Here is a 45,947-nt window from a genome sequence, read left to right as displayed (position 1 = left end):
ATGACGGCCTGGTTCCGGCAGACAAGCCGGAAGAACCGGCGAAACCTGACAACAAGCCATCCAATAAGCCCTCCGGCGGCAATTCCGGCAGCAAGAAGCCGGCTGGCAATACCTCCGGCGACGGTACGGCGGTTGTAACGGCGAACCCGGTGGTCAGCGCGGCACAGAACGTAATGGGCCACAAGTCCGTGCGTTCCGACACGACGATGAACTTCACCCTGAAGAGAGGCAGCGCCTATTGCTTCAAGATGACGGTTGTCAACGGAAGCAATACAGCCCCGAGCTTTACCGTGGGCAATGGCAATGTGCTCAAGACGCAGTACGTCACCAGGATTGGCAACGACTGCTATTACAGAGTCTGGGCCGTCGGCGCACCGGGCCAAAGCACCGGCGTATATACGACAATGGCGGGTGAAAAAGCCCAGCAGCATTGTGTGGTGACCATCGGCTGAGAGAATCGCCTCTGTATGAATAGAGCTTAGAGGCATCCGATTTTTAGAGAAGCCCTCCTTTAAAAGAGGCTGTAGGTGTGGCAGACGCTGTGCGTCCGCATTCGGCCGAAAGTCTATAAAAAACAGCGTTCCCCGTCAGCTTTTATAGGCTGGCGGGGAACGCTGTTTTTCTATGTTTTATGGTCTCCCCCTGCAGAAGATGCTGTATTTAAAAGGAATGCATCCGTCGTTTGCGCTATTGCGGCTCTATCAACGTGCCGCGCACGCGCGGGCGGGAAACCTCCGCAACGCGCTGGTCCAGCCGCTGCTGGCCAAGGGTGTCGAGGAACAGCTTATTCAGGCTGCCCTGCGATTCCCGGCCGGCAACCAGGGAGAACAGCACTTCAATGGCGGCCTCTACACTGGGCAGCTCGTCGAACCGAATCAAAATCCGATCCGGGCTGACCTGTATAATTTTCATGATCCGCACGCTCGGCGTTTCGATAAAGCAGATGAACACCTTGAGCACCGGGCGGTCGTCCTCGTCTGCTGTGACGCGCGCGGTGCAGCCCACGGCGTAGATTTCGCCGTTCAGGCTGACGCAGCCTCTGCGTGGCGTGCCGTCCATCCCGGCGACGATCGGATTGGTATCCGCTCCGTCGGTGAGGGTGATCCGGCATTCCCCGGGGAAGAATTCCAGGCCGATCTGTGTCAGGCTGCTGCCGAAATTGTTTGTGGTACACTGCAAAATCAGCGGCATCAGCGCGGCGCTGTTGGGTTCCAGCGCAAACTGCCTGTGATGCAGCGGGCGAACCGCGTCCGGGACAGCGGGCGGGGGCGTTTCCTTTTCCGGAACGAACCGGCGCAGCAATCGCGCCATGAGCGGCGGCGCGCGCTTTGGCTTCGGCGCGGTTTCGCGGATGGCATACAGTCGGCCCAGCGCTTCCCGCAGGGCGCGCAGCGCCTTGATATCGTTTGGCAGGGGCGTTTCAGAGAGCTCGGAAGCGTCGTCGCCAAAGTATTTCTCAATGATGGGACAAGTCTCATCCGCAAACAGGCTGGGACTGCCGCTGGTGATCGCAATGACCATGTCGCGTTCCGGCAGCACCACCACATACTGGCCCAGCATGCCGTTGAACTGAAACGCGCTTTTTGCGCCGAAGCTCCAGATCTGGTAGCCGTAGCCGGTGGAATAGTCGCCCTCGCGCGTCGGCGTGTCCATTTTGGTGGAGGCCTCAATCCAGCTCTCTGAGATGAGCTGCTTCTCCACGCCGTCCACGACCCAGCGCCCCTTTTGCAGGTAGAGCTGGCCCAGCTTCGCCATGTCCACAATGCGCAGCCACAGGCCCCATCCGCCCTTTTCGATGCCCAGCGGGCATACGTCCCAGTGCACGTCCTGAATCCCCAGCGGCTCAAACAGGCGCGGCGTCAGGTATTCCACCAGCCCCATGCCGGTTTTCCGGTTGAGGATGGCGCTCAGCAGGTAGGTGTTCATGCTGTTGTAACTGAATTCCGCACCCGGTTCAAACGCACAGTCGGACTGCAAAATACCGCGCACCCAGTCTTTTTCCACCACGGAATTGACCTCGTTGCATTTCAGGCCGGAGGTCATGTTCAGCAGGTGCAGGATGGTGATGTTGTTGATCTTCGGGCTGCGGAACAGCGCGTTCTTGTCCTGAAAAAAGCTGACGGCCTTGTCCTCCAGGGACAGGAGGCCTTCCTCCACCGCGCAGCCCACCGCAAAGCTGACCACACTCTTGGAAAGGGAGAACATCATATGCGGATAGCTGCCGGAATACGGTTTCCAGCTCCCCTCCGCGATGATCCTGCCGTGGCGAAGCACCATCGCGCTGTGCACATGGATCGCCGCACAGCTGTCCAGCTCTTCAAAAAAGCGCTGGACCTGCTTGCTGGGAACGCCCTCGCGCTCCGGTGTGGAGCGGGGCAGGCCGCCGGAGTCCGCGCTGGGAATGTTCTTCTGTTTCTGCGGGGTGAACGGGTAAGGATTAATATGCTGCATGTCGCCCCGGAAGAGCTTCATCAGCAGGTCCACCATCTTCATCTGGGAAATGAAATCCATCATAACCGTGCCTCCGCGAAGGAGCGGTCAACCAGCTCTTCATAATTGATCTTTGTCTTGGGCCTGGGCGGCTCCAGGCCGAATTTTTCCGCAAGGCGGCGTTCCGCGCCCGGAAGCTGGATGTTCAGCTCGTCCGGCAGGTCCGGCAGCAGCAGGATCGCCTGCGTGCGGCTTTCCAGCAGGTAGCCGTCGGCGTCAAAGCCGGGCAGCGGCTTTACGCGCTCCGGTTCACCGCGCGCGTTCAGCGGCACGTGCAGCGCCTGGCAGACAGGCGGTATGCTCAGCAGCCGGCCGTCTCCCACGGCGCCGACCAGGTAGACCAGCGGATAATCCCTCAAAAAAGCGGCCAGCGCCCGGCACAGGCCGTCCGCTCTGGCGCTGGCGTTCACCGAGGCGACGTCGATCCGCAGGCGCGCCGCGTGCTTTTTAACCGCCTGTTCGCACAGTGCGGTGCGGCGTGCCTGATAGAATAAAAGTCCCGCGTTCATCAGTCATTCCCTCCCTCGCGGAAAAATCAAACCAAAGAGGTTTTAAAAATATGATCTATTCGATGGGCAGGCCGCAGAGATAGCGGCGCACCATGTCCAACGCGTAATTGGCGGCGCGGTCACGCACCCATTCGCGGCTTTTCACCTGGCCGACGGGCGGCATGCGGAACGCCCAGGTCTGTTTCCCGTCGCTCAGCGCCATGTGTACCAGTCCCACCGGCTTTTCCGGTGTGCCGCCGTTCGGCCCCGCTAGGCCGGTGATGCCCAATCCCAATTCACTGCCGGATTTCTTCTGTACGCCCTCCGCCATCGCGCGCGCGACGGGCTCGCTGACCGCGCCGTAGGCGGGGAACAGGTTCTCCGGCACGCCGAGCAGCAGGCTTTTGATCTCGTTGGAGTAGGTGACCGCACCCATGGAGAAGACCTCCGACGCGCCGGAAATATCTGTCAAACGCTTTGCCACCAGACCGCCGGTGCAGGACTCCGCCGTGGCCAGGTGCAGGCCCTTTTCCGCCAGCAGGCGGACGACCACCTCTTCGAGACTCTCCACGTCGACACCGTAGACGGAATCGCCCAGACGCGCGCAGACCTCCCGCACCAGCGGCTCGCAGAGCGCGGCGGCCTCCTCTTTGCTGGAAGCCTTGGCGGTCACGCGGACAAACATTTCGTTTTCCTTGGCATAGGTGGCGACGGTCGGGTTGGAGCCGGTGGTCAGATCCGCGATCTTTTCCTCCGCCGCGCCCTCGCCGATGCCGAATACCCGGATCATGCGGGAGACCAGCACCGCGTTGGACAGCTCCGCCAGATAGGGCATAACGTGGTTTTGCAGCATGGGAACCAACTCCGAAGGCGGGCCGGGCAGCATAATCAGGATTTTGCCGTCCGCGTTTTTAACGCCGCAGCCGGGCGCGGTGCCGCAGTCGTTCTGGAAAACGGTGCAGCCCTGCGGCAGATAGGCCTGTTTGTACTGGTTTTCCCCGCAGTAACGGTGTTTAAAGTAGGTTTCGATGCGCTGCCGGCTTTCCTCGTGCAGGACGAGCGGAACCCCCGCCACCTCGGCGATGGTTTCCTTGGTCAGGTCGTCGCCCGTCGGCCCGAGCCCTCCCGTGGTGATGACGATTTCGCTCCGGGAAAGCGCGTCCTGTAACGCGGCGCGCAAACGCTCCGGGTTGTCTCCAACCGTGCAGGCGTACAGCAGGTCGACGCCCAGCGTGGACAGCTCCCGCGCCACAAAGGTGGTGTCGGTGTTGATCGTGTGTCCGAGCAGCAGCTCCGTTCCAACAGAGATGATTTCCGCGTGCATAGAAAAATGCCCCCAATCAATGATATGGCGTAATTTTGCGCACCGTCGTGCGGGCGATGCAGTCGTCGAGCAGCGCCTCGCAGTCCAGCGCCGCTTCCGCCTCCAGTACCTTTTGCAGGTCCGGGCGGGTATTCGGATGCTTGGGTGTGAAGACGGTGCAGCAGTCCTCGTAGGGCTGGATGGACAGGTCAAAGGTGTCGATTTTTCGCGCGGTGGCGACGATCTCGCTCTTATCGGAGCCGATCAGCGGCCGGAAGACCGGCATCGTGGCCGCCGCGTCCGTGCAGACAATGGCGGGCAGCGTCTGGCTGGCCACCTGTCCCAGGCTCTCGCCGGTGATCAGCGCCTCGCATTCCTCCCGGCGGGCGATGCGCTCCGCCGCGCGCACCATAAAGCGGCGCATGATGATCGTAAAATATTCCTCCGGGCATTTTGCCATAATCTCTTCCTGAATTTTGGCGAACGGGACGGTAAACATGAACATGCGTCCAGCATATTGGCTGACCTTTTCCAGCAGCTCCACCACCTTCTGCTCCGCGCGCTCGCTGGTGTAGGGCGGGCTGGCAAAGTGCACGGCGGTCAGTTCCAGGCCGCGTTTGGCCATCTGCCATGCCGCAACCGGGCTGTCGATGCCGCCGCTGATCAGGATGGCGGCGCGGCCGCCGGTGCCGACCGGAATGCCGCCTGCGCCGGGCAGCGGCTGGCCGTGAATGTACGCGCCGAAGTCGCGTATTTCCACGCGGACAATCAGGTCCGGCTCGTGAACGTCGACGTGCAGGTTCGGGAACTGCTCCAGCAGGTATTCGCCCACCTGCGCGGAAATTTCCGGCGATTTCAGCGGGAAGCGCTTGTCGGAGCGCTTGCTTTCCACTTTAAAAGAGGAGATGCTGCTCAGCTGGCCGCGCAGGTAGTCCGCCGTGGCCTCCAGAATTTTTGGCATCTCTTTTTCCGCAACGCAGGCGCGCGAAAAGGCGATCACGCCGAACACCTTGGAGACCAGCTCCGCGGCTTCCTCCAGGTCAATGGAGTCGTCCAGCGGCTCCACATAGATGGTGGACTGCGCCTCCCGGATCTGGAACCGGCCCAGATGGTTCAGCCGGCGGCGCATATTGCGGATCAACGCGGCGGAAAAACTCTGCCGGTTGAGTCCCTTCAATACAATTTCACCCAATTTAATCAAAATAATCTCTTGCATATCATTTCCCTTATCTTTCCTGTAATCAGAGCGGACGGACGGCAAGGGTGGAGAGTCCCTCCCGCAGCGCGCCGATCAAAGCATCGACGTCGTCCATGGTGTTAAAACGGGAGAAGCTGACCCGCAGGGCGGAATCAATGCGCGCCTTCGGCAGGTTCATTGCTTCCAGCACCGGGCTTTTCTTTCCTTTGGAGCACGCGGAGCCGGATGAGACATACACGCCCCTGGAAGCCAGAAAGTGCAGCATGGTTTCCGCGCGGACATTTCCCGCGCTGAAGTTGACGATGCAGGGGAGCGCGTCCTCGGGAGAGTTCAGAATGACGCCAGGCAGTTCCAGAAGCCGTTCCCGGCAGGCGCGGCAAAGCGCGGCCATGTGTTCCTGCGCGGCACTGACCGGCGGCAGCGCGTCCACCGCTCTGCCGAATCCGCCGATGCACGGCACGGCTTCCGTACCGGCGCGCAGCCCGTTTTCGTGTGAGCCGCCGAATGAATGCGGAACAATGCGCACGCCTTTGCGCAGATACAGCGCCCCGACGCCCTTCGGGCCATGGACTTTGTGCGCGCTGACGCTCATCAGGTCGATTTTCATGCGGCCCGGCTTCAGGTCCAGCTTGCCGAACGCCTGCACGGCGTCCACATGGAGCAGGGCGGGGGCTTTTTTGGCGGCGATGGCCTGTGCGGCGGCCTCGATGGGAAGAATGCTGCCGACCTCATTGTTCACCGCCATCATGCTGACCAGAATGGTATCGGGCTGAATGGCCTCCCGTATCTGTTCCGGAGAAATGTGACCCCAGCTGTCGGGCTGCAGCCAGGTGACGGAAAACCCCTCTTTTTCCAGCTGGCGGACCGTATTCCCCACGGAGGGATGCTCAATCGCCGTGGTCACAATGTGGCCGCCGGAACGGCGGCGTGCGTACGCTGCGCCGAGCAGGGCAAGGTTGTTGCTCTCCGTGCCGCCGGAGGTAAAGATGATCTCTTCCTCTTTGGCGCCCAGCGCCGCCGCCACGCTGCGCCGCGCGGCGGTAAGCGCCTGCTCGGCCTGAAAGCCCAGCGTGTGCAGAGAGGAGGGATTGCCGTAGTGTTCCGTCATAAGCTCCATCACCTTTGCCGCGGCTTCTTCACAGACGCGCGTGGTGGAGGAGTTGTCCAAATAATGTTCCTGCAAAAGTAAAGACCTCCCGATGCTCTTTCATAAAATAATCTTTATTATACACCATCGCGCCGCCAAGGGCAACGCGCGCGTTGCGTTCGGTACGGCAGCTTTTTAAAGGAAATGCGGTTACTCCGCACCCAACGCTGTGGATTGACAACCGAAAAAAAGAAGGCTATAATGCAAATGTAAGGCGCTGCCGGTAAACGGTTGCCCCAAAACGACTTAAAAATAGCCGCTAGTGTAGGAGCTGGGCGGCTATTTTTTGTATACCTCCTGGCTGATCCGGCGGAAAAGGATTTTTGTTCTGTTCAAAGGCTGAAAATCTGACGGTTTTCTTGATGTATATGAAATACATCGAAAGTGTATCTATAATAAAGTTCACTTTTTCCTGATTTCTAAACCATGGAAAATGGTTCCTTATGTGTTTCAAAAACGAAGAATCTCATTGTATTTGTAAGATAAATATTTCTTTTTGTTGCTTGCCAGGTAACACAGGTCCCGGGAGCAGGTCCCGTCCGTCCCGCAACTGCGCGGAACCGATTTCGGAAACAGGAGAGAGCGGGCCGTGCCGACCGCAGGTCCGCAGGCCCAGAAAGGAGCCGCCGCTGCTATGAAAAATACCAAACAGCGTGAAGCCCTGCTTCACATCCTCCAACACTCCACCGAGCCGATGAGCGCGGAAGAGCTTTTCGCAAAGATGAAAGCGGCGTTTCCCACCCTGGCTTTGTCCACCATCTACCGAAATCTGGAACGATTCGCCGCGGCGTCTCTGGTGGACAAGGACGTTTTCGGAGACGGCGTCGTGCGGTACTCCTTTGCGCGGGCGCATCACGGCCATTATCTGGTGTGTACCGGCTGCAATGCAAAAATCAAGCTCTGCGATTGCCCGCTTTCCGGCATGGAACAGGAAATCGCGCGGGAAACTGGCTATTCCATTGAGAGTCATACCCTGACCATCTATGGAAAATGTCCGCGGTGTGCGCACGGGACGGAGAAAAAGGGAGGAGATACCCATGGAGTTTGAACTGAGAGCGTGGAAGCCCGGAGATGCGGACAGCGTGGCCCGGTACGCCAATAACCCGAGAATTGCGGCAAACCTGCGGGATGCGTTCCCCTATCCGTACACCCATGAGGATGCGGAAGCGTACGTCGAGAGCTGTGTAAATGAGGATTCCGCACGTCAATTGACCCGTGCCATTGTTATAAATGGGGAAGCGGCCGGCAGCGTCGGCGTGTTCCTTGGCACAGACGTGTACCGCAGGTCCGCCGAACTCGGGTACTGGCTGGCGGAGCCGTTCTGGAAGAAGGGAATCATGAGCGCCGCCGTCTGGCAAATCTGCGAAGAGGCGTTCGTGCGGTTCGATATTGTGCGGATTCACGCGGAACCGTTCGCTTTTAACAGGGGGTCACGCCGGGTGCTGGAAAAGGCGGGCTTTGCGCTGGAAGGCACGCTGCGAAAAAGCGTATATAAAAACGGCGTGATACAGGATTCCTGCTTATACGCGCTGCTGAAGGAGGATGTCCAATGAAGACCATCGGGCTGATCGGCGGAATGAGCTGGGAGAGTACCGTTGGGTACTACCAAATCATCAATACCGTTGTCAAGGAGACCCTGGGCGGGCTGCACTCCGCAAAATGCCTGTTGTACAGCGTCGACTTTGCGGAAATAGAGGCCTGCCAGTCCAGCGGAGACTGGGATAAAAGCGCGCGGATACTGACTGACGCGGCACAGCGGCTGGAGCGTGCGGGCGCGGACCTTGTGTTGATCTGCACCAACACCATGCATAAGGTGGCGGACCAGGTAGCCGCGGGAGTCAAAATCCCGCTCCTGCACATCGCGGAGGTCACGGCACAGGCGCTTTTGCGCCAGAATGTCCGCCGCGTGGGTCTGCTGGGTACTCAATATACCATGGAACAGGCGTTTTATAAGGCGAAGCTTGCCGAACAGAACATCGAAGTCCTGATTCCGGACGAAACGGATCGGAAATACGTCAACGACGTAATCTTTCAGGAGCTGTGCCTCGGTAAACTGCGGGAAGCATCCAGGCAGGAATTCCTGCGCATCATTGCCGGGCTGGCGGAACAGGGCGCGCAGGGCGTCATCCTGGGCTGCACGGAGATCGGGCTGCTGATACGGCAGGAGGATACGAAAGTCCCGTTGTTCGATACAACGCGGATCCACGCGGAAAGCGCCGCGCGTATGGCCATACAAGATTAAAAAACACGCAGGAACAGCTGGTTCCTGCGTGTTTTTGACTATTTGCCGGAGTTGTCTTTCCCCGGCTTTTTGTTAACGGTCTTATAAATCATATAGATGATGAAGCCCAATAACACTACGTCCAGGCCGATGCCCGGTGCGTTGACGTCTTTAATGTCAAGAACCAGCAAAACCAGCACAATGACGCCCATGACGCCGTACCCGGTCAGATTGATTTTAATATCTGGCAGTTTCATTTGTTACTCCTTTTTCCCGTCTGTCAGCTCCAAAATGAGCGACAGGATTTTTTGATTGCCGTCCGATTTGTCAAAGGCGCGGCAGGCGTCCCGCATTTCCTCCAGCCGGCGCGGGTCCTGCAGGAGGGAACGGATGGCAAAGGTACAGCTTGCGCCGCTTTTGAGCCGCACGCCCATGTTGTGCCGCTGCAGAAAATCTGCGTTGTCCTCCTCCTGCCCGGGGATCGCGTCGAACACTGCCATCGGCAGGCCGCTGGCCAACGCTTCGGAGACGGTCAGCCCGCCCGGTTTTGTAATGAGCAGGTCGGAGGCGTGCATATATTTGTGTACTTCGCTGGTAAAGGCGACTAACTCAGTCCGTTTGGGACTCGTGTCGATTTCCTTTTGAAACGCCTTGTACAGCTTTTCGTTTTTCCCGGTGATAACGATGATCTGGAAGTCGGTGCCCAGCATCACAATGTCCCGGTAAACCTCCAGAATATGATTGACGCCGAAGCTGCCCGCCATAATCAGCACGGTCGGCATCCCGGGAACCAGCTTCATCTGCCGCAGCAGCGCGTTCTTGTCGTCCTGCGCATAGAATTCTTCAAAGACGGGGATGCCGAAGGGATGGATTTTTTCCCGCGGTGCGCCCATCTGTGCGAACTGATCCGCCATTTCATCCGAAGCGACGACAAAAGCGTCCGCGTGCGGTGCGAGCCAGGCCATATGCGGGCCGTAGTCCGTCAGAATATTGACCAGTGGCACCCGGGTCAGTCCCTTTTCCTTCAGGGTGGAGATCATCTGTCCCGCGAAGTGGTAGGTGTCCAGCACGATGTCCGGCTGGAATTCTTCCAGCAGCGCGAGCAGCTTTTTGCTGAGCAGGGCATTGATACGGGGCAGAAGAGCGGCAAACCGGGTTGGCTTGTTCGTGGTCCGATACAGCGTGCCGAAAACGCCCGGCGCGTGCTTGGCGGAGAAGCGGTAGCCATCGCAGCAGATCGAATCCACCAGCTTGCCGGCATACTTGAGCGCGTCCTCCACACGGACCTCCGCGCCCGCCAGGTGCGCGTTTAAATACGCTTCCAGCGCCTGTGCGGCCCGCTTGTGGCCTCCGCCCGCGGAAGCGTAGAGCAGTAAAATTTTCAAGGGGCATCCTTCCTTTCGGGTTCGGTCAGCCTGCGCATCAGCCAGAAGATGTTTTCACCCGACTGTGATTTGTCGAAGCGCTCGCAGGAAGACCGCATGTTTTCCAGGCGCAGGTTGTCCTCCAACAGCGTGCGGATCGTTGTGCCGCAGCGTTCTCCGGCATGCAGGCGCACAGCCATGTTGTGAGAGAGCAGGAAGTCCGCGTTGTCCTCCTCCTGCCCGGGGATGGCGTCGAAGACCGCCAGCGGGATATTGCAGGCCAGCGCTTCGGAGACGGTCAGCCCGCCCGGTTTGGTCACCAGCAGGTCGGCGGCGTGCATATATTTCTCCACTTCATTGGTAAAAAAGATCAGCTTTGCCCGCCGGGCGCTGTGCGCCAGCTCCTCCCGAAACGCCTCGTAGAGCTTTTCATTCCGGCCGGTGATCACAATGATCTGGAAACGCAGGTCCAGGGCGTCGATTTCCCGGTAAATCCGCATGATGCCGGACACGCCGAAGCTGCCCGCCATAAACAGAATGGTCGGCACGCCCGGTTCCAGCTGCATTTCCTCCAGCAGGGCGGTCTTGTCCTTCTGGTCAAAGAAGACGTCCTCCACGGGGATGCCAAAGGGATAGATCTTGTCCCGCGGCGCGCCCATCTCCACCATCTCCGGGATCATATCCTCGTTGCTGACGACATAAGCGTCCACGCGCGGCGCGATCCAGGCGCGGTGCGGGCCGTAATCCGTCATCAGGCAGATTAATGGGGTGGACAGAACGCCCTTTTCCTTTAAAGGGGAGATCATCTCCGTGGCGAACGGATGCGTGGAGAGGATAAGGTCCGGGTTTTGCTCGCGCAGCATGGGGATCAGGCGCAGACCGAACAGGCCACTGAAGTGCGTCATCAGCGCGTTCAGCGGGCTTTCCTCGTTGGTTGCGCGGTACAGCTGCCCAAATATTTTGGGCGTTTTGGTTGCCAGAAAGCGGTAGCCGTCGCAGCAGGTCTTGTCCAGCAGAGTGCCGACACACTTGAGCGCGTCCACCACCTCGACGGTGCTGTCCGGGTCGTTTTCCCGGATATATGACTGGATGGCGCGGGCGGCGCGCAGGTGCCCGCCGCCGGTCGCGGCGGAAAGTATCAGGATTTTCACGGAATCCCTCCCATGTACAATTGAAATCCTGGCATTCATCTGTTTCGACAATGCTTTTGATAATATTATTATACCATAAAAGAGGCGCAGCCTCCATCATAAGTTTATGGGCATGGAAACGGGCCGGCCATTGGAAACGATAAATCTGCGTAACAGATCATAAATATAGTGTAAGATTTTCCAGGTAACCAGAAGCGTTGCTCTTCATTACGCCGTGCGGTTATTATTCCATGAAGAGGCGCAGCCTCCGTCACAACGGAACAATGTTCGCCCAGGCGTCAAAATCTCTGATTTTGGTAACGCCGTGCGGTTATTATTCCATGAAGAGGCGCAGCCTCCGTCACAACGGAACAATGTTCGCTCAGGCGTCAAAATCTCTGATTTTGGTCACGCCGTGCGGTTATTATTCCATGAAGAGGCGCAGCCTCCATCACAACGGAACAATGTTCGCTCAGGCGTCAAAATCTCCGATTTTGGTAACGCCGTGCGGTTATTATTCCATGAAGAGGCGCAGCCTCCGTCACAACGGAACAATGTTCGCCCAGGCGTCAAAATCTCCGATTTTGGTAACGCCGTGCGGTTATTATTCCATGAAGAGGCGCAGCCTCCGTCACAACGGAACAATGTTCGCCCAGGCGTCAAAATCTCCGATTTTGGTAACGCCGTGCGGTTATTATAACATAGTTTGGAGGCGATTCAACAAGAAACAGGGGGAATTTCTGTTATCCAATCAAAAAGGGGACAGATTGGTGATAAAGCTGTAACTTTACAATTGGCGGAAAAGGATATATGATATAAAGACATTAGAATGTATCAAATTGTCTTTAAGGGTTATCCGATAGAGGCCGATCGCAACACAGGAGGAACAATATGGGCGGCAATCGTTACAGAAATCAACAGGACAACGGACGCGAGATTTATTCCGGCGCGCCCGTTGGCGATAAGAGGAAATGGTGGATCATCGGCGGCTGCGTATTGGCGGCGGTCGCGATCATCTGTCTGGTGGGCGCGGGCATCGGCATGCTCCGCACGGATGGGATGGAATCCCAGCCGGAGAGCCTGCCGCAGTCGCAGCTGGCAGACGATACCTTTTATAAAGGCGTCGTCGTGGAAGGCGTCGATCTGGGCGGCATGACCATGGAGGAGGCCGCCGCAAAGCTGAAGGATGTGGAGCCGGCGCTCGGCGCGGACTGCCGCGTCACAATGGAATATGAGGGCAAGAGCTGGGAGCTGACAAAGGACGATCTGACCTTTACATACAACACGGAGGAAGTGCTCCGGGAGGCATACGATTACGCCCGCTCCGAAGAGGACGAAGCGGAGCGCGCCCGGATGATTGCGGAGCTGGAGACCCAGCCGAAAACTTTTTCCATCACCGCTTCGCCGGAAATGACCGGATTAAAGGAAAAATTGACCGAGCTGACAAAGGAACTGAATCAGGCGGCACAAAATGCGACCGTCAAAAGCTTTGACGCGTCCAGCGAAACCTTCACCTTTGCGGAGGGCCAGAACGGCCGGCAGGTGGATGTGGATGCGCTGGCTGCCTCAGTGGAGTCCGTGCTGAAAAACGAGCGCACAGGGAGCGTCACAATTCCGGTCAAGGAAGAGCATTTCACCGTCACAGCGGCGGACCTCAAGGCCAACATGAAGAAAATTGGCGTCTACAGCACCAAGTCCACCAATACCAGCAACGGCAATCACAATATGAAGCTTGCGATGCAGGCGATGAACGGAACGGTCGTGGGGCCGGGAGAAACCTTTTCCTATTTTGACAAAGTAGGAGCCTGCAGCAAGGACGACGGCTATTTGCAGGCAAACGCGATTGTCAACGGCAAGCTGGTCCCGTCCTACGGCGGCGGCATCTGCCAGACCAGCACCACACTTTACGGCGCGGTGCTTCGCGCCAATGGCGAGATCGTGGAGCGCTCCAGCCATTCGATCAAATCCACCTACTGTCCCGTCGGACAGGATGCGGCGGTCAGCTACGGCGCGTTGGATTTTAAGTTCAAGAATACGACAAATTACCCGATGTATCTGTACACAACCATGGAGGGCAAGACCCTTACGGCGGCGATTTACGGCTACCAGTCGCCGGAGTACGACAAGATTGAGATCACGTCCCAGCAAACGGAGGTGATTCCGGCAACCAGTACGCCCAAGTATACCGTGGATAAATCCATGGCGAAGGGAACCATGCGGCTGGACGCCAAGGCCCGAGAGGGTTACCGCGCCGCCGCACAGCGCGTGTATTATAAGGACGGCAAGGTGGTTAAGACAGAGAAACTGCCGAACTCGTATTATCGCCCCGCGCCGGCTTATTATTCCATTGGGCCGGATACCGATCCGGCAACCGCGACGCTGGTCAACGACAGCGGCAAGCCGGTCAACGGCCAGCCGACCAGCAGTACGCCTCCGGCGGAAACGCCCAGCGCCCCGGCGACGCCAACGCCCGAGACGCCGAGCAGCACGCCTCCCGCAGAAACGCCGGTCAATCCGGAAACGCCGCCCGTACAGACGCCGGAAACGCCCGTTACGGAAGGCGGAGACGCGGCGCAGTCCGTCACTCCCGCGCCGGACGCCATTCCGCCCGAGCAACAGACGCAGGTAAATCCTACAGTTTGAAAAACAGCGACGGTTACCGACTTTTAAGTGCCTTCCGGTTAACCCGGCAGGAAGGATTTTTTGTTACGTTCAGAGGTGGAAAATCCGGTGATTTTTCTGATGTAATAAAAAACAACTGCGGGTTCCCGGTTCTTGAGCGCTTTCCGAACAGCATGGAAGAAAAATGATTTTTATAAGATTTTATCTTTTGGGTAAAATAAGGAAGCAGCCAAATTTGTCCGAACGCTTGACAATTCCCACTGAATTTGTAAGAATAAAGACGTCGAAAGATTGAAAAACAGGATAGAAATAAGTGATAGAAAGGGGGCTGTCTGAACATGCAGGCAAAAACACCGGCAGTCAGTATCGTCATTCCCGTTTACAACGTGGAAAAGTTTTTGCGACAATGTCTCACCAGCCTGGTGGAACAGACCTTTCAGGACCGGGAGATTATCGCGGTAAACGACGGTTCAATTGACGGCTCGTTGGCCATACTAAGAGAGTTCGAAGAAAAATACGATTTCATCACCGTGGTCGATCAGGAAAACAAAGGAATGTCCAAGGCGCGCAACCGGGGCCTGAACCTGGCGCGCGGCGAATATATCTGCTTCATCGACAGCGACGACTATGTGGCGCCCAATTTTCTGGAGCGGCTGCACCAGGCCTGCATGGAAAACGACGCGCAGATTGCCTGTTGCTACTACTATTACCGCTTCCCAACCTCAGGCTTTACGTTTGAATACCCCTTCCGCTGCAGCGGCGTCCTGACCCGTGAAGAGGCCATGAACAAGCTGCTGCGGGATACCCAGATTCAAAGCCTGGTGTGGAATAAAATGTACCGCCGCAGCCTGTTTACGGATTACGATATCACCTTCCCGAGCATTGCATTTGAGGATATGGCGACCGCAAACAGGGTATTTGCGCATGTGGACCGGGTGGCGGTACTGGACGAACCGCTTTACTATTATAATCAGCACAGCACCAGCACGCTGGCGACCATCAACGCCAATAAGATCAACGATTTTATCCGCGCGGTGGCAATGGTGCGTCTTTCGCTGGAGAAAAGCGGCCAGTTTGCCCAGTACAAAAAGAGCTATCTTGCACTGACCCGCAAGACCTCCATGTGCTGCTACTGGTATGTACTGCGCCTGTACAAGAATCGAAAATCCATGCGCGGCTGTCTGAGCAATATGAAGCGTATCAATCGCGCGATGCGCCATTATACAGCGGACAATTTTGACGCCGCCTGTCCGCAGCTCCCCGATGTGGTCTGCGTGCCGACGGATAAAAAGCTGGAAAAGGATTTTTCCGTACGCTGAAAACAGAATGTTTTTCCGGGCGATGCTGTCCCGCCGTGCCCGATGTGCGCGGCAGGCAGCGTCGCCCGTTCTCTTTTGCCGGTTTCTACCCCGGCGGCCTTGTGAACAAACGATATGAAAGGGGACCCTGTATGAAAAATGACGGATTTGTACGGCTCGCGGCGGCGACGCCGCGCGTGAAAGTGGCGAACTGTAAGTATAATAAAGAACGAATATTACAATTGGTAAAAGATGCGGCGGCACAGGGCGCGAGTGCAGTGGTATTTCCGGAGTTGTGCCTGACAGGTTACACCTGCGGCGACCTGTTCCACGACGCAACGCTGCTTTCGTCTGCGGAACAGGCTCTGCGGGAGCTGATGGAGGAAACAAAAGAGCTGGACGTACTGGCGGTGGTCGGCCTGCCTGCGGCCTTCGGCGCGTCGCTGTACAATACAGCCGCCGTGTTTTGCAGAGGCAGGCTGCTCGGTTTGACGGCTAAAAGCCATATTCCCAATTACAGCGAGTTTTACGAGGCGCGCTATTTTGCCGCCGCGCCGCCGGCGGATCGGCCGGTTCCCGTTACCTTCTGCGGGCAGCAGGCCCTTCTGGGCCGGGAGCTGCTCTATTCCTGTGTGGAATGTCCGGACATGATCGTGGGTGTAGAGATCTGTGAGGACCTCTGGGTACCGGAGCCGCCTTGTGTGCATATGGCGCAGCACGGTGCGGCCGTTATGCTGAATCTTTCCGCAAGCGATGAGGTCGTCGGCAAGGTGGAGTATCGCAGAAGCTTAGTGCAAGGTCAATCCGCCCGCTTATTCTGTGCCTACGCCTATGCCGATGCGGGGGAAGGCGAATCCTCCACGGATCTGGTGTTTGCCGGTCACAACCTGATTGCGGAAAACGGCATTTTGCTGAAGGAAAGCAAAGCCTTCAGCACGGGGCTGCTTACGGCAGAGGTTGACCTGCAGCGTCTGCGCCAGGAGCGCCGCCGCGCAACAACCTGGACAAATTTGTCGGGCGGGACGTCCGTGTCGTTCTCTATGGCGATACCGGAGCTGGAACTGACGTCTGATATTGCACAGCAGCCGTTTGTTCCCGGCAATTCGGCAGACCTTTCCGACCGGTGCGAAACCATTCTGGGCGTGCAGGCTGCGGGTCTGAAAACCCGGTTGGCCCACACCGGGGCCAAAAGTGTGGTTCTGGGGCTTTCCGGCGGGCTGGATTCTACCCTGGCCCTGTTGGTGGCGGTGCGCGCGTTTGACGCATTGAACCTGCCGCGCAAGGGAATTCTGGCTGTGACAATGCCGGGCTTCGGCACCACGGGCCGCACAAAGGGCAACGCCGAAAAGCTGGCGGAGCTGCTGAAGGTGGATTTCCGCACGGTGCCGATCGGGGAAGCGGTCAGCGGGCATTTCCGGGACATCGGGCACGATCCCGCGGTGCGCGATGTGACGTATGAAAACGCGCAGGCGCGTGAGCGCACGCAGATTTTGATGGATATTGCCAACCAGACCGGCGGGCTGGTCGTCGGCACGGGCGATCTTTCGGAGCTGGCCCTGGGCTGGGCGACGTACAACGGCGACCACATGTCGATGTACGGGGTCAACGCCTCCGTGCCGAAAACACTGGTGCGTCATCTGGTACGCTATGCGGCGGAACGGGCGGGCGGCGCGCTGGGTGCGGTGCTGAAGGATATTCTGGATACGCCGGTCAGTCCGGAGCTGCTGCCGCCGGAAGGGGAGGAGATTGCCCAACAGACGGAGGGCCTGGTCGGCCCGTACGAGCTGCATGACTTTTTCCTGTATTATATGCTGCGTTTTGGTTTTGCACCGGGCAAGATATACCGTCTGGCGCTGCGCGCCTTCGCGGGCGTGTACGATGCGGCGACCGTAAAGAAATGGCTGTACACCTTTTACCGCCGCTTCTTTGCGCAGCAGTTCAAGCGTTCCTGTATGCCGGATGGGCCAAAGGTTGGGCGTGTGGCGCTTTCTCCGCGCGGGGATTGGCGCATGCCGAGCGATGCGAGCGCCCGTATTTGGCTGGAGGAAATTGAAACGCTGTAATACAAATAGAAATATTGGTAAAATTAATACTAAGTGTATTTGAAAACATGTTATAAAAGAAGTTCCTTTGTAGAGTGACATGTTAAAAGGCCCGTAAAATCCTTTTTAAACGGATGTTACGGGCCTTTTAATATACTTTCGCGGCCGTTTGACATGTTTGCTTGGCTGCTTTGCATAGGGAACGGATTCTGCAATAGCCTGGTATTTTATTTAAATGCAGCGGCATGCGAAAAGAAAGCGTTGACAAAGTAATTAATAGGTGATATATTTATCACATAATGATAGAAATAATTCACACAAGGAGGAGAGAAAATGAAAAACAAATTTGCCTGCCTGGGGTTTCTGGGTCTGATCGGTTTTCTGGGATTCCTCTGTTCCAGTCCGATCCTGTTCAGCTTTTTTGCCAACTTTGTCTTTTTCACCTATGCGCGCGTTGTTCCCGACGAGCTGTTTTGGGAAAATGTAAAGCAGGCGGGGCTTGTTGGCTTCCTGACAGAGATGACGCTATCCTCGGCGGTCATCGCCTGCGGGCTTGTCATGCAGGACTGGCGCGTCGGGAATCCCGCGTCGTTTTTGATTGGCGGGCTGGCAGTCACGCTGACAATCAGCGAGCTGTTGTTTCTGCTGGTTCTTTCCTATCGCGAGTATAAAGAGAAAAGAGAGCCGGTGGGAGAATGACGCTGAAAACAAAGCTTCGCGAACACCGCGCACGAATGGGGATGAAACAGGAGGAGCTGGCAGCCCGGGTCGGCGTTCGGCGGGAAACCATCGGCCATCTGGAAAATGGGAAATACAATCCGTCTCTCAAGCTGGCGATGGATATCGCCAGCGTGTTTCATACTACGGTGGAGGAACTGTTCCAATTTGATGAGGAATAGAACCGGACAGGGAAACCACGTGTTGCAACAAAACGCACATATATTGTAAGCTTTCATATTCCTTTACCGCATAGGAAGGCGCGATGCAGCCGACATATGCGGCGTAAAATCTGTTCAAGAATGAATATCCATTGCAGATACGAGGCGAATCAAACAGATATAAAAGGAGGATGCTATGATTCATTATATCGATGATGATCGAGGGCTGAGGGCGGATGTTTTTATTGAAATGGCAAATCAGGTATGGCCCGGTTCTTATGATACAAAGTTGATGCAGGAAGCCATAGGCAGAACGATCAATGTTACTGCATGGGATCATCAGAAGCTGATTGGTTGTGTCCGTATTTTAACCGATGGTTATCTGTTTGGCACAATATCAGAAATACTTGTCTTAAAAGAATACCAAAAACAGGGGATCGGGAAAGAACTGATGCGGCGCGCGATAAATATTTCTCCAACATCGTTGTTTTTTGGCGCGCAGCCGGAGGCAGTGGGGTTTTATGAAAAACTCAAATTAGAAAAATCATTGCAATCGTTTTATGTTAATAAGAAGAAAAAATAGACGCTTTATTCTTTCGCAATAATACGTTTTGCCTTTGTCTCAACAGCAAAGAGCATATAGACAATGAATTCATGCGCCCCGCCCCCTGTAGTTGCAGAGTTCCGGAGCCGATGCGCCGCTTTAGAGGCAAGAAGCAGGCGCCTGTTCTTATCCTTTCGTAAAAAGCGGCGTTCCCACGCGGCTGATTCAGCCGGGCAGGAACGCCGTGTTTTCATTTCAGATGCTTTATGCGGTTCACCGTTTTTGATCAATTGTCAAAGAAGGAATCCCAATCAAAATTTCCGTCCTTGTCCTTGTTGTCTTCCATCACTTCTACCTTGAAGCTGTACGGCGTGTTTTCGTCGATCGGTTCCGCTGAAGCGGAGGCCTCCTCCGGCGTGATGCTGCCGCGGAACTTCACGTCCGGCTGTGCGATTTCCAACGGCACGGACGCGGCGGGTTCCTTGGGGATCGCGTCCAACGGAATCGCCTCTGTCTCTGCCGTGGGATCGGATGCGGGACCGGACACGGCGCGCTGGAACAATTCGTCGCTGATTTCAGCGTTCTCGTCCTCCTGCGCGGGCAGGTAGCCCTCCCGCTGCTGTTCGCCGCTGCTGTCGGAACTGATATCCATAAATTCGGTGATTTCGCCGGTATCGTAGACGAAGTCTTCGTCCTGGCGCTTTCCGGCAAAGAACTGCAGGTACACAAAAGCGCCGACGCCGCCCAGTCCAAGGACAATCAGAATGATGCCCGCGATCAAAGCGGTCGAAACGCCGCCGCTGTGTTCCGATTGCTCCTCCGGAGTACCGGGCCGTACGTTGCCGCCGGAGACATTATTGAAGACGGTTCCATCGGAAGGGCCGCTGACGGTCCCGCTGGTGAGCAGTTCGCTCCAGTCCTGAGAGGAGAGCATATCGGGATCGCTGACCGCCGCCGCCGCGCGGGAGGCGTTGCGGTTGATCTCCGCGTTATCTGTCGGCACATTGTCGACCGGCTTTTTGCTGGGGGTCGGCTCTGCCGGCTCAACCGGTTCGGCCGGTTCCTCGGATTCGCTGCTTTCGCCGGAGGACAGGCCGTCTCCCTCCCCTTCACTGCCGGACGGCAGGCTGACGGTGCCGTCGGGGTTCAGCGGGTCGCCGGATGGGACTGAGGCGTTGGGGTCATTCGGGTCGACAACCGGAGGAAGGTTCGGGTCCGTTTCACCCGGAGAAGTCACGGGTGCGTTCGGGTCGAACGGCGCGTTGGGGTCCGTCACCGGGGGAATGGGATCGGTTATCCCCGGCACCGTCGGGTCTGCCGGGTCCGGAGTCGGCGTTACCGGATCCGGGGTGGGTTCTACCGGCGCGGTCTGCGTGTTGGGGTCCGTGACAGGGACCTCCGTGGCAAACGCCGTGACGGCAAAGACCGAAACGGCAAAGGCAAGGGCGAACAACAGGGCCGCCGCTTTTTTTGTCCGTTTGTTTCGGGTCGTTTTTCTCATCGATTCACTCGCTCTCCTATCGAAGTCCGGGCAATTTCTGCCCGGAGAGTTTAAAGCCGCAGTTTCTAACATCATATCACAAAACCGGGCAAAAATACAACTGCCATTTCGATATGCGAACAAATTCCTCCGCGCATGATGGAAAAGACGCAACTTCGATTGAAAACAGCCGGTTCCGATGCTATAATGGAAAAACAATTTGCACGGCAGGAGTGGTAATTTTGGCAGTCAGTATTACAACGGACAGCGCCTGTGACCTGTTCCCGAACCTATACAAGCAATACCGGATCGAGGTGGTTCCTCTGTACCTCTCTCTGGAGGGTAAAAACCTGCGCGACGTATTTGAGGTAAATCCGGACGATCTGTTTGAAAGCTTTGCACGCACGCGGAAGCTGCCCACTACCTCCGCGCCGCCGCCGGCGGACTTTTTTGCCCTGTTTAAACGGCTGGTGGAAAACGGCGACGACGTGGTGCATCTGGCGATGAACGGCAAATTCTCTTCCTCTTATCAAAACGCCCTGTTGGCCGCGCAGGAATTTGACAACGTCTATGTGGTGGATACCTGTACCCTGAGCAGTGCGCTGGGACTGCTGTGCCTGCGCGCCGCGGATATGCGGGACGCGGGAAAAAGCGCAAAAGAAATCTACGAAACGATGCTGATAGAGAAAGATAAAATCCGCACGCATGTGCTGCTGGATACGCTGGAATATGCGTATAAGGGCGGACGTGCCACCATGCTGCAGATGTTTGGCGCGAACCTGTTGAAACTGCGTCCCTGCCTGCTGCTGGACCATCACGGCGTCTTGAGCGTGGTCAAGAAATTTCGCGGCAATTTTGCCCAGACGGCGAAGGAATACGCCCGCTATGTGCTGGACCGGCCCCGGATCGACGGGGAGCGCGCGTTTGTGTCCACCACCGGCATGGATCAGTCCCTGTTCGACAGCGTTGTGCAGACAGTGAAGGACAGCGGCGTATTCCGGGAAGTGCTCACCTCCCGCGCGGGCTGCGCCATGAGCTGCCACACCGGCCCGAATACGCTGGTGATTTTTTATAAGGAAGCCTGACGGAACCAGAGGCCCGTATATGGGCCGGAAAGGCGGTACCGATGAACCGTAAAGTCAAAATTGTGGCGGACAGCACCTGTGATCTCTCGCCGGAGCTGCTGCGGAACTATCAGATTGACGTGATTCCGCTGCCCGTGAACCTGGGCGATAAGCCCTGCCTGGACGGCGTGGACGTTCATACGTCGGACCTGTTCTCGTATTATGAAGAGACGGGCAGGCTGCCCACCACCTCCGCGCCCACGCCCGCCTATTACGAAGAGCTGTATGCGAAATGGGCGGAAGAGGGCTGGGACGTGGTCCACCTGAGCATCAGCCTGGACCTGACGAGTACGCACCGCATGGCGAAAATGGCCGCGGAGAAGTTCGACTGTATTTATCCGGTGGACTCGCGCAACATTTCCTCCGGTATGGGCCTGCTGGCGTTGCGGGCGGCGGAATTGCGGGACGAGGGGCTGTCCGCACCGGAGATCGCCGCCCGCATTGCATCGCTTGCGCCCAAGGTGCGCACCTCCTTTGTGTTATCCACGCTTCTTTATATGTACAAGGGCGGACGCTGCACGGGCGTCCAGGCGCTCGGAGCCAACCTGCTGAATTTAAAGCCCTGCATCGAACTGCAAAACGGCAGTATGGGCGTGACGAAAAAGTACCGCGGGAATCTGTCCGCCGTCGCCGTGCGTTTGGTGGAAAATAAACTCAAAGACGCGAAAAATGTCGATTGTTCCCGTATCCTGATTACGCACTGCCAGGCGGAGGACGCGCTGGACAAAGTGCGGGAAGCGATCCGTGCCTGCCAGCCGTTTGAAGAAATCTGTGTAACGGACGCCGGGTGCTCCGTTTCCGTACACTGCGGGCCGGGGACGCTGGGAATCATTTATTTGGAAAAATAGCATGCGGCCGGGAGAAAATCATACCTCTTTTTGCCGGGGGTTGCTTTCGTGGGGGAGACAGGCTATAATAACCTCACGCCGTAAGCGGAAGCGGAGCTTCCGACGGCTGGGAGAACATTGAATCATACCGGCAGGGAATAAACCGTTGGCTCCGGCTTTAATAAGGGGCGAATTCAGGAACGGGTATGATTGAATAACCTCACGCCGTAAGCGGAAGCAGAGCTTCCGACGGCTGAGAGAACATTGAATCATACCGGCAGGGAATAAAACGTTGGCTCTGGCTTTAATAAGGGCGGATTCAGGAACGGGTATGATTGAATAACCTCACGCCGTAGACGGAAGCAGAGCTTCCGACGGCTGAGAGTGGCGCCGCGCAAGGGAACGCGGACGAAATGGATAGAGAGATAGGAGAATTTGTAACATGAATACTGAAACGCCGGCAAGTATTATGCTCGGCAGCCAAGAGGATCTGCCGCGCATCTATGCGGACATGGAACAGCAGTTCCCGCCGGACGAGATGTACAAGTACAAAAATCTTTTGCAGCTGTTAAACCGCGATAAATATAAAATCCTGCTTTACAAGCGGGATTCCGACGGGGAGCTGCTCGGGTATGCGCTGGTCTATACGATTGAGGACAGCAATATCCTCTGGCTCGATTACATTGCGATTTTAAAGGAACACCAATCCCACGGGTACGGCAACCAGCTCTTTATGGCCCTGTGGCGCAAGTATTGCGACTGTGCGCTGTTTGACGGTATGATGTTCTCCGTGGAGCACATCTGCCGGAACAACCCGGAGCTGGCCAAGCGGCAGAAACGCCGGATCGCTTTCTATGAGCATCTGGGCGCGTACCGCCTTCGTGCGGAATTCCTGCTGCCGCACGACAACGGCGCCTTGCCGATGTACCTGTATTTCAAGCCGCGCCGCGGCCTGTGCAGTATCAGCCGTGCGATACAAATGCAGGCGATTTCGCAGATGTACGATTATTGCTTTTTCTACCTGAAGCACCGCAAGGAGCTGCTTGCCCGCTATAAACAGACCATCCGGGACGAGGTGTTTACGGAACAATGATCCCGTCGCGGATGGTAATCCGGCGCTGCGCCTGCCGCGCGATGGCTTCGTCGTGCGTGATCAGGAGAATGGTTTTTCCTTCCTGATGCAGCCCGTGCAGAATCTCCATGACCGCTGAACCCGACTTTGTGTCGAGATTGCCGGTCGGCTCATCCGCCAGAATAATGGGTGGCCTTGCCGCGATGGCGCGCGCAATGGCCACCCTTTGCTGTTGCCCGCCGCTCATTTGCCCGGGCCGGTGCCGCATCCGCCGTCCGAGGCCGACGCGCTGCAGCGCGTCCTCCGCCAGTTCCCGCCGTTCCTCCCGCGGAATCCTGCGGTAGGAGAGCGGCAGCTCCACGTTTTCCAGCGCGGTCAGGCCTGGCACCAGGTTGAATCCCTGGAAGATAAAGCCAATTTTTCGGTTGCGCACTTCGGACAGCTCGTCTTCGGAAAGGTCCTCGACGTTTTCGCCGTCCAGCAGGTATTCGCCGGCGGTCGGCACGTCCAGGCAGCCAAGCGTATTCATCAGTGTGGATTTGCCGGAGCCGGACTGCCCTACGATGGCGACGAATTCCCCTTTGTTTACGTCCATGGAAATGCCGTTGAGGGCGCGCACTTCACTGTCCCCTTCGTTATAAATCTTATAAATATTACGTATTGTAATGATATTTTCCATCATCTCACCCCGCCTGTTGTAGCTTGCCCCGGGTCGGGAAAAAGATACCGGATGGATTGCCAAAAGCTTTTACAATTCCGGCGGAATCCGGTATAATGATAAAGCAAAAATCTTTCTTTTTATCTGCTGTTTGTAAAAGGCTTATTGTTGTTTTTGGCAAAAACAGGAATGGTGCATTTTTGGAAGAAAGGATGGGGGCCCCATCAGAAACCGGACGATGCCGGTGAAGCGGCAGGGCCTTGCAACGAAAAGGAGAAAACGTTTATGGAGTATGAAGATAAGAAATATTCTGTGGTTAGAAAAACCGTCAAAACAGGAATCGGCTTTGGAAGCGCATTGGCCATGGTGATCAGTTATGTCACATGGGAATCCATCGGGTGGGCCATTTTTCACGGTGTTCTGGGCTGGCTCTATGTCATATATTATATCTTCCAATACGGCTGGAGCTGAAGGATCGGCCAACACCCGCAGCGTGTGCGTCTGCGCCGGTGGGAAGTGATGCAAAGCCGGAACAGTGAACAGGGGCGGCTGATGGTCGCCTGCAAGTACATGAAGGATTTGAAAAATCAGAACAGATGAATACAGGCGCGGCGGTTTCCGTGCCGGAAGAAAGGGTCGTTTCAACATGCTGAATCCATATTGGAAACAATTTAAAAGTGGGACGGATATCCGCGGCGTTGCCAGCGAGGGCGTCGCCGGGCAGGCAATCAATCTGACCGACGACGCCATTGAAAAGATGGCGGCGGGATTTGTGCTCTGGCTGAGCGGCGCGGTCAAAAAAGAAGCGGACAAGCTGACGGTTGCGGTGGGCCACGATTCCCGCATTTCCGCGGACCGCATCCAGGCCGCCGTCACGCGTACGCTGACCGCGGCGGGCGTGCAGGTGCTGGATTGCGGGCTGGCCTCCACGCCGTCCATGTTCATGACCACCATCGACCTGGCGTGCGACGGCGCGGTGCAGATCACGGCCAGCCATCACCCGTTTAATCGGAACGGCCTGAAATTTTTTACAAAGGATGGCGGGCTGGACGGGCCGGACATTGAGCAGATCCTCACTTATGCGCAGGAAAGCAAAACGCCTGCCGCCGGACAGGGCAGCGTGAAAGCGGTAAACTATATGGCGGACTATGCCGCGCGCCTGCGGGAAATGATCCAAAAAGGCGTGAACGCCGCCGATTATGCGCATCCGCTCGCCGGGTTCCATATTGTGGTGGACGCGGGCAATGGTGCGGGCGGCTTTTATGCGCAGGATGTGCTGGCCCCGCTCGGCGCGGACGTCTCCGGCAGCCAGTTCCTGGAGCCGGACGGCATGTTCCCCAACCATATTCCGAACCCGGAAAATGAAGAAGCCATGCAGTCCATCTGCAAAGCGGTTCTGGACGCCAAGGCGGACATGGGCGTCATTTTTGACACGGACGTGGACCGCGGCGGCGCGGTGGACGCACGCGGCGAGGAGATCAACCGGAACCGTCTGGTGGCGATCGCTTCCGCGATTGCGCTGGAGGGCAACGACGGCGGCACAGTTGTGACCGATTCGATTACCTCCAGCGGCCTGAAGCTGTACATCGAAGAGACGCTTGGCGGAAAGCACCACCGCTTCAAGCGCGGCTATAAGAACGTCATCAACGAGGCGGTACGCCTGAATCAGGAGGGCGTCAACTGCCCGCTTGCCATCGAAACCTCCGGACACGCGGCCCTGCGCGAGAATTATTTCCTCGACGACGGCGCGTATCTGGTCACGAAGATCATCATCCAGATGGCGCGCCTGCGCGCGCAGGGCAAGACGCTCGACTCCATGCTGGAAACGTTGCAGGAGCCGGTGGAGTCCGCGGAGCTGCGGTTCCCGATTCTGGAAGAGGAGTTCCGTCCCTGCGGCGAACAGGTCATCGCCGGCCTGGAGCAGTATGCGGAGGAAAACGGCTGGGATATCGCGCCGGACAACCGCGAAGGCATCCGCGTTTCCTTTGGCAAAGAGACCGGAAACGGCTGGTTCCTGCTGCGTCTGAGTGTGCATGACCCGATCATGCCGTTGAATATCGAGAGCGACAGCGCGGGCGGCGTCCGTGTGATCGCGGAGCAGCTCAACCGCTTTTTACAGACCTGCAAGGGCCTCGATTTAAAGGCGATCGATCAGTTTCTGGCGTGACAGTGAAATCGCATTATACTTTTATGAAACAGGCCCCAGAGAAGCGAATCTCCGGGGCCCTTCTGCGCGTATTCAAATAGTTGCGATTTGTTTGCTTTGGGAAAATATAGTGGACTTGGTAAACGAAAATGAGGGGAAGAAAAGGATGTTAATACACTTTAATGAACAGCAAGAGAGAAAAATGCCTGGGATGAATGGTGGAACAGGAGAAATGTCCGCAAAAATGTTTATGGATGAGGATGGAAAAATCATTCCATGTAGAATTCATAAAGGCGGTTCTATTGGATTACATGGCCATCCTGCAAGTGATGATATCAATTTTATTATTTCGGGAACAGGAAAAGCAGTTTGTGATGGTGAAGAAGAGCTGCTTACTGCAGGAAATTGTCATGTTTGTAAAAAGGGTTCGGAGCACAGTATTGTCAATACGGGTGACGAGGATTTGGTTTTGCTGACCGTAGTTGTCGAACGGTAACATTCTGTCTATCGCTCTGATTTTGCGCTTTATGCCGCTTGAGGTAGCGATTCACACAATAAAGATGTTATTTACCCGCCTCTGTCGCTTTGCGGCAGGCTTTTCTTCTGGCAAACGGACTCATGCGGTGACGCGAGCAGCCGTTCCCGCCGGAAACGGTAGTGCAGGAAGCCGGTGACGTCCGCCAACAGCCAGCCGATGGGGATCGTCCACCAGATGCCCGTCAGGCCGATCTGTGGAATGGGCGCAAGCGCATAGGCGAACGCAACGCGGGCGCCAAGGGAGAGAACCGTCAGCAGGATGGACATCTGCGCCTGTTCCAGCCCGCGGTAAAGCCCGTAAAGGAGGAACAGCAGCCCGATTCCCACATAGCAGCTGCCTTCAATCCGCAGGTACTGGATGCCGATCGCCAGAATCTCTGTTTCGGAGGGCGACACGAAGACCGTCATGAGCGGGCGGGCAAAGACTGCGACGAGCAAAGAGATTCCCAGACAAAAAGCTGCCACACCCAGAACGGAAGCGCGCAGTCCCGAAGCGATTCGATCGCCTTTGTGTGCGCCGCGGTTCTGCGCCGCGTAGGTGGAAAAGGCGTTGCCGAATTCCTGTACCGGCAGGTAGGCGAAGGAGTCGACCTTGACCCCCGCGGCAAACGCCGCCATCGCCGCCACGCCAAAACTGTTGACCAGCCCCTGAATCAGCAGGATGCCAAAGTTCATAATCGACTGCTGGATACTGGATAAAACGGAGCATTGGACAATGCGCGCCATCAATCGACGGTCAAACCGCAGGGAATCGCGCGTCAGGCGGAACGCGGGGACCCGCAGGATGCTGTAGATCAGGACGACTGCCGCCGACAGGGCCTGGGCAGCCACCGTCGCGTAGGCAGCGCCCGCGACGCCCATCCCCAGCGGCAGTACAAACAGAATGTCCAGCAGCACGTTCAAAAGCGCCGCCGCTGCCAGCGCGATAAGCGGAAGGGCCGAGTTGCCGATGCTGCGCAGAGCTGCCGCAAAAAAATTGTAGAGGAATGTAAAGCCGATCCCCCAGAGGATAATTTGCAGATAGGCGCGGGTGTCCGCCCAGAGTACGTCTGGAATTTTTAACAGCGCCATAATCCACTCGAGGCCGCAGGCCGCAAGAATAAAAATCACCGCGCTTACCAGTGCGATGAAAAGAAAGGCGTTAAAAAGGCTCCGGCGGAGCTCCTCTGTCTGGCGCGCGCCAAAGAAAATGGAAAAGATTACGCCGCTGCCCATGCAGAGTCCCAATACCACAGAGGTCAGAAAGACCATCAGCGTATAGGAGGAGCCGACCGCTGCCAGCGCGTCCGCTCCGATGAAGTGGGAGACGATCAGCGTATCGACCACGTTGTAGAGCTGCTGGAGCAGTGCGCCGCCCATCATCGGCAGGGAAAACCGCAGGATCGCGCCCGCCTCGCTCCCCTTTGTCAGGTCGCCGCGCATATAACCACCTGCTTTCATTATGCAATTATTTTATTGCGTTTTGTACCTGTTAGCCAGTTTATCATAGGATATAAGCAATGTCAATCTTGCGAATAGAAATACCCGCCCTTGCGTTTGATCTTCAAATGCGATAAAATAAAAAAATAACGGAGGGATGCTGGCATGTATTTGAAAGGGCTGGATGAGCTTGACCGGAAAATCATTGCGCTGCTGACCGAAAACGCGCGGATGTCCTACTCGGACATTGGGGAAACGGTGGGCGTTTCCCGTGTGGCGGTGAAGGCCCGGATCGACGCGCTCGAAAAGCGCGGCGTCATCGAAAGCTACACGACGATCATCAACCCGCAGAAAATTGGCAGCGCCGTATCCGCTTACTTTGAGATCGAGACGGAACCCGCGCAGCTTCAGGCGGTTGCGGACGCGCTCGACGGCTGCGATACCGTCACCCAGATCTACTTTGTATCCGGCTGCTGCAGGCTGCACGTCCATGCGGTCGCCGCGAGCAGCGAAGAGCTGGAACGGTTCCTGCAGGATTTTCTCTACCGGCTGCCCGGGATTGTAAAGCTCAGCTGCAATATCATTCTAGCCCGCAAAAAGGACGTCAAAGGCCTGCGCCTGTGAGCCTGATTTCACGGTGAAACGGCCAGGGATGCCAATGTTCGTTATGCCGGCGGTTCCATTGCCGGAAGGGCTTGTACGGGCAAAATGCTGGAAAAGCCGTCCCGTTTGCTGTGACGATGGATAGTAAAACAGAAGCAAAGCCCCGGAGAAACATTCTCCGGGGCTTTGCTTCTGTGCGTTTGGTTCGGGCGGCTCATAAAATCCTCTGTCTGATTGAATAAGTGGGATCAGGCGGTACGCGCGGGCGGCAGGATTTCCGCTTGCGCCTTCGGGCGGATCAGAACAAACGGCGTCAGCTCGCGGAAATTGTTGGCGGGGTTGTCCCGGATGATCTGCGCCAACTCCGCGTTGGACAGGGTCAGGTCGTCCGACTTGCCAAGGACTTCCACGCCGTAGTCGTTTGCATCCACGACCATGCAGGAAATTCCCAGCGTCTCGTAGAGCTCCCGGCAGACGGCATGGGTGTTTTCGGGTATCTGGATGCCAAACTCGCCGTATTCCTCAAAGGCGTGGTCGTAAAAGCCGTCCAGCCCGCTGACCTCCCGGCCCGCGATCTCGTAAAATATGCCGTGTTTGCCCATCAGCTTCCCGATCCCGCCCATCAGGGAGGCGTACAGGATTTTTGCCCGTCCGCAGGCGTCGATGGCATACTGCATTTTATAGGGGCTGTCCACCCCGACGCCCGCTGTGCTGCGGGAGGCAAACCGGGACAGGAGCCGCGCCAGCGGACCCACATGCATATCCGATTTATAGACAATCCGTCCCTGGCACAGGGAGACAATTTTTTCGCTGATAGAAAGAATATCGCCCGGCTGGTAAATATTTTTAATGTACTCCTGCACCAATGCGGGCAGGCTTTCACCGACGCCGATAAAATGCGTCTTGACTGCATGGCGCAGGTAGGTTTTGCCGTTGGCCTCAATTTCAACCTGTTTGCCTTCGTTTGCGTAAAATTCCATCATAAAATCCTCCCGGTCTTCGTTATCCGTAGTATACCCGGATTTGCGGGAGCTTATGGAACGATTTCCTTAGCAAAAGCTTTCGATTTTCTTACAATCGGGTTACAGGCTTGTTGCCGGTAAAATTTGTATAAACCCGCGGAAACGCGGCAAAATAGAGGTTGCAGACAGACAATGAAACATAGAAAAGGATGTGAACCGTTTGGATACAAAAGTGACCGAACAGGAATATCAACAGATGACGCAAAAAGCGTCGCCCAATTCCAAAGTGTTCCGCAATTGTGTGGTGGCCTTTTTGGTCGGCGGTGCAATCTGCACGCTGGGACAGTTTTTGACGACGCTGTTTTTGATGCTCGATCTGCCGGAAAAACCGGCAAAGGCCCTTGTCTCCATCAGCCTGATCGCCCTGAGCGCGATTCTGACCGGACTGAACGTCTACGACAAGCTTGCCAAGCACGCGGGCGCAGGCACGCTGGTACCGATCACCGGTTTTGCAAACGCAATTGTTTCCCCGGCCATGGAGTTTAAGAGCGAGGGGTTCATCATGGGCCTGGGCGCAAAGATGTTCACCATCGCCGGGCCGGTGCTGGTATACGGCACCTGCGCTTCTGTGATTTACGGGCTGATTATCTTTATTCTGAATCTATACTGACAGGGAGGCAAATACCATGCCGACAAGAGTGGGAAGATACACCCTGATGCTGGACAAGAGCCCGGGGATCCTGGGCTATGCGTCCATTGCGGGAAAAAAAGAAAAAGACGGACCGCTGGGCGAATTTTTTGATACGGTGCATGACGATAATACGCTGGGCGAGGAGAGCTGGGAAAAAGCGGAGAGCCAGCTGCAAAAGGAAGCGGTGGAAGCCGCCCTGCAAAAGGCTGCGTTGGAGAGCCAGGACATCGACTGCATTCTGGCTGGCGACCTGTTGAACCAATGCATTTCCTCCACCTTCGGGCTGCGCAGCATGAGTATCCCGTTTTTGGGGCAGTACGGAGCATGCTCCACCATGGCGCAGACGCTGGGGCTGGCCTCCCTGTTTGTAGAGACGGGGATTGCAAACCGGGCGGTTGCGGTCACGTCGTCGCATTTCTGTTCGGCAGAGCGGCAGTTCCGCTTCCCGCTGGAATACGGCGGGCAACGCACGCCGACTTCCCAATGGACGGCGACGGCCGCGGGCGCGATGGTGCTGGGCGCGCCGGGACGCGGCGAAGTCAAGGTGAACGCGGTCACATTCGGAAGGATCGCGGACCTGGGCGTCAAGGACGCCAACAACATGGGCGCGGCGATGGCTCCGGCGGCTGCGCAGACGCTGAAGGACTACCTGTCCGACACCGATACCCGGCCGGAGGACTACGACCTGATCCTGACCGGCGACCTCGGCCGGGTGGGCTGCGACCTGATGCAGGAAATTTTGCGCAAGGGCGGCATCGACATCAGCACCATGCACAACGACTGCGGCCTGATGATCTATGAGCGCGAAGCGCAGGACGTCCACGCGGGCGGTTCCGGCTGCGGCTGCTCCGCCGCGGTGCTCAATTCGCTGGTGATGCGGCAGCTCTCTATGGGCGAGCTGAAAAAGGTGCTGTTCCTCGGCACCGGCGCGCTGATGTCCACAACCTCCTCCCAGCAGGGGGAGAGCATTCCCGGTGTGGCGCATCTGGTCTTTTTGGAGTCGCAGGTGAAATAATCGAAAAGCGTCCGGGGCAGACGGCTGAATGCACGCAGGATACAAGAGAATATACAGAGAAAGGGCGCCGTTGCAAAAACGGCGCCCTTTCTCTGTATATCCGCACCAGCCTCCGGGTTTATGTGGGGAATCATGTCAATGGCGAGCTTATGGAACTACTGCCGCAGTGGTAGTCAGGCGGCTATTTACTGCATCTATAGACGCATGGTGGCAGACCTTGCTGAAAGCGGAGGCTGTCTCCGGCCCTGTTCCGGGCTGAATGGGCCTATCCGGAAAAAACAGCTGGATGAACGCCGAAATCAGAACGTTTTTCTGCATCGCCGTTCCATTCTCTGGCCTTGTTCAGATTTTAGCAGAAGATGCGTTTTTCCATAAGGCGATATGAAATCAGCCCGGTCAATGGAAAGATTTTTACGGAAAGTAGCGGTTTACCATGTGCCGGGCCTGCTTTAGCCATTCTTCCCTTTCCGCACGGCTGCTGTCTGCAACAACTCGAAACATGATTCTGTCAAAAATGGGCACACCGCAGAAATCAAAGATGCAATCTTTCCAAAGGCGGTTGATCGGATCGCCGAATTTCTCAATCTCTCGCTTTTTCGGGGTATTTGAGGTGTTGAAGACAAGCCCTGTTTTTGCTTTCAAAAGCCCGATGGGAAGTCCGCCGCCAGTATCGCCTTCCGGAAAAGTATAAGCAATCGTTTCCCGCAATACCCGGTCAACCCAGCCTTTTAATATAGCTGGCGGTTGTCCCCACCAATTGGGGTGCACAATAATGATTCCGTCTGCTTCCCGAATCTCCTGTTGATGGAGTGCAACCAGAGGGTCTTTTGTCTGGTCGCTTATCAACTCTTCTTTTGGAATAACGGGGTTAAAATTTTCCCGATATAAGTCGTGGAACATAACGGTATGACCGTTTGCCTTTAATACTTTTATTACCGTTGCTGCAATGGCAGCATTAAAGCTGTTTTCATAGGGGTGTCCTAAAATAACAGATACGTTCATGCAATCTCCTTTGTTTTCTGCTGATGTCAATCAAGCATCCGAAAATAAACAGGGATTCGTTACCGAAGCTTTTCCTGTATGGAACGCTTGTCCTTTCGCCATAAAGGATACAGTTCTTCGTTCTCTTCCCACAATTCCTTTAATTCGGAGTTGTTGGAAAGAACAGCGTCAATCGCCTTTATTGCCTTCTGCTTGAGAGATGAAAAATCCAGATGCGTTAAGGATTCTGTCCATTTAAAATAATGATCTACATCGCATCTGTGATGAGTCCCGTTTATCGCACTGTCAATCACCGCGGCCGATACCAAGGCATAGTGCCCTTCATCATAATCGACATATTCTGCATGTATAACCGCATCAAAGTACCATTCCATATCAGCAATTATATTTGATGAAGCCATGATGTCGTCCAGCGCGTCATAAGCCGTATCATCATCAAACACAGCGTAATTCCATGCACCCATATAACGTTTTCCCTCCGTAAAATAGAAATTAGCTGTACTTTATTTGCCAAAAGTACAGCGCATGTTCATGCCGCAACCCGTGCGGCTGATTTCAGGTTGCTCCCTCTTTGTCGCTCTCAAAGGGAACGTCGCAGGCGGAAACAACCGCAATTCCGCATTTGTGGAACACCGGCGCCACGGCGCGTTCCTGGGTGGTGAAGATGGAAGCCCGCTTGAGATTTGGAAACTGCCGCAGCTCGGCCTCGTCGATGGCGTCGATGTCGAACAGGCCGTCTTCGCCGTCCCAGTTTGGGGCAAGCTGGCAGTTGATTTCGTCCCCGCCGTCCATGTCGATCTCGGTGATCTCCGGGGCCAGCCGGGCGGGGATGGGGTAGCGCCGGAACCAGCTGGCCGCTTCCGGCACCATGCCGTCATAGCCCTCGGCCGCCGGGTCAATTTTACGGCGGGCGTATTCTCCGGCAAATTCCCAGATATTGAACTTCGGTTCCAACAGGCCCTTTTCAAACATCAGCACATTCATCACCGCCAGCTTGAAATTCAGGTTTTTAAATTTCAGGACCGGCTCGTCCAGCTTAGGAAGCTTGTATTTACAGGTCTTCCCCTTTGGTTTCGGTGGGACATAGGAGAGCTCGATATGGCTGGCATGGTACGCGAGCATTTCCCGGAGTTTGTCGTCCCCGCCGTCTGGAACGGGGCCGGGCAGACAGGTGAAGAGGGTGAAGCAGCCCAGTCGGAGGGTGTGGATGGAACCGAAAGGCTCCCAATTCGCCTCGGTGTAGTCCTTGCCGCCAATCAGCACCTCCCCGTCAAACGGTTTTGCGGGAAGATTGCGCTCATGGGTGGAAAGGCAGATGGAAAGATGATCGATCCCCGTCTTTTCCTCGTTCACCCGGCCCTGGATGCCCAGCGCGTCCCATACGTAGTAAAGGGCGGTATAGGGGTGTTCCTCGCCGGTGGCCGCGTCCCTGCGGACACCGGACTTTACCGCAATGCGGGCCGCACCCAGGGCATCCGTTGTCTGTTCCAAGGAGAAAGGCGGGACCAGTTTCTTTCCGCAGATCACGAGATGCTCTCTCTTGATAGAAAGCTGCTGCCCTTTGGGCGGCAGGGTATGGGGGATGTCCGGGTAGGGGTCACGATAGCGCAGCCATTTTCCCAGCTTCTCCGGCTTATTGGCAGAGCGCAGAAAGCCCCAAAAATCTTCCGGCTCGTGGAGGATGCTGCCCGCCTCTCTGTGCCGCGTGGCGATCACCACGCGGCCGTCCGGCAGAGCGGCGATTTGATCGGGCTTGTGGGGGCCGAACATGCCGGACCGGATGCGCAGGATCTCTCCGGTTTGCTGGTTCCAGAGCTGGGCAAAATCGGTGCGGAAGTCGTCGCCGGAATTGTAAATCAGCGCCCAGTCGCCGGTGAAGGGACGCAGCTTCAGGTTTTCACCCATGCCGGGCAGCGGGACGATCTTACAGCGCCCAGTGTCCATGTCCAGATCAAAGAGGTTGCCCTTCGTGTCGCCGCTGCCCCAGGTCTCCCGGATCATCAGCAGGCGGGGCGTCCCTGGGATGGGAATGCTGTTGCCCACCTCGTCGTAATCCTTCATGCGCAAGGGCCTGTATAAATTCAGGTCGTTGTTTTCATAGCAGGTCAGCCGGCTGTCCCGGCGGTGGCGCTGGGCGAAAATGCGCCCCAGCCCGTCGGCGGCAAGCTGGCATCCCTCATCGCTGGGAGACAAAATAAATCGCTGGGTGTTCTGGCAGCGCCGCTCATTCATTGTGAGGAACAGGATGCTTTCCTCGTCCCCTGTGCAGAGGGTATCACCCAGCCAGTAAAGCCCGCCCAGCTTGCTCATGGACCGGGGGGTGAGGTGCAGCCAGTCGTTGACTTTGGCAGGGTCCTTGCCGCCGATCACCTCTTGGGCGTATTTTGCAGAATAGATGGCGGCGTAAAAGTCCAGTTTCGGGGAATAGGTAAGCGCGCGGAAGTCCGCCCACTTGACCTTGATGGGCTCCAGCGGGCGCTTTCGCAGGTCGGCCACAAATTTTCCCTGCTGTTCTTTGTTCTTTGCCATCCAAATGCCGCTGGCAAAGTTTCCTGCAATTTCCTGTACGGTGTAGCAGGCGTCATCCGGAAAACGGCTGTCCCGGCAGGGCATCAGCGGTTGGGTATCCTGTTCTTTGGCAGGCTGCCCCCAGGCGCGGCCCCGCTGCTTGATCAGCTTAAAATAGCGGCCCTCTTTGCGGCACTGCTTTTCAAAGGTATCCTTTTCCGCCTCCGGAATAAGAACGAACAGGTATTCGTCCTCCTCGTCGAAGTCATAGAGGCCCCAGCCGAAGGCGGTCAGCTCCTGGCCCAGTGCCCGCACCCCATATTCATGCGAAAAGGGCCTGTATTGGAGGGCAACAGCGTCAAACCGTTGGTCGATAAGGGCTGGGATTTCCCGGCCCCAATTGCGGCGCAGTTCCGCCAGCGTATCGCCCACCTCGCCGTCAAAGTTGAGGATGTCCAGTGCGGTTTCCTCTAAATAAGTAAGGTCAAACATGGAGTCCTCCCTCTGATACCGCCTGCTTATGCCTGAAAGCCGATTTTTCGGGCGGCGGGCCATGGGCAGTCTCTCCACTGTCCCTCGTCGTCCTCCGCCCGCCCGATCAGCAGGTCGGTGGCGGCGTCGGCCAAAAAGCCCAGGTAGCTCTCCGCTGCGACGTCCCCGCAGAGCAGTTTCCACATCAGTCCGCCGAACAGGTAAGATTGGGCAAATTCCCGCCAGCTGTGCAGTTCTTCCGCCGCCCGCTGGGAGAGGTCCCACAAAATTCCCACCGCTTCGCCTTCGGTAAGCCAGCCGAGGTAGCAGCCCCAGCGGGCCAGCATGGCCGCCCGGCCCACATCCCAGCCTGTCATAAAGCCCGGAGTGAAATGCGCTTTGTAATGCTGTGCGAACCGCCAGCCCCGGCCGATAGATTCACATTCCTCTTCGTCGGTTTCGTCCAGCAAGTCCTCCGGAGAAGCTGCCTCGCAGTATATCCGGTAGCGCAGGGTGTAACCCTCCCGGGTCAGATAGCGAATGGTGTCCAGCAGTTCGCCGCGCCCATTGACGCCCCAGGAGCGGCGCACCAGCGAAACGATCTGCTGCTCCATCACCGGAATATGTTCCTCCACATCCATGCCGTCTAATTGGTGGTCGTTCAAATGGGAGATGATGCCGGAGAGCAGGATGCCAAACTGTGCCCAGCGGGGATCGTCTTTGGCATAGGGGCTTGGTTCCGGTTCCGGCAGCGTCTCAAGCTGTGCCAGCCTCTCGTCCAAAATGTTGTACAGTTCTTCTTCCATTGCAAAGTCCAGCTCCCGGTCTTCGTCTTCCGCATCCTCGCCGTCCTCCATCGCCAGCGTTTCCAGAGCCGCGGCGATCACGCCCATGTCCTCGCCAAAGAGCTGGTCCATCATGCCCTCCACGCCCAGGGCGGCTGTCTCAGACACCTTTTCGTCCACCAACTGCTGGATTAACGCTTCGTTGTCCGCCATCTGCGCCATTGCCTCCGGGCTGAACATCTGCCCCAGAATCTCCACCTGACGCTGTTGGTTGGCGGCAGCCTGCGCTTCCGTCTCCTGCTGCCGGGCGGCTTTTTCCGCCTTCGCTTTTTCTGCGTCCTCCCGCATCTGTTCGGCGATCTTCTGGCTTTTCTCTATGGACTCATTGAGCTGCCGGGATGCAGCCTCGCTGGCCTCCTGGGCCCGCTTCATGATTTCCTCAATGTCAAACATGCTTATTACCCTCCTCTGTATCTTTTTCCGGAGGAAGAGCGTGCCATACCTCCGGTTTTCTTTTTTGAAAAAGCCGCTTTATTCCGCCCAGCACACCCTCCACAAGATGGAACCAGACCTTTCCGGCGATAAAAACCACGATCAGGACGGCCAGTACTGCGCCGATCTCTCCCCAGGGCATATCCGAACTTCCTTACTTGGTCTGGAAACGGGTCATGAAGAAGTCGGTAAACTCCCTGACTTCCGCTTCCTGGGACACATAGATATATAAGCTTTCGTCTTCCAGCCAGTCGTAAATGTTGATGCCGATGTAGCCTTTCCGGTCCGGATAGATGATGAAGGCGTCGGTGGGGTATTTGTTGCGGTAGGCCTTATGGATGTCTGCGCGGCGGTAACAGGTGGGATCGCCGCAGCCGGAGAGGTCAGGGACGGTGGGGACCACGACAATGGTTTCGCTGGCCTCGTTCCAGCCCACAATCAGGTTGCCGATTTTGCTCTTGCTGCCGTGAACCAGACCATAGTTGAAGCGGCTCACGTCTTCGGTAAAGCCAAATACCAGTTTGTAATCGCTGCCGTTTTCCACCACCTGGTTAAAGAGCGCCCGCATCTTCTTGCAGTTGGCGTCGCTCTTAGCCTCATCGATCTCCAGTTCCTTCCCAAACAATCTGTCAAAAATACCCATGATCGTTTACCTCCATATGTTATGATGTTTTAATTTACTGTCTGCGCAGGGTTTCCATATAGTTAAGGATAGCGTCAATTTGAAAACCGGCCATTTCATCGGCGGCGTCTGCAAAGAGGAACGGCAGGGTTTCGGGAATCGCTTTGCGCAGGATGGCGGCGGAGAACACCAGATTGCCGAGCAGTTTTACCCCGGGCTCCCCGGTGTGGATGCCGAAGGTATGCAGCAGTTCCGTAAAGAATGTAAGCCGTCTTTCCAGAAAGGACTGCCGATTTTCTCCCGACAGACATTTGAACAGCGCCTGTTGTTCCTCTACGCTCAGAATGGTAAAGCCGCTCTGTTTGCCATAGCAGATGGTGTGCAGAAACTGCCGGACTCCCTCCCGCCAGCTGAGTTCGGGGTCGTTCATCAGCCTTTGCGCATATGCCAGCAATTGCGGCTGCTGGCAATAGAGCGCCTGGACCACCAAGTCCTCTTTGGCGGGGAAAAAGGAGTAAAAAAAGGTGCGTGAAATCCCGACGCGGGTATAGATTTGCTCAACCGTCGTATGTTGAATGCCTTGCCGGGAAAAGAGTTCCAGACCTGTGTCAATCAGCGTTGCCCTGATTGCGTCCCGTTCCTCTTCAGAATAGGCTATTTTAGGCACTGTGGTCCCCTCCGTTTCAATGTGAATAATAAATACAAAATTATAATTTTGTATTTATTATATCAAGCCAAAACGAATGATGCAAGAGAGAACGCCGCAAATTTCTTTTTATTAGCAGACCATGAGAGAGTGGCTGCAATTTTTTGGATGAGCCTGTTACCTTTCGTAAGATTATGGAACAGAAGAGAAAAACAGCGTGACAGTGCAAACTGTCACGCTGTTTTTCTTAAACTTAAAAATTGGGTTGCGTGGTCCCGGTAAATTCGGAAGCGCTTTTTTCAGTAAAATAGCAGACTGTATTTACCCGTCCAGAAGACTTTCCTTCTTTTCCAGGACTTCCAGCATCAAACAGGTGCCCAATGTGAAACCATGTGCGTACAGATCAGCATCTTCACAATGTGCTGCGGTTTCGTACAGACCTTCTAACTCTTGAAATCTTTTACAGTCGTCTAGTGACATTTTCTCCATAAAGTATCGTTTTTCATTCTCGATTTTTTTGTTAATGGCCCGGTATTCAGCGGTTATGTCTGCCCGCCGCTCCCATGGAATAATTCGGCCGTCAAACAAAGCTTCCATCATACGTTGCATTTCCAACACTCTTTTCCAAATATCTCGACCACACCTTGAAAGAAATTACGGCGCATGGTATGATATTTACGCCGTTATTGCCTTCAGGCATGTCGGTGTGGGGAAGTGGCGTGTGTCTGTTGTGAGGACCGCCGCTTCCTTCATTTTTTCAGGTCACCCCGCAGCTTTTTGATCGCCCGGCGCACCGCTTCCATAGCGGTTACATTTTCCTGTTTGGTATATGCGTCGAGGATCTCTTTGCTTTCGACATCCAACCGTGCGTAAACGCGGTACGGTTTGGGGTTGTCCGTGGGACGGCCCATTTTTTTGTCCGCCATTGTACACCTCCTTTTATGAACGCCATAAGTATATACTATTGGCGTTCATAAGTCAAGAGTGCTGCTGATTTAAAAGTTTGTATCATATAAAAAGAGCTGATTCCTTCTCTTTGGGCGGAAGAATCAGCTCTTTTTTATATTTTGGGCGGTAATATAGCCCTAGGGATTTTGGGTTTTCTGAGAAGCGCACAAAAGATTCCTGCTGTTTTTATTTGGCCTCAGTGGGAAATACGCAATCATGACGATTGTTGGGACGTTTCTCATCGCAAATAACCAGCGCCGCGGTTTTTTGTCTGTCCTGCACAAGCACTTAAAGCGCTGTTCCCTTTGCCGGAATAGACAGCCGGGACAAATCCACCCCTTCCAATTCTAAAAGCTGGATCTTTTTGGCGATCCCCCCGGCGTAGCCGGTTAAACTGCCGTTGGCTCCCACCACCCGGTGGCATGGAATGATGATGGAAATGGGATTGTGGCCTACGGCGCCGCCCACTGCCTGGCTGGACATGGTTTTTCTGCCGGAACGCTCCGCTGCTTTTTTAGCGATAGCGCCGTATGTGATAACCTCTCCATATGGAATCTGACATAAAATGTCCCATACGCTCTGCCGGAATGCGCTGCCGATGGGGCGCAGGGGAAGTTCGGAAATGTCCGGCTTTTCTCCGGAAAAATACCGGTTCAGCCAGTCCTTCGCAGCGTGGAACAACGGCAGATCATCGTTTCTTGTCATAACATCCGGAATGGAGTTTCCAAAGTATTTCTGCCCCTGTATCCAGAGACCTGTCAGATTTTCTCCGTCACAGGCCAGCGTGAGCTCTCCAACGGGAGAAGCGCAGGTTGTAATATAAAACATATCAGACACTCCTTACCGTGTATTCTGTAAATCAATTATAACAGGATTATGTGCAGTATGTCCGGTTCGTCAAGGGGATATCCTGAAAGATTCTTCCGGATGGGGCAGACGAAACATACTTTAGTAAAGCTGTGATCCGGATGAGTGGAAGAAATTACAATATGGATAATGCAAAAACAGGATGCTTCCTATACGAAAAGGACAAGCCTGGTGAAAAAGGCTTGTCCTCCTGTGTTTTTACGTTATTATGTGTGGTTGCCATGTTTTGCGCCGGTCCATGAGCCGGGTGCTGTGTTCCTGCGGCCGGCAAAAACGACCGGTATCCCGAGCGGCGGCCCAAAAACAAAGCCTATCCGCGTTTTTCCAAAGTCACTCTTTTATCCGGAGATGCTCCGTTCTGTGCAATCCCCCTGTCGCAGAGCTGGACGAACTCCTGCGCCAAAGCCTGGTTCTGCGGCTGTACGGGGATGTAGAACGGCTCATTGGACGCGCAGTCAATTTGGATCATGTACCAGCCGTTTTCTCCGCCGGCCACGCTTACCTGCCGGACGGCGTTTTGACGGATGTAAAGCACTTCGATGTCGTTTTCCGCAATCTGCTGCGCGACCATCCCCTGATCCATCAGGGAAACCAGATATTCCGTCTCCTCGGGCCGCTTGAGGCTCTCCGCATTGCGCTTCTGCTGTTCCTTGGTAATCATTTTATCCCAGTAATAGGCGTAAATGCGGTCGCTGAATCGGTACATCAGGTCCAGATAGCTGCACATCTTAAAGGTGCGCCGGGACAGGCTGTCCCGGATTTGCGGCAGATTTTCCTCCATCACGGGGCGGTACGCGTTGAAATCGTTTTGCAGCAGCGTTGCCAGCATCGGATGGAACAGGAATTCCCGTGCGGCGTTAAAGTGCAGGGCCGCCTTTTTGACTTCCCCTGCGTCCTGGTAACAGACGACGAACCAGTTGTCCAGCAGGCGGTGAATATACTGGACGTAGAGGATGCTCTCTACCGTCCACTCGGTTTTTTCGATGAGCCCCTGCACCTTTTTAAAGGTCATCACGCGGTTTTCATGCCAGGCCAGCACGTATTCCGGTTTTTCGTGGACCCATTTGTTAGTCTGCGGCACATAAAGGATATTCTGGATCGGCAGGCCGCGCACCAGCTCCGCATTCACAACGGTGCGGTACGGCGAGGGGAGCTGATCCAGCGACTCGACCTGACGGGGCCAGGCGTCCTTTGCGCGGGAGGTATCAATTTTAAAGCTTCTTAAAAACATGCGTCATGCTCCTTTAATCTTTCACAAGGGATTTCAGCCCGGTCTGAAACCGGATTTCCGTCCCGTCGCATTCGGCGAGAATGGTGCCCATCTCGTCGGTCCGATAAATGGTTACGCCCGCGCGGTTGAGCTTCTGCATGGTTTCCCGGTGCGGGTGGCCGTAGTCGTTATCCAGTCCGCAGGAAATTACCGCGTATTTGGGCTGGACCGCCTGTAATAAGGCGTCGCAGGTGGAGGTGGAACTGCCGTGATGGCCGCATTTGAGTACGTCGCTTTGCAGATTGTAGCCCAGTGCCACCATCTCTTCTTCGCTGTCCTCCTCCGCGTCGCCGGTGAAGAGGAAGCTTTTTTCGCCGCAGGTCAGCTTTGCCGCGATGGAATAGCTGTTCAGCCCGCTGTAGGAATCGCTGTTGGGCGCGAGGAATTCCAGCGTTACGCCCTCTTCCTCCAGGACGGTCATGCCGCCCTTGCCCTGTGTGATTTGCAGGCCTTTGCCGGAAATCGCGGTCAGCAGCCGTTCATAGGTTTTGGTGGTGGGCGTCTGGCTGTCCGCCACCCTGGGGAGATAGACGTCCCCGATTTCAAACGCATTGACCACCTCGTCCATGCCGCCGATGTGATCCTCGTGCGGATGCGTGGCGATCAGCTTGTCGATTTTTTGAATCCCCATGCTTTGTATGTACGCAACCAGCTCGTCGCCGGTCGCATTGGTTCCCGCGTCGATCAGGATGGTTTCGCCGCCCGGCGTGCGGATCAGTTCGCAGTCGCCCTGGCCGACGTCGACATAGAAGACAGAGGTGGAACCCTCCGGGATGACGGGGATGCCCTGTGTGCCGTCCAGCGTGCTCCAGCGGGCGCGCAGGCCGCCGACCGCCGCCGTCAGAATCGCGGCGATAATCACCAGATACGCGGGGTAGCGGGAGCGGGGGGAACGTTTTGTCCGGCTCATCGTCCTGCCTCCTCTGCAACGGAATTCGCGGCGACGATGTCCCGCACCAGCAGGGCCAGGTCGTCCATTGTCTCCAGCGTGCCGGCGCGGCGGCGGAACGCCGCGGCCCCGCGCATGCCCTTCAGATACCAGCCCACGTGCTTGCGGGCTTCCCGCATGCCGTGGCGCTCGTCTTTATAGGCGCAGAGGCGCTGAATGTGTTTGACCATGACGGACATGCGCTCGTACAGGCCCGGGCCGGGCAGAATGCGGCAGGAATCCGTCAGATAAGCGTTGATCTGCTGGAAAATCCACGGGTTGCCCAGCGCGCCGCGGCCGATCATCACGAGGTCGCAGCCGGTTTCATTCAGCATTTTCACCGCGTCCTGCACGGTGTAAACGTCGCCGTTGCCCATTACGGGGACGCTTACAGCCTCCTTGACCTGCCGGATGATCTCCCAGTCGGCGGGCGGCTCGTACATCTGATCCCGTGTGCGCCCATGTACCGCGATGGCGTCCGCGCCCGCATCTTCGCAGATTTTGGCGACTTCCACGGCGTTGACGGACGCTTTGTCCCAGCCTTTGCGGATTTTTACGGTGACCGGCACGGGCACAGCCGCTTTGACCGCCGCGACGATCTCGCCGCAGAGAGACGGGGTTTTCATCAGCGCGCTGCCGGAGCCGTTGCCCGCCACTTTGGGGACGGGACAGCCCATGTTGATGTCGATGGCGTCCGGATGGTATGCCATCGCCTTTTTGGCGGCCTGCGCCATCACAGCGGGATCGTCCCCGAAGAGCTGGATGCCCGCGGGGCGTTCCGCTTCGCCCAGGTCCATCAAAAAGCCGGTCTTTTTGTCGTTGAACTGCAGCGCTTTGGAGCTGACCATCTCGCTGACGACGTAGCCGGCGCCGAAGCCCGCGCAGATTTCGCGGTAGGCCCGGTCCGTTACGCCGGCCATCGGTGCGAGTACCGCGCGGCCGTCCAGTTCCATATTTCCAATTTTAATCATTTTGTGACTCCGTATTCCTTGAACATCCTGTTGAATAGTTTCATCACCAACTATATTTTAGCCGCAATGTGGCAAAGAGTCAATAGGATGTGCAATAAAAATAGTGATGGTCCCCATACATTTGAAAAGTTTCTGAACCGGTGGGGAATAGATGACATTATACCACTTATCTTTCCACTAGAAAAGTGATATAATAAAACAATCTATCGATATAGGACAGGAGAACCAATATGAAATTGCTTGTTTTAGACGGCAACAGCATTCTGAACCGCGCGTTTTACGGAATCCGCTTGCTGACCACAAAAGAGGGCCTGTACACCAACGGTATCTACGGCTTTCTGACCATGCTGCAGAAGCTGAAAAACGAGACGGAGCCGGACGCGGTCGCCATCGCATTTGACATGCGCGCGCCGACCTTCCGCCATAAGGAATATGCGGGCTATAAGGCGCAGCGCAAGGGCATGCCGGAGGAGCTGGCCCAGCAGCTGCCGAATTTGAAAGAGCTGCTGCGGCTGCTGGGATACCGGCTGGTGGAGTGCGAGGGCTTTGAGGCCGACGACATTTTGGGCACGCTGGCGGCCAAATGTACGGAGACGGGCGACGAATGCGTGATCGCCACCGGGGACCGCGATAGCCTGCAGTTGGTGAACAGCCGCGTCACCGTGCGCCTTGCCGCAACAAAGATGGGACAGCCGCAGGTGACGCTGTACGACGAGGCGAAAATCATGGAGGACTACGGCGTGACCCCGCCGCAGCTCATCGATATCAAAGCCATTCAGGGCGACAGTTCGGACAATATCCCCGGCGTGGCGGGCATCGGCCCCAAGGGCGCGGGGGAGCTGATCCAGAAGTTCCACGACCTGGACTATATCTACGACCATGTGGAGACGCTGGAAATCAAGGAGGGCATGCGGCAGAAGCTCATCAGGGACCGCGACAACGCCTTTTTAAGCCGGCATCTGGGCACAATCCGCACGGATGCGCCGGTGGACACAGAGTTGGCGGATTACATCCCCACGGAAGGCGACCGCGACGCGGCGGTGCGTCTGATGGCAAAGCTGGAATTCTTCTCTTTGATTGAAAAGATGGGCTTGCAGATTCCGCCGCCGCAGGAACAGCAGATGGAGGAGCAGAAGGCCGTGGAGCTGGTGCAGGGCGCGCCGGACGATCTGCTGGACCGCCTGCGCAAGGCGGGCCGCGCGGACTTTCTGGTGCGGTATGAAGGGGAGAACATTGCCGCCGTCTGCCTGAACCACGGCGGGACGCTGTATGAGATCACGGACCCGTCCTTTCTCTCCGCCTTGTGTAAAGAAGATAAAATTAAGATCAATACCCACGACAGTAAGCCGTTTTACGCGGCGATGGACCGCGTGGGCGTTACGGAATGCGCCGGCGGCGCGTTCGATACCCTGCTGGCGGCGTATCTGCTGAATCCGTCTGCTTCCGGATACGATGTGACGCGTCTGGCGCAGGAATATAATCTGCCGATTGTTCTGCCGGAGACCGGAGAAACGCCCAAACGCGGAGATACGGAGGGATTGCGGAAGCAGCAGGAGGCAATCCTGCGCAGCCAGGCCGCGGTTTTCCCGGCGCTTGTGGACAAGCTGGCGGCGGAGATTGCAAAAAACGACCAGACAGAGCTGCTGGAAACCATCGAGCTGCCGTTGGCCCGTGTGCTGGCGCACATGGAAACCATCGGGTTCGATGTGGATGCAAAGGGCATCGAACAGTTCGGGGAGACGCTGCAAACGGAAATCGACCGCATCCAGGCGGAAATAACCAGCGCCGTCGGCTATGAATTCAACATCAACAGCCCAAAGCAGCTCGGCGAAGCGCTGTTTGACAAGCTGGGCCTGCCGCATGGCAAAAAGACGAAGACCGGCTATTCCACCCGGGCGGACATTCTGGAGAGCCTGCAATACGAGCATCCGGCGGTGGAGATGATCCTCAATTACCGCAGTCTGACGAAGCTGAAATCCACCTACTGCGACGGGCTGTCCAAGGTCATCGCGGAGGATGGGCGCATCCATTCCAGCTTTAACCAGACGGAGACGCGCACAGGGCGCATTAGCTCCACGGAGCCGAATTTGCAGAATATCCCGGTCCGCACGGAGCTGGGCCGCGAAATGCGCCGTTTCTTTGTGGCAAAGGAAGGCTGCGTGCTGGTGGACGCGGACTATTCGCAGATCGAACTGCGCGTACTGGCGCATGTGGCGGACGATCAAAACATGATCGAGGCGTTCAAGAGCGAAGATGATATTCACCGCATCACGGCGGCGCAGGTGTTCCATATGCCGGAGGAAATGGTCACGCCGATGATGCGCAGCCGCGCCAAAGCGGTCAATTTCGGCATCGTGTACGGCATCGGGGCGTTCTCGCTGGCAAAGAATATCAACGTCTCCCGCAAGGAGGCGGAACAGTATATCCATGATTACCTGGCGCACTACAACGGCGTGGACGACTATATGAAGCGTATCGTCGCACAGGCAAAGGAACAGGGCTATGTGGAAACGATGTTTGGGCGCAGGCGCTACCTGCCGGAACTGGCGTCTTCCAATTTCAACACGCGGTCCTTCGGCGAGCGCGTGGCGCGCAACATGCCGATCCAGGGCGCGGCGGCGGACATTATCAAAATTGCGATGATCCGCGTGGAGGAACGTTTGAAAAAGGAGAACATGAAGTCCCGCCTGATTTTGCAGGTACACGACGAATTGATCGTCGAAGCCCCGGAGGACGAGGCGGAAAAAGCCGCGCGCCTTCTCACAGAAGAAATGCAGAACGCCGCCCAGCTTTCCGTTCCCCTGATTGCCGACGCAGGCGTCGGCAAAACCTGGTATGACGCAAAATCCTGACCTGCGGTCGGGACGGTCTGCAAAATGGTGCATAGAAAATTCAATCCTGCAAAGTGCGGGATGAAAAGCACCAACTCCCTTGTAGTATCTAAGCCGACAATAACATTTAAAATAAAAGGAAAACGCAAAGACCAAAGCTCCGCCGGCAATGAAACGCACGCCGGTAGCCCTGAGCAACTCAGGTATACGGGGGATACCGGGGGTGAAGGGGGGCGCGAGTCGTACCTATCCGGAGCCCAGCTCTCACGCCCCCCTTCGCGTGCTTTTGCTTACTTTTGTGGCAAGACGAAAAGTAAGTGCCGCCCGGCATGAGGGCAAATCTGCGG

45 protein-coding genes are annotated in these 45,947 nt (G+C 56.2%); 20 read left to right on the top strand and 25 right to left on the bottom strand.

What is annotated here, in order from left to right; all coding sequences use genetic code 11:
- The coding region (locus I4V53_RS10315) for a hypothetical protein (protein WP_195985606.1) at window positions 1–452 on the top strand (452 nt) is incomplete at its 5' end.
- 235 nt (window positions 453–687) lie between these two features.
- On the opposite strand, the gene I4V53_RS10310 is transcribed toward I4V53_RS10315, so the two are convergent.
- Genes I4V53_RS10310 through I4V53_RS10290 form a run of 5 tightly spaced genes read right to left on the bottom strand, consistent with a single transcriptional unit; the run spans window position 688 to window position 6,662 of the window.
- Entirely contained in the window at window positions 688–2,514 is a 1,827-nt protein-coding gene (locus tag I4V53_RS10310; RefSeq protein WP_195985605.1) for a serine hydrolase domain-containing protein, read from the bottom strand.
- A complete protein-coding gene (locus I4V53_RS10305) occupies window positions 2,511–2,999 on the bottom strand; it encodes a hypothetical protein (RefSeq protein WP_195985604.1) in 489 nt (162 codons plus the stop codon). Before I4V53_RS10305 ends, I4V53_RS10310 begins: the two co-directional genes overlap by 4 nt.
- A gap of 55 nt (window positions 3,000–3,054) precedes the next feature.
- Entirely contained in the window at window positions 3,055–4,302 is a 1,248-nt protein-coding gene (locus tag I4V53_RS10300) for a competence/damage-inducible protein A (RefSeq protein ID WP_195985603.1), read from the bottom strand.
- 16 nt (window positions 4,303–4,318) lie between these two features.
- Window positions 4,319–5,497 carry a tRNA uracil 4-sulfurtransferase ThiI gene (gene thiI, locus I4V53_RS10295; protein ID WP_195985602.1) on the bottom strand — a complete coding sequence of 393 codons (1,179 nt, stop codon included), beginning with the start codon at window positions 5,495–5,497 and terminating at the stop codon, window positions 4,319–4,321.
- 25 nt (window positions 5,498–5,522) lie between these two features.
- Window positions 5,523–6,662 carry a cysteine desulfurase family protein gene (locus I4V53_RS10290; RefSeq protein ID WP_195985601.1) on the bottom strand — a complete coding sequence of 380 codons (1,140 nt, stop codon included), beginning with the start codon at window positions 6,660–6,662 and terminating at the stop codon, window positions 5,523–5,525.
- A 598-nt stretch (window positions 6,663–7,260) separates the two neighbouring features.
- Between I4V53_RS10290 and I4V53_RS10285 the strand changes: the two genes are divergently transcribed.
- From I4V53_RS10285 to I4V53_RS10275, 3 genes are read left to right on the top strand one after another with little or no spacing between them, the layout of a single operon-like run.
- Window positions 7,261–7,674 (top strand): Fur family transcriptional regulator, encoded by a 414-nt coding sequence (locus I4V53_RS10285; protein ID WP_195985600.1) that lies wholly within the window; start codon window positions 7,261–7,263, stop codon window positions 7,672–7,674.
- Window positions 7,664–8,179: a GNAT family N-acetyltransferase gene (locus I4V53_RS10280; RefSeq protein ID WP_195985599.1), complete on the top strand. Its 516-nt coding sequence runs from the start codon at window positions 7,664–7,666 to the stop codon at window positions 8,177–8,179. Before I4V53_RS10285 ends, I4V53_RS10280 begins: the two co-directional genes overlap by 11 nt.
- The gene (locus I4V53_RS10275) at window positions 8,176–8,868 is read left to right on the top strand and encodes an aspartate/glutamate racemase family protein (protein WP_195985598.1); all 693 of its coding nucleotides are present in this window, start codon (window positions 8,176–8,178) and stop codon (window positions 8,866–8,868) included. The genes I4V53_RS10280 and I4V53_RS10275 overlap by 4 nt, the downstream gene beginning before the upstream one ends.
- A 38-nt stretch (window positions 8,869–8,906) precedes the next feature.
- Here I4V53_RS10275 and I4V53_RS10270 read toward each other — a convergent pair whose 3' ends face one another.
- From I4V53_RS10270 to I4V53_RS10260, 3 genes are read right to left on the bottom strand one after another with little or no spacing between them, the layout of a single operon-like run.
- Window positions 8,907–9,104 (bottom strand): hypothetical protein, encoded by a 198-nt coding sequence (locus I4V53_RS10270; RefSeq protein WP_195985597.1) that lies wholly within the window; start codon window positions 9,102–9,104, stop codon window positions 8,907–8,909.
- 3 nt (window positions 9,105–9,107) lie between these two features.
- On the bottom strand, window positions 9,108–10,232 hold the full coding sequence (locus I4V53_RS10265) for an MGDG synthase family glycosyltransferase (protein WP_195985596.1): 1,125 nt from the start codon (window positions 10,230–10,232) through the stop codon (window positions 9,108–9,110).
- Window positions 10,229–11,362 carry an MGDG synthase family glycosyltransferase gene (locus tag I4V53_RS10260; protein WP_195985595.1) on the bottom strand — a complete coding sequence of 378 codons (1,134 nt, stop codon included), beginning with the start codon at window positions 11,360–11,362 and terminating at the stop codon, window positions 10,229–10,231. Before I4V53_RS10260 ends, I4V53_RS10265 begins: the two co-directional genes overlap by 4 nt.
- An 870-nt stretch (window positions 11,363–12,232) precedes the next feature.
- Between I4V53_RS10260 and I4V53_RS10255 the strand changes: the two genes are divergently transcribed.
- The 6 genes from I4V53_RS10255 to I4V53_RS10230 all read left to right on the top strand — a co-directional run bounded on the left by I4V53_RS10255 (window position 12,233) and on the right by I4V53_RS10230 (window position 18,764).
- On the top strand, window positions 12,233–13,984 hold the full coding sequence (locus I4V53_RS10255) for a VanW family protein (protein ID WP_195985594.1): 1,752 nt from the start codon (window positions 12,233–12,235) through the stop codon (window positions 13,982–13,984).
- A 317-nt stretch (window positions 13,985–14,301) separates the two neighbouring features.
- The gene (locus I4V53_RS10250; RefSeq protein WP_286167108.1) at window positions 14,302–15,282 is read left to right on the top strand and encodes a glycosyltransferase; all 981 of its coding nucleotides are present in this window, start codon (window positions 14,302–14,304) and stop codon (window positions 15,280–15,282) included.
- 131 nt (window positions 15,283–15,413) lie between these two features.
- On the top strand, window positions 15,414–17,324 hold the full coding sequence (locus I4V53_RS10245; protein ID WP_195985593.1) for an NAD(+) synthase: 1,911 nt from the start codon (window positions 15,414–15,416) through the stop codon (window positions 17,322–17,324).
- A 312-nt stretch (window positions 17,325–17,636) separates the two neighbouring features.
- Entirely contained in the window at window positions 17,637–18,002 is a 366-nt protein-coding gene (locus tag I4V53_RS10240) for a DUF3796 domain-containing protein (protein WP_195985592.1), read from the top strand.
- Complete coding sequence (locus tag I4V53_RS10235) at window positions 17,999–18,202, top strand: helix-turn-helix transcriptional regulator (protein ID WP_195985591.1); 204 nt, start codon at window positions 17,999–18,001, stop codon at window positions 18,200–18,202. Before I4V53_RS10240 ends, I4V53_RS10235 begins: the two co-directional genes overlap by 4 nt.
- Before the next feature lie 175 nt (window positions 18,203–18,377).
- Entirely contained in the window at window positions 18,378–18,764 is a 387-nt protein-coding gene (locus I4V53_RS10230; protein WP_195985590.1) for a GNAT family N-acetyltransferase, read from the top strand.
- Between the two features lie 247 nt (window positions 18,765–19,011).
- On the opposite strand, the gene I4V53_RS10225 is transcribed toward I4V53_RS10230, so the two are convergent.
- Entirely contained in the window at window positions 19,012–20,226 is a 1,215-nt protein-coding gene (locus tag I4V53_RS10225) for a hypothetical protein (protein WP_195985589.1), read from the bottom strand.
- A gap of 221 nt (window positions 20,227–20,447) precedes the next feature.
- On the opposite strand from I4V53_RS10225, the gene I4V53_RS10220 reads away from it, so the two are divergent.
- The 3 genes from I4V53_RS10220 (at window position 20,448) to I4V53_RS10210 (ending at window position 23,249) form a co-directional block, all read left to right on the top strand.
- Window positions 20,448–21,290, top strand: coding sequence for a DegV family protein (locus tag I4V53_RS10220; protein ID WP_195985588.1), 843 nt, complete (start codon window positions 20,448–20,450; stop codon window positions 21,288–21,290).
- 41 nt (window positions 21,291–21,331) lie between these two features.
- Window positions 21,332–22,177: a DegV family protein gene (locus I4V53_RS10215; RefSeq protein ID WP_195985587.1), complete on the top strand. Its 846-nt coding sequence runs from the start codon at window positions 21,332–21,334 to the stop codon at window positions 22,175–22,177.
- A 421-nt stretch (window positions 22,178–22,598) separates the two neighbouring features.
- Window positions 22,599–23,249, top strand: coding sequence for a GNAT family N-acetyltransferase (locus I4V53_RS10210; RefSeq protein ID WP_195985586.1), 651 nt, complete (start codon window positions 22,599–22,601; stop codon window positions 23,247–23,249).
- On the opposite strand, the gene I4V53_RS10205 is transcribed toward I4V53_RS10210, so the two are convergent.
- Entirely contained in the window at window positions 23,236–23,910 is a 675-nt protein-coding gene (locus tag I4V53_RS10205) for an ABC transporter ATP-binding protein (RefSeq protein ID WP_195985585.1), read from the bottom strand. The genes I4V53_RS10210 and I4V53_RS10205 overlap by 14 nt on opposite strands.
- Before the next feature lie 261 nt (window positions 23,911–24,171).
- On the opposite strand from I4V53_RS10205, the gene I4V53_RS10200 reads away from it, so the two are divergent.
- From I4V53_RS10200 to I4V53_RS10190, 3 genes are all read left to right on the top strand, one after another.
- Window positions 24,172–24,357 carry a hypothetical protein gene (locus tag I4V53_RS10200; protein ID WP_195985584.1) on the top strand — a complete coding sequence of 62 codons (186 nt, stop codon included), beginning with the start codon at window positions 24,172–24,174 and terminating at the stop codon, window positions 24,355–24,357.
- Window positions 24,358–24,532: 175 nt separating this feature from the next.
- Window positions 24,533–26,053 carry a phosphohexomutase domain-containing protein gene (locus I4V53_RS10195; protein ID WP_195985583.1) on the top strand — a complete coding sequence of 507 codons (1,521 nt, stop codon included), beginning with the start codon at window positions 24,533–24,535 and terminating at the stop codon, window positions 26,051–26,053.
- Between the two features lie 109 nt (window positions 26,054–26,162).
- Window positions 26,163–26,528, top strand: coding sequence for a cupin domain-containing protein (locus tag I4V53_RS10190; RefSeq protein WP_353616507.1), 366 nt, complete (start codon window positions 26,163–26,165; stop codon window positions 26,526–26,528).
- A gap of 71 nt (window positions 26,529–26,599) precedes the next feature.
- Here I4V53_RS10190 and I4V53_RS10185 read toward each other — a convergent pair whose 3' ends face one another.
- Complete coding sequence (locus tag I4V53_RS10185; RefSeq protein WP_195985582.1) at window positions 26,600–27,991, bottom strand: MATE family efflux transporter; 1,392 nt, start codon at window positions 27,989–27,991, stop codon at window positions 26,600–26,602.
- Between the two features lie 162 nt (window positions 27,992–28,153).
- Here I4V53_RS10185 and I4V53_RS10180 point away from each other — a divergent pair, with 162 nt between their 5' ends.
- Window positions 28,154–28,612 carry an Lrp/AsnC family transcriptional regulator gene (locus tag I4V53_RS10180; RefSeq protein ID WP_195985581.1) on the top strand — a complete coding sequence of 153 codons (459 nt, stop codon included), beginning with the start codon at window positions 28,154–28,156 and terminating at the stop codon, window positions 28,610–28,612.
- 227 nt (window positions 28,613–28,839) lie between these two features.
- Here the strand turns inward: I4V53_RS10180 and I4V53_RS10175 are convergent, their stop codons facing one another.
- Window positions 28,840–29,574, bottom strand: a complete 735-nt coding sequence (locus I4V53_RS10175; RefSeq protein ID WP_286167107.1) for a coenzyme F420-0:L-glutamate ligase — start codon at window positions 29,572–29,574, stop codon at window positions 28,840–28,842.
- 190 nt (window positions 29,575–29,764) lie between these two features.
- On the opposite strand from I4V53_RS10175, the gene spoVAC reads away from it, so the two are divergent.
- Window positions 29,765–30,223, top strand: coding sequence for a stage V sporulation protein AC (spoVAC, locus tag I4V53_RS10170; protein ID WP_502709366.1), 459 nt, complete (start codon window positions 29,765–29,767; stop codon window positions 30,221–30,223).
- Between the two features lie 16 nt (window positions 30,224–30,239).
- Window positions 30,240–31,259 (top strand): stage V sporulation protein AD, encoded by a 1,020-nt coding sequence (spoVAD, locus tag I4V53_RS10165; protein WP_195985580.1) that lies wholly within the window; start codon window positions 30,240–30,242, stop codon window positions 31,257–31,259.
- Between the two features lie 411 nt (window positions 31,260–31,670).
- Here the strand turns inward: spoVAD and I4V53_RS10160 are convergent, their stop codons facing one another.
- From I4V53_RS10160 to dusB, 13 genes are all read right to left on the bottom strand, one after another.
- Entirely contained in the window at window positions 31,671–32,261 is a 591-nt protein-coding gene (locus I4V53_RS10160) for an NAD(P)H-dependent oxidoreductase (RefSeq protein ID WP_195985579.1), read from the bottom strand.
- Window positions 32,262–32,320: 59 nt separating this feature from the next.
- Window positions 32,321–32,725, bottom strand: coding sequence for a DUF4259 domain-containing protein (locus tag I4V53_RS10155; protein WP_195985578.1), 405 nt, complete (start codon window positions 32,723–32,725; stop codon window positions 32,321–32,323).
- Window positions 32,726–32,816: 91 nt separating this feature from the next.
- The gene (locus I4V53_RS10150) at window positions 32,817–35,261 is read right to left on the bottom strand and encodes a DUF6892 domain-containing protein (RefSeq protein WP_195985577.1); all 2,445 of its coding nucleotides are present in this window, start codon (window positions 35,259–35,261) and stop codon (window positions 32,817–32,819) included.
- A 26-nt stretch (window positions 35,262–35,287) separates the two neighbouring features.
- Window positions 35,288–36,478: a DUF1266 domain-containing protein gene (locus I4V53_RS10145; protein WP_195985576.1), complete on the bottom strand. Its 1,191-nt coding sequence runs from the start codon at window positions 36,476–36,478 to the stop codon at window positions 35,288–35,290.
- On the bottom strand, window positions 36,471–36,659 hold the full coding sequence (locus I4V53_RS10140; RefSeq protein ID WP_195985575.1) for a hypothetical protein: 189 nt from the start codon (window positions 36,657–36,659) through the stop codon (window positions 36,471–36,473). The genes I4V53_RS10145 and I4V53_RS10140 overlap by 8 nt, the downstream gene beginning before the upstream one ends.
- A gap of 12 nt (window positions 36,660–36,671) precedes the next feature.
- On the bottom strand, window positions 36,672–37,160 hold the full coding sequence (locus I4V53_RS10135) for a hypothetical protein (protein ID WP_195985574.1): 489 nt from the start codon (window positions 37,158–37,160) through the stop codon (window positions 36,672–36,674).
- A 34-nt stretch (window positions 37,161–37,194) separates the two neighbouring features.
- Window positions 37,195–37,806: a TetR/AcrR family transcriptional regulator gene (locus I4V53_RS10130; RefSeq protein ID WP_195985573.1), complete on the bottom strand. Its 612-nt coding sequence runs from the start codon at window positions 37,804–37,806 to the stop codon at window positions 37,195–37,197.
- A 300-nt stretch (window positions 37,807–38,106) separates the two neighbouring features.
- Window positions 38,107–38,394 carry a DUF6809 family protein gene (locus I4V53_RS10125; RefSeq protein WP_195985572.1) on the bottom strand — a complete coding sequence of 96 codons (288 nt, stop codon included), beginning with the start codon at window positions 38,392–38,394 and terminating at the stop codon, window positions 38,107–38,109.
- A gap of 140 nt (window positions 38,395–38,534) precedes the next feature.
- Window positions 38,535–38,711, bottom strand: coding sequence for a ribbon-helix-helix domain-containing protein (locus I4V53_RS10120; protein ID WP_195985571.1), 177 nt, complete (start codon window positions 38,709–38,711; stop codon window positions 38,535–38,537).
- A gap of 310 nt (window positions 38,712–39,021) precedes the next feature.
- Entirely contained in the window at window positions 39,022–39,561 is a 540-nt protein-coding gene (locus I4V53_RS10115) for a methylated-DNA--[protein]-cysteine S-methyltransferase (protein WP_195985570.1), read from the bottom strand.
- A gap of 349 nt (window positions 39,562–39,910) precedes the next feature.
- The gene (locus I4V53_RS10110) at window positions 39,911–40,831 is read right to left on the bottom strand and encodes a hypothetical protein (RefSeq protein ID WP_195985569.1); all 921 of its coding nucleotides are present in this window, start codon (window positions 40,829–40,831) and stop codon (window positions 39,911–39,913) included.
- A gap of 13 nt (window positions 40,832–40,844) precedes the next feature.
- The gene (locus tag I4V53_RS10105; RefSeq protein ID WP_195985568.1) at window positions 40,845–41,780 is read right to left on the bottom strand and encodes a ComEC/Rec2 family competence protein; all 936 of its coding nucleotides are present in this window, start codon (window positions 41,778–41,780) and stop codon (window positions 40,845–40,847) included.
- Window positions 41,777–42,769, bottom strand: a complete 993-nt coding sequence (gene dusB / locus I4V53_RS10100; protein WP_195985567.1) for a tRNA dihydrouridine synthase DusB — start codon at window positions 42,767–42,769, stop codon at window positions 41,777–41,779. Before dusB ends, I4V53_RS10105 begins: the two co-directional genes overlap by 4 nt.
- Window positions 42,770–42,999: 230 nt before the next feature.
- Between dusB and polA the strand changes: the two genes are divergently transcribed.
- Window positions 43,000–45,621 carry a DNA polymerase I gene (polA, locus tag I4V53_RS10095; RefSeq protein WP_195985566.1) on the top strand — a complete coding sequence of 874 codons (2,622 nt, stop codon included), beginning with the start codon at window positions 43,000–43,002 and terminating at the stop codon, window positions 45,619–45,621.
- Window positions 45,622–45,947 lie beyond the last annotated feature (326 nt).

This window comes from Clostridium sp. D33t1_170424_F3, assembly GCF_015667585.1.
Lineage (GTDB): Bacteria > Bacillota > Clostridia > Oscillospirales > Acutalibacteraceae > Anaeromassilibacillus.
Note: the sequence above shows the minus strand (reverse complement) of the source record. Positions and strands in the feature narration are given on the sequence as shown.

Coding starts and splice junctions, on each gene's coding strand:
- I4V53_RS10310 (WP_195985605.1), bottom strand. CDS start 2,514: ATGATGGATTTCATTTCCCAGATGAAGATGGTGGACCTGCTGATGAAG.
- I4V53_RS10305 (WP_195985604.1), bottom strand. CDS start 2,999: ATGAACGCGGGACTTTTATTCTATCAGGCACGCCGCACCGCACTGTGC.
- I4V53_RS10300 (WP_195985603.1), bottom strand. CDS start 4,302: ATGCACGCGGAAATCATCTCTGTTGGAACGGAGCTGCTGCTCGGACAC.
- thiI (WP_195985602.1), bottom strand. CDS start 5,497: ATGCAAGAGATTATTTTGATTAAATTGGGTGAAATTGTATTGAAGGGA.
- I4V53_RS10285 (WP_195985600.1), top strand. CDS start 7,261: ATGAAAAATACCAAACAGCGTGAAGCCCTGCTTCACATCCTCCAACAC.
- I4V53_RS10280 (WP_195985599.1), top strand. CDS start 7,664: ATGGAGTTTGAACTGAGAGCGTGGAAGCCCGGAGATGCGGACAGCGTG.
- I4V53_RS10275 (WP_195985598.1), top strand. CDS start 8,176: ATGAAGACCATCGGGCTGATCGGCGGAATGAGCTGGGAGAGTACCGTT.
- I4V53_RS10270 (WP_195985597.1), bottom strand. CDS start 9,104: ATGAAACTGCCAGATATTAAAATCAATCTGACCGGGTACGGCGTCATG.
- I4V53_RS10255 (WP_195985594.1), top strand. CDS start 12,233: ATGGGCGGCAATCGTTACAGAAATCAACAGGACAACGGACGCGAGATT.
- I4V53_RS10250 (WP_286167108.1), top strand. CDS start 14,302: ATGCAGGCAAAAACACCGGCAGTCAGTATCGTCATTCCCGTTTACAAC.
- I4V53_RS10245 (WP_195985593.1), top strand. CDS start 15,414: ATGAAAAATGACGGATTTGTACGGCTCGCGGCGGCGACGCCGCGCGTG.
- I4V53_RS10240 (WP_195985592.1), top strand. CDS start 17,637: ATGAAAAACAAATTTGCCTGCCTGGGGTTTCTGGGTCTGATCGGTTTT.
- I4V53_RS10235 (WP_195985591.1), top strand. CDS start 17,999: ATGACGCTGAAAACAAAGCTTCGCGAACACCGCGCACGAATGGGGATG.
- I4V53_RS10230 (WP_195985590.1), top strand. CDS start 18,378: ATGATTCATTATATCGATGATGATCGAGGGCTGAGGGCGGATGTTTTT.
- I4V53_RS10225 (WP_195985589.1), bottom strand. CDS start 20,226: ATGAGAAAAACGACCCGAAACAAACGGACAAAAAAAGCGGCGGCCCTG.
- I4V53_RS10215 (WP_195985587.1), top strand. CDS start 21,332: ATGAACCGTAAAGTCAAAATTGTGGCGGACAGCACCTGTGATCTCTCG.
- I4V53_RS10210 (WP_195985586.1), top strand. CDS start 22,599: ATGAATACTGAAACGCCGGCAAGTATTATGCTCGGCAGCCAAGAGGAT.
- I4V53_RS10205 (WP_195985585.1), bottom strand. CDS start 23,910: ATGATGGAAAATATCATTACAATACGTAATATTTATAAGATTTATAAC.
- I4V53_RS10200 (WP_195985584.1), top strand. CDS start 24,172: ATGGAGTATGAAGATAAGAAATATTCTGTGGTTAGAAAAACCGTCAAA.
- I4V53_RS10195 (WP_195985583.1), top strand. CDS start 24,533: ATGCTGAATCCATATTGGAAACAATTTAAAAGTGGGACGGATATCCGC.
- I4V53_RS10185 (WP_195985582.1), bottom strand. CDS start 27,991: ATGCGCGGCGACCTGACAAAGGGGAGCGAGGCGGGCGCGATCCTGCGG.
- I4V53_RS10180 (WP_195985581.1), top strand. CDS start 28,154: ATGTATTTGAAAGGGCTGGATGAGCTTGACCGGAAAATCATTGCGCTG.
- I4V53_RS10175 (WP_286167107.1), bottom strand. CDS start 29,574: ATGATGGAATTTTACGCAAACGAAGGCAAACAGGTTGAAATTGAGGCC.
- spoVAD (WP_195985580.1), top strand. CDS start 30,240: ATGCCGACAAGAGTGGGAAGATACACCCTGATGCTGGACAAGAGCCCG.
- I4V53_RS10160 (WP_195985579.1), bottom strand. CDS start 32,261: ATGAACGTATCTGTTATTTTAGGACACCCCTATGAAAACAGCTTTAAT.
- I4V53_RS10155 (WP_195985578.1), bottom strand. CDS start 32,725: ATGGGTGCATGGAATTACGCTGTGTTTGATGATGATACGGCTTATGAC.
- I4V53_RS10150 (WP_195985577.1), bottom strand. CDS start 35,261: ATGTTTGACCTTACTTATTTAGAGGAAACCGCACTGGACATCCTCAAC.
- I4V53_RS10145 (WP_195985576.1), bottom strand. CDS start 36,478: ATGTTTGACATTGAGGAAATCATGAAGCGGGCCCAGGAGGCCAGCGAG.
- I4V53_RS10140 (WP_195985575.1), bottom strand. CDS start 36,659: ATGCCCTGGGGAGAGATCGGCGCAGTACTGGCCGTCCTGATCGTGGTT.
- I4V53_RS10135 (WP_195985574.1), bottom strand. CDS start 37,160: ATGGGTATTTTTGACAGATTGTTTGGGAAGGAACTGGAGATCGATGAG.
- I4V53_RS10125 (WP_195985572.1), bottom strand. CDS start 38,394: ATGCAACGTATGATGGAAGCTTTGTTTGACGGCCGAATTATTCCATGG.
- I4V53_RS10120 (WP_195985571.1), bottom strand. CDS start 38,711: ATGGCGGACAAAAAAATGGGCCGTCCCACGGACAACCCCAAACCGTAC.
- I4V53_RS10115 (WP_195985570.1), bottom strand. CDS start 39,561: ATGTTTTATATTACAACCTGCGCTTCTCCCGTTGGAGAGCTCACGCTG.
- I4V53_RS10110 (WP_195985569.1), bottom strand. CDS start 40,831: ATGTTTTTAAGAAGCTTTAAAATTGATACCTCCCGCGCAAAGGACGCC.
- I4V53_RS10105 (WP_195985568.1), bottom strand. CDS start 41,780: ATGAGCCGGACAAAACGTTCCCCCCGCTCCCGCTACCCCGCGTATCTG.
- dusB (WP_195985567.1), bottom strand. CDS start 42,769: ATGATTAAAATTGGAAATATGGAACTGGACGGCCGCGCGGTACTCGCA.
- polA (WP_195985566.1), top strand. CDS start 43,000: ATGAAATTGCTTGTTTTAGACGGCAACAGCATTCTGAACCGCGCGTTT.